Genomic DNA, 53,716 nt, shown 5'->3' with positions numbered 1-53,716 from the left:
CCATTTACCGTGAGGACCCGGTGTTCATTGTCGGGCAGGCCTTCGGTTCAATCGTCTATTTTCGCAATTTGCAGTTGATCGCCAAAAGCAAAAGCCTGAAGGAGTAGGTCATGCGCGGATCGTTATCGACCCGGAATATCACGTTACTTGCGGCGATCGCCATTGCGCTGCTGTTTTTCTGGGGATTGGGCAGCGTGCCGTTCCTCAGTGTCAACGAGGCTCGTCGCGCTGTCACCGTGCGGGAAATGCGCGAAGCGGGGAGCTGGTTGCTGCCGTACATGAACGGCGATTTGTACCTGTCCAAACCGCCGTTTTTCTATTGGGCGGGCCTGGTGTCGACGGCCGTGCTGGGCAGTTTGTCCGAGTGGAGTGTGCGCCTGCCGTCGGCGCTGGCCGCGATGTTGTGCTGCCTTGGCACGTATTGGTACGGCGTCAGGCAGGCCGGGCGCCAGGTCGGTTTGTTCGCCGTGGTGTTTCTGGCCGCCAACGGTGCTTTCAGTCTGTTCGCCCGCCGCTCTGAAATCGAAATGCTGCTGACCCTGCTGTGCTTTGGCGCATTGCTGGCAGCGTGGCAGTTCATCTTCCTGCAGGGCCGGGATGTCTGGCGCCGCCTCAGCTACGTCCTTCTTGGCTGTGCACTGCTGACGAAAGGCCCGGTGTGCCTGTTGTGGGTGACGGCGCCGATTCTGACGTACGCCTTGATCTACCGCGATGCGCGGGCCAAGGCTTACCTGTGTGACGGTTGGGGCTGGTTGATTGCCGTGGTGCTGGGCAGTTCCTGGTACGTGGCGGTGTCGGTAAGTCAGGGCTGGGGCATCTGGGCGTCGATCATCAGCGAAGACATCGTGAAGAAGATTGACGGGCAGGGCGCCGAGGCCTGGTACGCGTATCTGCTGTACCTGGCCGGTGATTTCTTTCCGTTCTGGCTGATTGTGTTTGTGCAGCCGCGCAAGTTCTGGGCAATGATCCGCTCGCGCCGTGAAGCGGCCATGCTGCTGTGTTGCACGCTGCTGCCGCTGCTGGTTTTCTCGATGTTCACCGAAAAGCACGGCAAGTACCTGTTGCCGGTTTACCCGTCCATGGCGTTGCTGCTGGCCATGCACTGGGCGGCAGTGCTCGATGATCTGAAGGGGCGCTGGCGCACGGTCCTGGCCGTTGTACCCTACGTGATGCTGGCCGGGTTCGTTGTGTTCTACATGTTCGTTGAAGCGCGGGTACTGGCTCACCGGGTCGCTGGCCTGGAACAGGTCGCGACATTGGCCGCAGGGCAACCGGGCCAAAAAGCCTACACGCTCGGCGAGCCGGATATCCGTCTGGTCTATTACCTGGGCCGGCCGGTTGCTGCGTTGACGGTGGAGCAGTTGCAGGGAGAGTCCCGGCCCGCGGGGTTGTTGTTCATGCAGGAGCCGCTCCAGCCAGAGCTACAGAACCTGGTGTCGTGCGCCGTTGGCGCGGTCAAACCTTATCTGAAACCGGAACGGGGCGCGGTCCTTGTGCGTTTGGGTGGCGAGTGCCGTTGATCGCTGCTTAAAAAGAGCGGTCGGAGGAGGGCTGCGCATGGCTATAATCGGCCGACGTTTTCCTCCTGTCACCACACGAGACCTGCCATGACCATCGCCCTGTACGACGCTTCTGTTCCTGTTTTCAAGCAAATGCTCAATGCCCTGAGCGATGTGYTGAACAAGGCCGAAGCCCACGCCACTGCCAAGAACATTGACCCGAACGCATTCCTGCAGGCACGTCTGTACCCGGACATGTTCCCGCTGGTGCGTCAGGTACAGATCGCCGTTGATTTCGCCAAAGGCGTTTCCTCGCGTCTGGCCGAAATCGAGCTGCCGAAGTACGACGACACCGAAACCACCTTCGCTGAGCTGCAAGCACTGATCGCCAAGGTTCTGGCCTTCATCGGCGAGATCAAGCCGGAGCAGATCAACGGCAAGGAAGGCATCGAGATCGTTACCCGTCCGGGTACCCCTAAAGAGAAGCGCTTCAGTGGCCAGGCTTACCTGCTGACCTACGGCCTGCCGCAGTTCTTCTTCCACGTCACCACCTTGTGTCAGGCCAAACGCTCGGCTTTCTGTTCTTCGCCCAGGCACGCCGCGGCGGTAAACAGCACGTCCGTGGAGGAGTTCAGCGCGGTCTCCGCCGAATCCTGCAATACACCAATGATGAAACCGACCGCCACCACCTGCATGGCGATTTCGCTAGGAATGCCGAACAGGCTGCACGCCAGCGGAATCAGTAACAGCGAACCGCCGGCCACGCCCGAAGCGCCACAGGCACAGATCGCTGCGACGACGCTCAGCAGAATGGCCGTCGGAATGTCCACGGCGATGCCCAAGGTGTGCACGGCTGCCAAGGTCAACACAGTGATGGTGATCGCCGCGCCGGCCATGTTGATGGTCGCGCCCAGCGGGATCGATACCGAGTAGGTGTCTTCGTGCAGGCCCAGGCGCTTGCTCAGCTCCAGGTTGACCGGAATGTTCGCCGCCGAACTGCGCGTGAAGAACGCGGTAATGCCGCTCTCACGCAGGCAGGTCAGCACCAGCGGATAAGGGTTGCGACGCACCTTCCAGAACACGATCAGCGGGTTCATCACCAGCGCCACGAACAGCATGCAGCCCAGCAGCACGGCCAGCAGGTGTGCGTAGCCGATCAAGGCACCAAAACCGGAGGTGGCCAGGGTCGAGGACACCAGGCCGAAGATCCCCAGCGGGGCGAAGCGAATCACCACGCGCACGATCACGGTCACGCCATTGGACAAGTCACCCAGTACTTCGCGGGTGGTGTCGCCGGCGTGGCGAATGGCGATGCCCATGCCGATCGCCCACGCCAGGATGCCGATGAAGTTGGCGTTCATCAGTGCGCTGATCGGGTTATCAACCACGCTCAGCAGCAGGCTTTGCAGGACTTCGCCAATACCGCCCGGTGCCGTCACCGCGACGTCCTGGGTGGACAGCACCAGACTCGACGGGAACATCATGCTGGCCACGACGGCGACCACCGCGGCAGCGAAAGTCCCCAGCAGGTACAGGAACAGAATCGGCCGGATATGTGTTTCCTGACCGTGTTTATGGTTGGCAATCGAGGCCATGACCAACACGAACACCAAAATCGGCGCGACTGCTTTCAATGCGCTGACGAAGACTTTGCCAATAAACGCCGTGGACTTCGCCACTTCAGGCGCGAACAGGGCCAAGGCAATACCGGCGAGCAGGCCGATAACGATTTGCGTCACCAGGCTGGTGCGTTTCAGGCGTTGCAATAGAGAAGGGGATGAAGCAGTCATAAACAGCATCTCTGATTTTTTATAAGTGCAAGGTTTCGCAGGTTTGCGGCAATAAACGGGGGCAGGCCACAGGCGGGAAACCGGAAAGGGGTGTAATGCCGATCAGTCAGCCATCACACAAAAATTGCGTTTTGGTTTAACTGATCGGCATTAACCACAGGGTGTACATTTTGCAGGGCRCGGACTTTATCACAGCGCTGGACCGTTCTTTCAGACCTGTGACCAACTGACGCTATGGCGTTCAACGAGATAGGCAGGTTCGTGCAACCCTGTTTTGAATCACTCTGTTAAGATTCGCCATCCTCACTTTCAAGTTGCCAGTGGGCCTTCGGGCTATCGCTGGTGTCGTCGTTTTCTGGAGCTCTGCATGCTGTTGCCCATTCTTCTGTTGTCCGCCGCCGGTTTTACGGTGCTGACCACGGAATTCGTCATCGTCGGCCTGTTGCCGGCCATCGCCCGGGACCTGGACGTCTCGATCCCGCAAGCGGGTTTGCTGGTGACGTTGTTTGCCTTCACCGTCGCTGCCTTCGGGCCGTTCCTGACCGCCTACTTCGCCAGGTTTGAGCGCCGTAAACTGTTCATCAGCGTGCTGATCATGTTCGGTCTGGCCAATACCCTCGCGGCCTTTGCGCCCAATATCTGGGTGATGGCATTTGCCCGGTTGATTCCTGCGCTCGGGTTGCCGGTGTTCTGGGCCCTGGCCAGCGAGACGGCGGTGGATATCGTCGGCCCCGATTACGCCGGGCGGGCCATCGCCAAGATCGGTTTCGGGATTGTCTGCGCCACGGTGTTCGGCATTCCGGTGGGCACGCTGATTTCCGATGCATTCGGCTGGCGCAGTGCCTTCGGTATTCTCGCTGTCATTGCCTTTGCCAAAGCCTTGCTGCTGTTCATTTACCTGCCCAAAACCGATCTGCATCAGCATCAGGTGAGTTTCCGTTCGCAATTCAAAATCCTGCGCAGCCCGCTGATGCTCGGCCACGTGCTGCTGTCGATTGTGGTCTTCAGCGGGATGTTTACCGCGTACACCTACCTGGCGGACATTCTTGAGCGCCTGGCCGGTTTCAACGGCACGGTGGTCGGCTGGTGCCTGATGGGCTTTGGCGCGGTCGGGCTGATCGGTAACTCGCTGGGCGGTCGCGCGGTGGATCGCCATCCGCTGATCGCTTCGATGATGTTCTGCGCCTTCATGATTTCCGGCCTGGTAACGCTGGTGCCAAATATCCATTCGCCCCTCGGTCTGGCGGCGGCGATGGGTATCTGGGGCGTGACTCAGGCGGCGCTGTTCCTGGTCAGCCACGTGCGCCTGATGAAGGCGGCGCCCGAGGCCCCGGCGTTCGCCGCGTCGCTGAACATTGCCGGGGCCAACCTCGGCATCGGCCTGGGCGCGATCGTTGGCGGCCGGGTGATCGACAGTGTCGGGTTGCAAGGCCTTGGTTTTGCGGCGGCCGGTTTTATCCTTGCTTCGATTCTGCTGGCCATTGCGCTGATGACCTTCAAGCCTCGTGAGATTTACGCCTGACGGTTGAAAGGTCGGTAAACAACTGGCGTCGGGCGCCTTCGGTAATCGCCACGATGCCGGGGTGCTTGACCTTGCGCTCCACTGAAATGGCGTAGAACGACTCGGTCACGGCGTCGGTCTGGCCAATCAACTCCACGCCACATTGGCGTTTCACTTCATCGGCAATCACGCTCGGGCCGATGAAGATCCCGCTGCCGGACTGACCGAAAGCCTGCATCAGCGCACTGTCGTCGAACTCGCCGACAATGCGCGGCTGGATTTGCTGCTCGGCGAACCAGCGCTGCAAGCGGTTGCGCACCACGGTTTCCGGCCCCGGAATCAACAGCGGCGCGCCGTGCAGGCCGCGGGGGAAATCCTGACCGTGCTGCGCGGCCAGTTCCGCCGTGGCAAAGAAGCTGATCCCGCATTCCCCGAGTTTCTGGCTATAGCCCTTGATGTCCAGATGCGAGGGCATCGGGCTGTCGGAAATCACCATGTCCAGGCGCTGGATTGCCAGGTCGGCGAGCAACCGCTCGAGCTTGTCCTCGCGGCAGGTGATGCGCAGCGGCTCGCTCAGCTCCATGGTCGGCGCGATCAGCCGATAGACGATCGACTTGGGCACGACGTCCGCGACCCCCACACGAAATTGAATCTGCTGCTCGTTGGGCTGTGCGCGCAGCATCAACTCCAGTTCACCGCCCAACTGAAACATCTGCTCGGCGTAGGGCAGGGCCTGACGGCCCGCCTCGGTGAGTTCAAGCTGTCGGCCGACCCGTCGAAACAACTCGATGCCGTAGGTTTGTTCGAGCAGGGAAATCTGCCCGCTGATGGTCTGTGGTGTCAGGTTGAGCTGCTCGCAGGCGCGCACGATGCTGCCGGTCTTGGCTACCACCCAGAAGTAATGCAATTGCCGATAGTTGAGCATCGCGGTCTACAGTTCGTAAAAATCGAAGTATAACCGCTAAAAATACGAATTTTCCTGAAGTGTTTGTCTCCCTAGAATGCGTCGCTATCAACGGGCCATCGTTTTGGTGCCGTTTGTTCTAACGAGGGAAACATCATGAAGCTTAAAACCACGGCTGTGCTGTTCGCGTCTTTACTGCTGTTGGCCGGTTGCGACCAGGCGGAAAAAAGTGCTCAGCAACTGATGGGCAAGGCTGCCGAAAGCGCCAAACAGGCGATTGACGAGACCCACAAAGCCGCCAAACAAGCGCTCAGCGACGCCACTAACGGTGTTATCAGCAAAAAAGAGTCATCGGGTGAAGAGAAAGACAAAGCCCAATCCCAGGAAATCTAACGTCTAATACGAGTCAGGACTGACCCATGGAATACCTTTTAGAACTTGCTGCAAGCCCTACCGCCTGGGTCGCCCTGGCTACTTTGGTGGTGATGGAAATCGTGCTCGGCATCGATAACCTGATCTTCATCTCGATCCTGACCAATAAGCTGCCTGAGCAGCACCGACAGAAAGCCCGCCGTATTGGTATCGGCATGGCGTTGATCCTGCGCCTGGCACTGCTGAGCACCATTGCGTTCATCGTCCAGTTGACGGCGCCTGTGATCGAAGTTCTCGGCCATGCGTTCTCCTGGAAGGACATGATCCTGATTGCCGGCGGCCTGTTCCTGTTGTGGAAGGCGACCACCGAGATCCATCACAGCATGGACCCGGCGCCGGAAGATCCGAAATCGGCGACGTCCACTGTGACCCTGGGCTTTGCGGCTGCGATCGGTCAGATCCTGATGCTGGACATGGTGTTTTCCATCGACAGCATCATTACCGCTGTCGGCATGACCGAGCATTTGCCGATCATGATCATTGCGGTGGTGGTGTCGGTCCTGGTGATGTTGCTGGCGGCTGATCCATTGGCCAAGTTCATCAACGACAACCCGACGGTGGTGATGCTGGCGCTGGGCTTCCTGATCATGATCGGCATGACGCTGATCGCCGAAGGCTTCGGCGCCCACGTACCGAAAGGCTACGTCTATGCGGCCATGGCGTTCTCGGCCACGATTGAATGCTTGAACATGATGTCCCGCCGGGCCAGGCAGAAGCGCGTAGCGACTGAAGCTTAATTGGCAATAAACGAAAAGGCCGCCTGAGTGTTCAGGCGGCCTTTTTTTTGAAGGCTGAAATAGGCCGATCAGTGCACGGTGGCGTGATGCTCAGCTGGTTTTTCGCTTTTGGCCACAGGCGCTGATTGCACCGGGTGGTGATGGTGCCGTCGGGTAATGCGCAGGACTCCCCACAACATGGCGGCGGCAACGGCCAGCCAGCCGGAAATCAACATCACGATCGTCATAACAAGGCTCATCGTGCCTCCTCTTTGCCCTGCATCGGGCACACACGCTTTGCAACTGTCAGTCTAGTCGGTGCTGTGTGTCAGACAATTGACCAAAGGTCGCCTGTCACTAACGAGTTCGCTCTATCGAATGCGCGCAACTGCCGGTTAAAGCTATACCGGCACCGCGCGTCGTCCTATGATCGACGGCCAAGCCGGGAGTGTGGTGCCTGGCGCCTGAACAGAGAGTGAACATGGAGCGGGTATTTTCTCGAATTCGAACGGCAGCACTGATCGTTGGCTGCGTTGCCGGATTGGCGGGGTGCGCCGGGAGCGTCGCACCTGAGATCAAGCGTCTGCCGGAGCGGGTGGAGCTCAGTGGTACGTTCTACCGGGGCCAGGCTTATCAAAGCGGGCCTCAAGTGCTGGCCAGCCTGTTGGCGCAACAGGGCATAGTCATTACCCCTGGCTTGCTGGAAAAGCCCCTGCATTTGCCGGGCGCCGAAGACAAGTTACAGCAGAACATGCAGAACCTGGCCCGAGAGTACGGGATGGTGGTTTACCCCCTCGACAACACTTTGCCCGCGCTGCTGACTCAGGTCGCCGCCGGCTATCCGGTGATGGTGCGTTTCACCGAAGGTACGGCGCTCTGGGCTGAGCCGCGCTACGCCATTCTCGCTGGATACAACAGTAAGAAGCAGACCGTGTTGCTGCGCGCGGGGATGAATCGTCGGGACTTGATGAGTTTCAGTTCGTTTGAATCGTCATTCAAGGACGCTGGCGGCTGGGCCGTGCTGATCCTGAAGCCGGATCAGATTCCGGCCAACGTCGATCAGCAGCGTTGGCTCAAGGCGGCCAATGAGCTGGGGCAGGCCGGTCAGGAGCAAGCAGCTGCGCGGGCAAAAAAGGCCCTGACGGCGCAGTAGGTCTCCGTTCGTCATTCTGCAGGGCACTGCCGTGCACAGCGGCTCTCTAAAGGACAGGACCCGGATTTGTCCGGGCCGTACCAAGGAGGCGCCCATGGCACATTCCACTACCCCTGTCGGCCCGCATTCGTCTGAGCATTCTTCGGGCGATGAGCTGGGTTTCGATCCCGATTCGCCAGACCTCGCCGATCCCCAGGTCGATCCCATCGGTCCGGCCAAGGCACCCAGGGACGTGAAGCCAGGTGACAATCCCAAGGCACCAGCGAAGCCTTACGACCCCTTGGCTGATCTGAAACCCTGAGCCCTGATGAGGTGCCTATGTCTACCGATTCGAGTTTCGACGACAAGCGTCCGGACAGCGTTCCTACAACCCCCGAAGGGACCGCGACGGACCCTGTGATGGATCCGAACAGCCCGCTGCGCGATCCTTTGGCACGGCCGGTGTTGCCAAAAGCGCACCCTGAGGGCTGGAGAGACCCGAGCAAGGGGGACGGTATTCCTGACGACGATCAGATGCCGCTGCCCAACGATTAACCCTCAGACAAAAAAAGCCCCGATTTTTCGGGGCTTTGTTTTTGGGAGCGCTGGTTTACTTTGAGGCTTCAATCACACCGCTCTGACGTTGCTTGAGGTTCTTGTCAGACTTGTACTGCAAGGCCACCGACGGCACGTCTGCGCCTTTGCCGGTTTCGACCCAATTGCGAATACGGGTGGCGTCGGCAAAGTGAGTGTACTTGCCGTAAGCGTCGAGGATGACCAGCGCAACCTGGCGGTTACCCATGCTGGTGACCAGCACCAGGCAGTGACCCGCCTGATTGGTGAAGCCGGTTTTCGTCAGCTGGATGTCCCAATCGTCTTTGCGCACCAAGTGGTCGGTATTGCGGAACTGCAGGCTGTAGTTGGGCTTGCGGAACGACACGATTTTTTCTTTGGTGGTACTCAGTTCGGTCAATAGCGGTTGCTTGTGCGCTGCGACCAGCAGTTTGCTCAAGTCGCGAGCGGTGGACACGTTGTGCGGGGAGAGACCGGTCGGCTCAACGAAGTGGGTGTTGGTCATGCCCAGTGCCTTGGCCTTGGCGTTCATGGCGGCAATGAATGCCGCATAGCCACCCGGGTAGTGGTGGGCCAGGCTTGCCGCCGCGCGGTTTTCCGAAGACATCAGCGCAATCAGCAGCATTTCCCGGCGTGGCATCTCACTGTTGAGCTTGACCCGGGAAAACACCCCTTTCATTTCCGGGGTGTCACTGATGTTGATGTTGATGATTTCGTCCATGTTCTGGCGCGCTTCAACCACGACCAGGCCCGTCATCAGCTTGCTCACGGAAGCGATAGGGACCACCACGTCGGGATTGCTGGCGTAGATGATTTTGTTGGTCTGCATATCCATGACTAATGAACTGCCCGACGCGAGTTTGAGATGTGTTGCATCTCGAGGCGCGGCGGTCGTATCGCCAGCGTTGGCGATTGGCGTGATGAAAGTCCCTGTAACTGCAAAAAATAGGCTCAGGATCGAAAGACGGATTTTCACGCTGGCAGACTCATTATGTGTTGATAAGCCGTTTTGTAACGGGCTATTTCGTAAAAAGCGCGACATTCTGGAGTATGGCTGAATAACTGTCGATGGTTGTTCCAGTAAGAGATGAAAGTGTTTGGAAACATGAAAAATATGTCATTTTCCGGCAGGTGGTCGGGCTTTTTCTGCAGGCAAAAAAAACCCCGCCAGTAGCGGGGTTCTTGATTGGCCATTTACGTCTGCTTTGTCACTTAGCTGTGCAGGGTTTCGGCCGCGTACAGCGTGTTTTCCAGCAGGCAGGCACGGGTCATCGGGCCAACACCGCCCGGTACGGGTGTAATCCAGCCAGCACGGGGCAGGGCGGTTTCGTAGATTACGTCGCCGACCAGTTTGCCGTCTTCCTGGCGATTGATGCCGACATCGATCACGATCGCGCCTTCCTTGATCCATTCACCCTTGACCAGGCCTGGCTTGCCAGCAGCAACCACCACCAGGTCAGCGCGGCCGACATGGCCAGCCAGATCCTTGGTGAAGCGGTGGGTAACGGTCACGGTGCAACCGGCCAGCAGCAACTCCATCGCCATCGGGCGGCCAACAATGTTGGACGCGCCGACAATCACGGCATCCATCCCGTAGAGATCGGCACCGGTGCTTTCCAGCAAGGTCATGATGCCTTTAGGGGTGCAGGGGCGCAGCAGCGGAATACGTTGGGCCAGGCGACCGACGTTATAAGGGTGGAAGCCGTCGACGTCTTTGTCCGGACGAATGCGCTCCAGCAATTTGGAGGCGTCCAGGTGTTCCGGTAAAGGAAGCTGAAGCAGAACGCCGTCAATTGCCGGGTCGTCGTTCAGACGATCGATCAGATCGGTCAGTGCTTCTTGAGTGGTTTCGGAAGGCAGGTCATAGGCTTGGGAGATAAAGCCGACCTCTTCACAGTCTTTACGCTTGTGCGAGACATAAACCTGAGAGGCGGGATCGCTGCCGACCAGGATCACCGCGAGCCCCGGCGTGCGCAGACCTTGCTGGCGACGTTCGGTAACGCGTTTGGCGATCTGCTGGCGCAGGCTGGCGGCGATCGATTTGCCGTCGATTAGTTGTGCAGTCATTGCGCGTGATTAACCATCGAGAGGGGAAAAAAAGAGAACGCATTCTCGCATGTCATGAGGTGAGGGCAAAGGCGCTTGGTCTGCAAATTCCCCTAACTCCTTTAATTAAATGAATTTTTTTTAAAAAGGATTTGACGACCTCCGGGGGGCTCTATACTATTCGTCGCACTTGTCGGGCACAGCCTAGCACTGGTTGGGAAGGTCGAACGGAGTTACGATTCCGCAAGACTGGAAAGCACTTAGTTTGTAGTCCTCCAAGGTTACAGCTAACAAGGCGCCCGTAGCTCAGCTGGATAGAGCATCCGCCTTCTAAGCGGATGGTCGCAGGTTCGAGTCCTGCCGGGTGCGCCATTAGGCAGCTTTGGCACAAGTAGCGCAATATGGTGGGCGTAGCTCAGTTGGTAGAGCACGGGATTGTGACTCCCGTTGTCGTGGGTTCGATCCCCATCGTCCACCCCATATTTCGAAAGGCGCCAGATTAACAGTCTGGCGCCTTTGCTTTAAAGGCTTCAATGCGGATGTGGTGGAATTGGTAGACACACTGGATTTAGGTTCCAGCGCCGCGAGGCGTAAGAGTTCGAGTCTCTTCATCCGCACCAAATAAAGCTTCATTCATGCCGATTGGCGTGGTTGGGGTTTACAAAGAGGTTGTTTGGCTTCTTTGACAGGCAATATGGTGGGCGTAGCTCAGTTGGTAGAGCACGGGATTGTGACTCCCGTTGTCGTGGGTTCGATCCCCATCGTCCACCCCATATTTCGAAAGGCGCCAGATTTAACAGTCTGGCGCCTTTTTTGTTTCAGTGGTTCGAGTATTTGGCGGCTGCAGGTTCTGGGTCGCAGGGGTGGGGCGTTTCGTCGTATTTTTGTTTCTCGATGATGCCGCGCTGCCCGCCGACCTTGCTTGCAAGATCGGCTGTCAGGGAGATGATTGGCAGCCTCTTCTATATATAGAAGGGTTGGCGCAGAGCCCTGGCGTAATTGGCTGTATTTGCCATCGGGGCGAGGTGCATTCGTGCATTCGCACCTATAAATTGCCTGCTGCGTTTTTACCCGTTTTCAGTAGGGTGACTTCTTGAGTTTGACCCACTAGAATGCATGCCCTTGATTCTGGGGTCGGAAACGGCCGGCTAACGTCTGTGCAACGAGGAATATCCATGCAAGTTTCTGTTGAAAATACTACTGCTCTTGAGCGCCGCATGAGCGTCACCGTGCCGGCTGAGCGCATTGAGAGCCAGGTCAACAAGCGTCTGCAGCAGACTGCCCAAAAGGCCAAGATTGCTGGCTTCCGTCCAGGCAAAGTGCCAATGAGCGAAATCAAGCGCCGTTTCGGTGCTGACGCTCGCCAGGAAGCTGTAGGCGATGTGATCCAGTCTTCCTTCTACGAAGCTGTGGTTGAGCAGAAGCTGAACCCGGCTGGTCAGCCTTCGATCGAGCCTAAGTCCCTGGAAGCGGGCAAGGACCTGGAATACGTTGCTGTATTCGAAGTGTTCCCTGAGTTCACTGTTGCCGGTTTCGAAGGTATCACCGTAGAGCGCCTGAGCGCTGACGTGGCTGATGCCGATCTGGACAAAATGCTGGAAATCCTGCGCAAGCAGAACACCCGTTTCGAAGTGGCCGATCGCGCTGCCCAGAGCGAAGACCAACTGAACATCGATTTCGTCGGCAAAGTTGACGGTGAAGTGTTCGCTGGCGGTTCCGCCAAGGGCACTCAGCTGGTGCTGGGTTCGGGTCGCATGATCCCTGGTTTCGAAGACGGTCTGGTTGGCGCTAAAGCCGGCGAAGAGCGTGTTCTGAACCTGACCTTCCCTGAGGACTACCAGAACCTGGACCTGGCTGGCAAAACCGCCGAGTTCACCGTGACTGTCAACACCGTTTCCGAGCCAAAACTGCCAGAGCTGACCGAAGAATTCTTCGCACAATTCGGCATCAAGGAAACCGGTCTGGAAGGCTTCCGCACCGAAGTTCGCAAGAACATGGAGCGCGAACTGCGCCAGGCGATTAAATCCAAGGTCAAGAATCAGGTAATGGACGGTCTGCTGGCCACCAACCCGATCGAAGTGCCTAAGGCTCTGCTGTCCAACGAAGTTGACCGTCTGCGCGTGCAGGCTGTTCAGCAGTTCGGCGGCAACATCAAGCCGGACCAACTGCCGGCCGAGCTGTTCGAAGAACAAGCCAAGCGCCGCGTAGTACTGGGCCTGATCGTTGCTGAAGTGGTCAAGCAATTCGACCTCAAGCCTGACGAAGCCCGCGTTCGCGAGATGATTCAGGAAATGGCTTCGGCCTACCAAGAGCCTGAGCAAGTCGTGTCCTGGTACTACAAGAACGAGCAGCAACTGAACGAAGTCCGTTCGGTTGTGCTGGAAGAACAAGTTGTGGATACTGTTCTGCAGAAGGCTAGTGTGACCGACAAATCGGTCTCTTACGAAGAAGCAGTCAAGCCGGTAGAAGCTCCACAAGCCGACTGATCGTTTTTGCGATAAGAAGTACACACCATAAGCCAGCCTTCGTGCTGGCTTATGCGTATTCAAGACATAACTATTTGGGAGTGACTGCAGAGCATGTTCCGTAATTCGTATATTCAGCAGAACTCTGATATCCAGGCCGCAGGCGGCCTGGTCCCGATGGTTGTCGAGCAGTCCGCTCGTGGCGAGCGCGCCTACGACATCTACTCGCGCCTCCTCAAGGAGCGAGTGATCTTTCTGGTTGGCCCGGTAGAGGACTACATGGCCAACCTGATCTGTGCGCAATTGCTGTTCCTTGAAGCGGAAAACCCGGACAAGGACATCCATCTCTATATCAACTCCCCGGGCGGTTCGGTGACGGCTGGCATGTCGATCTACGACACCATGCAGTTCATCAAGCCAAACGTGTCGACCACCTGTATCGGTCAGGCGTGCAGCATGGGCGCGTTCCTGTTGACCGCCGGTGCCCAGGGCAAGCGTTACTGCCTGCCGAACTCGCGTGTGATGATTCACCAGCCACTGGGCGGTTTCCAGGGCCAGGCTTCGGATATCGAAATCCATGCCAAGGAAATCCTCTTCATTCGTGAGCGTCTCAACACGCTGATGGCCAAGCACAGCGGGCGCACGCTTGAGGAAATCGAGCGCGATACCAACCGCGATAATTTCATGAGTGCAGACGCTGCACGTGAGTACGGGTTGATCGATGAAGTGATCAGCCAGCGCCCCGCTTAATATAAGCAACTCAAAATAGGGTTGGTCGGCTCGTCCGATCACCAGCGGGCTTGAAAAAGCCCGCAATAGCCTTCATCTTGTGTTGCAAGCCTATCGGATTTGGATCGAACGAATGACTGACACCCGCAACGGCGAGGACAACGGCAAGCTGCTCTATTGCTCCTTCTGTGGCAAAAGCCAGCATGAAGTACGCAAATTGATTGCCGGCCCCTCGGTCTTTATCTGCGACGAGTGCGTCGACCTGTGCAATGACATCATCCGTGAGGAGGTGCAGGAAGCCCARGCCGAAAGCAGCGCGCATAAATTGCCTTCGCCTAAAGAAATCAGCGGCATCCTTGATCAGTACGTGATTGGTCAGGAGCGTGCGAAAAAGGTTCTGGCCGTAGCGGTGTACAACCACTACAAGCGCCTGAACCAGCGTGACAAAAAGAATGACGACGTCGAGCTTGGCAAGAGCAACATCTTGCTGATYGGCCCGACAGGCTCGGGTAAAACCCTGCTTGCCGAAACACTGGCCCGCTTGCTGAACGTTCCGTTCACCATCGCCGACGCAACCACCCTCACCGAGGCGGGTTATGTGGGTGAAGATGTCGAGAACATCATTCAGAAGCTGCTGCAGAAGTGCGATTACGACGTAGAAAAAGCCCAGATGGGCATTGTCTACATTGATGAGATCGACAAGATCTCGCGCAAGTCTGACAACCCGTCGATCACCCGGGACGTTTCCGGTGAGGGCGTGCAGCAGGCCCTGCTCAAGTTGATCGAAGGCACGGTCGCTTCCGTTCCGCCGCAAGGTGGCCGCAAGCATCCGCAGCAGGAATTCCTTCAGGTCGACACCCGTAACATCCTGTTCATCTGCGGTGGTGCGTTCTCTGGTCTGGAAAAGGTTATTCAAAACCGTTCCACCAAGGGCGGCATCGGTTTCAACGCAGAAGTGCGCAGCAAGGAAGAAGGCAAGAAAGTCGGTGAGTCCCTGCGTGAAGTCGAGCCTGACGATCTGGTCAAGTTCGGTCTGATCCCGGAATTCGTCGGTCGTCTGCCGGTACTTGCCACGCTGGACGAGCTTGATGAGGCTGCGCTGATGCAGATCCTCACCGAGCCGAAAAATGCTCTGACCAAGCAGTACGCCAAGTTGTTCGAGATGGAAGGCGTGGACCTGGAATTCCGGGCCGACGCACTGAAATCGGTCGCCAAACGTGCTCTGGAACGCAAGACCGGTGCCCGTGGACTGCGTTCGATTCTCGAAGGTGTATTGCTCGACACTATGTATGAAATCCCCTCGCAGTCCGAGGTGAGTAAAGTAGTGATCGACGAAAGCGTTATAGAAGGCAAGTCCAAGCCACTGTATATCTACGAAAACAGTGAGCCTGCTGCCAAGGCCGCGCCAGACGCTTAAGCGTCATGCAGCCGGAACAAAGAAGGGGCCTTCGGGCCCCTTTGCTATTGTGGGCGCTGGATTGTCGGATCGCCGCACCGCAGCGAAAGCGGCCTGACAACCATCCATTCCCTTAGCTTCCTAAGGTTGCGATCTTTTACTGCTTTTATCCGCTTGTTTTTTTCCAGAGCAGCCCCCATCTTGGTTTCAAGCTTACTTCCATCTGTTTACGGCCTTATGGCCGCCGTAGAGGCGAAATCATGAAGACAACCATCGAATTGCCTCTCCTGCCATTGCGTGATGTTGTGGTTTATCCGCACATGGTTATCCCGCTGTTCGTGGGGCGCGAGAAATCCATCGAAGCCCTCGAGGCAGCGATGACGGGCGACAAGCAGATCCTTCTGCTGGCTCAGAGAAACCCTGCTGACGACGATCCCGGTGAAGATGCACTTTATCGCGTAGGTACTATTGCAACCGTTCTACAGCTGCTCAAGCTGCCTGACGGCACGGTCAAGGTTTTGGTCGAAGGCGAGCAGCGGGGCGCCGTGGAGCGCTTCAGCGAAGTGGACGGCCACTGCCGCGCCGAAGTCTCGCTGATCGATGAAGTCGACGCGCCTGAGCGCGAGTCGGAAGTCTTTGTTCGCAGCCTGCTGGCTCAGTTCGAACAATATGTACAGTTGGGCAAGAAAGTCCCGGCTGAAGTGCTGTCGTCGCTCAACAGCATCGACGAGCCAGGCCGCCTGGTCGACACCATGGCCGCGCACATGGCCCTGAAGATCGAGCAGAAGCAGGAAATTCTCGAAATCATCGATTTGTCGGCCCGTGTCGAGCACGTTCTGGCGCTGCTGGATGCCGAGATCGACCTGCTGCAAGTTGAAAAACGCATTCGTGGTCGCGTCAAAAAGCAAATGGAGCGCAGTCAGCGCGAGTACTACCTGAATGAGCAGATGAAGGCCATTCAGAAGGAGCTCGGCGACAGCGACGAAGGCCACAACGAAATCGAAGAGCTGAAAAAGCGCATCGATGCCGCTGGCCTGCCCAAAGATGCCTTGGCCAAAGCCCAGGCTGAACTGAACAAACTAAAGCAAATGTCGCCAATGTCCGCGGAAGCGACCGTGGTGCGTTCGTATATCGACTGGCTGGTTCAGGTGCCGTGGAAGGCCCAGAGCAAAGTCCGTCTGGACCTTGCGCGCGCCGAGGACATTCTCGACGCCGACCACTACGGTCTGGAAGAAGTCAAAGAGCGGATCCTCGAATACCTCGCCGTGCAAAAACGCGTGAAGAAAATTCGTGGCCCGGTGTTGTGCCTGGTCGGTCCTCCGGGCGTGGGTAAAACCTCGCTGGCGGAGTCGATTGCCCACGCCACCAACCGCAAATTCGTGCGCATGGCCCTTGGTGGTGTGCGTGATGAGGCTGAAATTCGTGGCCATCGCCGTACTTACATCGGTTCGATGCCAGGAAGATTGATTCAAAAGATGACAAAGGTGGGCGTCCGCAACCCGCTGTTCCTGCTTGATGAAATCGACAAGATGGGCAGCGACATGCGTGGCGATCCGGCGTCGGCGTTGCTGGAAGTGCTCGACCCCGAGCAGAACCACAACTTCAACGATCACTACCTGGAAGTCGACTACGACCTGTCCGATGTGATGTTCCTGTGCACCTCGAACTCCATGAACATCCCGCCGGCATTGCTGGACCGGATGGAAGTGATTCGTCTGCCGGGCTACACCGAAGACGAGAAAATCAACATCGCCGTCAAATACCTCTCGCCGAAGCAGATCACTGCCAACGGCTTGAAGRAAGGCGAGCTGGAATTCGACGCCGAAGCGATCCGCGACATCATCCGTTACTACACCCGCGAAGCCGGTGTGCGTGGGCTGGAGCGCCAGATTGCCAAGGTTTGCCGCAAGGCGGTCAAAGAGCATGCGATGGAAAAACGCTTCTCGGTGAAGGTCACTACCGAGATGCTCGAACACTTCCTGGGCGTGCGTAAATTCCGCTACGGCCTGGCTGAGTCGCAGGATCAGATCGGTCAAGTGACCGGGCTGGCATGGACTCAAGTGGGTGGCGAGCTGCTAACCATTGAAGCCGCCGTGGTCCCGGGTAAAGGTCAATTGATCAAGACCGGTTCCCTAGGTGATGTGATGGTCGAATCGATCACTGCAGCGTTGACCGTGGTTCGTAGTCGTGCGAAGAGCCTGGGGATCCCCCTGGACTTCCACGAGAAGCGCGACACGCATATTCACATGCCGGAAGGGGCGACCCCGAAAGACGGTCCTAGCGCTGGCGTAGGCATGTGCACGGCCCTGGTATCGGCACTGACCGGGATCCCGGTGCGTGCGGACGTCGCCATGACGGGTGAAATCACCCTGCGTGGTCAGGTGCTGGCCATTGGTGGTTTGAAAGAAAAACTGCTGGCCGCTCACCGTGGCGGAATCAAGACAGTGATCATTCCTGAAGAGAACGTACGCGATCTGAAGGAAATTCCTGACAATATCAAGCAAGATCTGCAGATTAAACCGGTTAAATGGATTGACGAGGTCCTGCAAATTGCGCTGCAATACGCGCCGGAGCCCCTGCCTGATGTGGCTCCTGAGATAGTTGCAAAGGATGAAAAACGCGAGTCTGACTCTAAGGAAAGAATTAGCACGCATTAGTACGCATTTGGCCGGGTGGCTTCCTTGACAGCTTTTTAGAGCCCTTGTTATAAAGCGGCTCTTAAGTGTCTGTAGGCCATTCAGCACACGTTTTTGCTTTCACCAAAAAAACTTAGAATCATACTCAAATAGATAGATATAAGGGGACTTAGAGTGAACAAGTCGGAACTGATTGATGCTATCGCTGCATCCGCTGATATCCCGAAAGCTGCTGCTGGCCGTGCGCTGGACGCAGTAATCGAATCCGTCACTGGCGCTCTCAAGGCTGGCGACTCCGTTGTTCTGGTTGGTTTCGGTACTTTCTCCGTAACTGATCGTCCAGCTCGCATTGGTCGTAACCCACAGACCGGTAAGACACTGGAAATCGCGGCAGCCAAAAAACCAGGTTTCAAAGCCGGTAAAGCACTGAAAGAAGCTGTCAACTAAGTTCGATTCAGGTTTTTGCCTATCCGGGTCGGGGTCATGCCTGACCTGGCAGCGGAGCGGTAGTCCAGCCGGCGAATGCCGGTCTGAGACACTGAGGGTCGCAAGTTCGAACCCTCGGTCCGCTCCGCCAGTTACGAGAAGGCGCATCCCCGGATGCGCCTTTCTTCTATCCGGATTCTACCCACGCTCCACGGTTGCCTAATTTTTGAAGTTCAACCGTTTCTGGGGGACGCATGCTGCAGAATATCAGGGACAATTCACAAGGCTGGATTGCCAAGACCATCATCGGGGTCGTCGTTGCATTGATGGCTTTGACCGGTTTCGATGCCATTTTCAAGGCCACCACGCACAGCAATGATGCGGCCAAGGTCAATGGCGAAGAAATCAGCCAGAACGAGCTGAGCCAAGCGGTTGATATGCAACGCCGTCAGCTCATGCAACAGCTGGGCAAGGATTTCGACGCTTCCTTGCTGGATGAAAAAATGCTGCGCGAATCGGCCCTCAAAGGCTTGATCGACCGAAAATTGCTGCTGCAAGGCGCACAGAACTCGAAATTCGCTTTCTCCGAAGGCGCCCTGGACCAAGTGATCCTGCAGACGCCTGAATTCCAGGTCGACGGCAAGTTCAGCCCTGAGCGTTTCGATCAGGTGATCCGTCAGCTCGGTTACAGCCGTATGCAGTTCCGCCAGATGCTGGCTCAGGAAATGCTGATTGGTCAGCTGCGTGCGGGCCTGGCAGGTAGCGGATTCGTCACCGACGCCCAGGTGCTGGCCTTCGCTCGTCTGGAAAAACAGACCCGCGATTTCGCCTCCCTGAACGTCAAGGTTGACCCGGCGGCTGTGAAGCTGACCGACGATGAAGTCAAAGCCTACTACGACGAACACGCCAAGGAGTTCATGACGCCGGATCAGGTGGTCATCGATTACCTGGAATTGAAGAAGGCTTCCTTCTTTGATCAAGTCAGCGTCAAGGACGAAGACCTGCAAGCGGCGTATCAGAAAGAAATCGCGAACCTGTCCGAACAGCGTCGGGCTGCGCACATTCTGATCGAAGTGAACGACAAGATGACCGAGGCGCAAGCCAAGGCCAAGATCGAAGAAGTGCAGGCGCGCCTGGCCAAAGGTGAGAAATTCGAGGCCTTGGCCAAAGAGTTCTCCCAGGACCCGGGTTCGGCCAACAATGGCGGCGACCTTGGCTACGCAGGTCCAGGTGTCTACGACCCGGTCTTCGAAAAAGCCCTGTATTCGCTGAACAAGGATCAAGTCTCCGAGCCGGTTCGTACTGACTTCGGTTTCCACCTGATCAAGCTGTTGGGTGTGGAAGCACCTGAAGTGCCAACGTTTGCCAGCCTGAAAGACAAGCTGACCCGTGAGCTGAAAGCCCAGCAAGTGGAGCAGCGGTTCGTCGAGGCGACCAAGCAATTGGAAGACGCCTCGTTCGAAGCGTCCGATCTGGCCCAGCCAGCACAAGACCTGAAGCTGACTGTTCACACCTCCAAGCCGTTTGGTCGTGAAGGCGGTGAGGGGATTGCAGCCAACCGTGCCGTGATCACCGCTGCGTTCAGTCCTGAAGTGCTGGATGAAGGTGCCAACAGCACCGCCATCGAGCTCGATCCGGAAACCGTGATCGTGCTGCGCGCCAAGGAACACCTCAAGCCTGCACAATTGCCGCTGGAAAGCGTGAATGTCGCCATTCGCACGCAATTGGCCAAGGAGCACGCCAGCTCTGCCGCCAAGACCAAGGCTGAACAGCTGATTGCCAGCCTGCGCGACGGCAAGACCCCGCTGGACAAAGCCATTGAAGGCCAGAACTGGAAAGTGATCGAAGCAGCGACCCGCGCTCAGGAAGGGGTTGACCCAACTGTGCTGCAAGCGCTGTTCCGGATGCCAAAACCAGCCGCCAAGGATAAGCCGTCCTTCAGCAGCGTGACCCTGGCCGATGGTAGCCTGGTGATCGTGCGCTTGAATAACGTGAACGAAGCGGCTGCGCCGACCGATGAAGAGAAGGCTCAGTACCGTCGCTTCCTCGCCTCGCGCATTGGCCAGCAGGACTTCGCGGCTTACCGCAAGCAGTTGGAAAGTGAAGCTGACATCAAGCGTTACTGATGCCTGATTAGCTCTTTGCTGCAAAAAGACCCTGGCCGAAAGGCCGGGGTTTTTTTTGCCAGGGGAAAGGCGAAACGGTTATCCGTCGCCCGATGTGGATGCGGATCGACTTTTTTGCGTCAAAGGCAGTCTTTACACTTGTAACTGTTTTAAGACACTAATCGATACGCCGCTAAGCATCGATCTGTTGCACAATACGCCCCGGACCGTTTTCCTCAGGATGTTCAATGTTTAAATCAATTCCCATGCGCCTCGTCGGGTTGGCACTGGTGCTCGCTGCTGCTGCCGGCTGCTCGTCCAAGAAAGCCGCGATCTATGAGCATGAGAACTTCTCCGACTCCGGCACCTTTTCGCGCAATTACCCGGTGAGCGATGCGCAGACCTGCGAAGCCGCCCGTCGCGCCTTGCTCAGCCAGGGTTACATCATTACCAGCAGCGACCCCAAGTTGATCAGTGGGCACAAAAGTTTCCAGCAGACTGGCGAAACCCACATGGAGATCAGTTTCAGTGTGGTCTGTGCCGATGATGGCAGCGACGGGCACCACGCGACCATGTTTGCCAACGCCCTGCAGGACCGTTACGCGCTGAAGAAGACCAATAACTCCGCCAGCCTCGGTGTCGGTGTGTTGGGCTCGGTGTCGATGCCGATCGGCTCGTCCGACGACTCGATGGTCAAGGTCGCCAGCGAAACCGTTTCGTCGGCCAAATTCTACGAGCGTTTTTTCACGCTGGTCGAATTGTTCCTGCCACCGGAAGCGAAGAAAGCCGCACACATCGTCGAGAAACCGAAGACTGACCTGGGCGTGCCTGAAGCCAAAGCGGCGCCTGCAGCGTTAGCGCCAACGCCTGCGGAACCGACGCCAGCGCCAGCACCGGCTGCTGAGCCTGCACCGGCCCCTACGGCCTCTGAACCTGTTGCACCGCCGGTCGAAACCGCTCCGATTACCCCGGCACAAAACAGCGAACCGGCACCGACCGCAGAAGCTGTCACGCCGCCACCACAGTCGGACCTGCCGCCACCTAGCGAGCCGATTCCGGCCATGCCCATCTCTGGTCATTAAGCGTTTATCTACGGGGTCGGGTCAGACGACATCGATCCCGTAGGCGCTTAACGTTGATCTGCGTCAGCCGGGCCGTAGTCCTACAGCCTGTATCGAAAAAAACCTGTGATAAATTCCTGACCGCCTGCTACGTTTTATTGAGTAGCCGCTGAGCGGTGCACCTGCGTCATTTTTCTTTCACGGGGGCACTTTATGCTCAGGGTGTTGGTCATTTATTCAGGCATTTTTCAAGCGAGCACTGGGGGATTCAAAAATGGACGATTATCAAGAAGAGCTGCTCGAGTACCAGGCGTTTGAACTGGATCCGCTGGAACCCGCCGAAGACGCTACCGAGCTGTAAGCGTCAAGCGGATTGGCGATGACTGCGGCGAAACTCGCCAGGGGTCTGACCATTCCAGCGTTTGAAGGCCCGCTGGAAGGCTTCAGCTGAAGCGAAACCCAGCAGATAAGCGATTTCTCCGAACGCCAGTTCAGTATCGCGAATGTAGGTCATGGCCAGGTCGCGACGCGTGTCGTTGAGAATTGCGCGAAATTGCGTGCCTTCCTCGGCGAGTTTGCGGCGCAAGGTCCAGGTGGGCAGCTTCAGGCGTGCCGCCACTTCTTCCAGGTCGGGTTCCCGACCACCATTGAGCAACGGCCCCAGTAACTGAGTGATGCGTTCACGCAGGCTGCGGGTGCGGGTCAGTTGTTCCAGTTCCCGTTCACAGAGTTGCAGTAAATGCCGCCAGGTACTCGGGCAATGCTGCGGGTTGCGTTGGGCGAGGCTGGGCAGGCTCAGGCGCAGTTGGTTGTGCTCGGCGCCAAACTGGATCGGACAGTCGCCCAGCAGGCCATACGCTTCGCGGTAATCCGGAGCATCGAATTCGATTTCTATGCGCTCTGCGCGCAGCGGGGCAGGGCTCAGGCTGGACAACTGCTGCAACCAGCCGGCGATGATCGAATCCACCACGAAGCGGTTGTAGGCGTTGTAGGGGGTGATGGAATAGAAGCGCAGCCATGCACCCTGAGCGTCTTCATGAAAACTCGACTGGCCGCGATAGTTAGAGCCGTACAAGGCTTCGAAGCGAATCAGGCAGCGCGCGGCTTCTCGAACGGTAGGCGCCTGGGCGGCCGTGACCCCGGCCAGACCCGCCTGGCTCAGGCGACTGAGCTGGCCCATGCGCAAACCCAGAGCCGGGTCATCCGTCAGTTGAATTGCACTGTGGCCCAGGCGCATGTAACGCGGGATCGACAGCCGGGCACCGGGCTCCGCCAGTCGGGCCGCATCCAGTCCGTATTGATCGAGCAACGGTTGAGGATCTACGCCATGGTTGTGCACGGCATCGGCCAGGCTATGGACGAAGCCCACCGACAAATCCCCGAGGCGCATCGGCTGCGGTTTCATGGGTTACAACCAGAGGTTCAACAACCGCGCGCCGCGGGCATTGCCGTCGGCGAACTGTTGACCGTTGTTGCTGAGAAAGCTTTGCCCGGCGCTGCCCCTGTCCCAGAACTGGCCGCGCAGGAACACGCTCATCCCGGCAATGGCCTGGCTGGAAGGCGATTGGCTTGTCAGTGTCAGGCGATGCCAGGCTTGACCTTCGCTCAGTTCGCCGGCCTTGAGGGTGACGGATTCGGGTGTCGGCAACCCTCGGTATCCCCGCCACGGTTTATCCCAAGTGTCGCGCCCGATAACGTACGCCGGAACGGCCACCAGTCGCACGCCCTGAGCATCGAGTTTTCGGTAGTTTTCCGGGTACCAACTGTCGCTGCCGATCAACACACCCAAGCGTCCGGCGGGCGTATCGATGACGTTGAGTGCCTGCAGGTCATTGGCCTTGATGTCGTCATGTTCCTCGAACACCGGATGCATCTGGCGTTGGGGTTGGCCGATCGGCACGCCGTCGCGCCCGAATATCACGCTGCTGTTGTACAGCGCACCGCGTCCGATTTTCAGCGTACCGTCAATGATGCTGGGCTCCGGCAGCACGATGGTGCCCGCCACCAGCGTCACATGAAACTCTTTCGCCAGCCCCCCGAACAGTGCCTGGTAATCCTTGGCCATGCCTTTGGCCTTCATCCGCAAATGAGCGTCGTCGAGACGGCTGCCGCCGTTGGCACTGAACAGTGCGCGGACAAACTTCAGGGGATTGCTCGCCGCCAGCCAGTTCATCGCTTCCTGGAGCGTGGTGGCCTGGTACAGCTCATCTTTTTCACCGCTGACCATCAGCCAGGTGCCGACATGTTCAGGCAGCACGACGATGGTCTTGTCATTCAACAGGCCCTCATCCTGGGCCTTCTGAAGATAGGCCGCGAGTTTGCGATGCAAGCGTTCGGGGCTTTGATAGTCGGTAGGGAACAGCTCAGGCTGGATGCCCAGCAGATTGCCGCGATCGGCGGGTTCGCCTTGATCAATGGCCAGGTTGATGCGCAGGTCCGACAGGTAATGGCCCACCGGACGATCCGCGGCCCACATGGCGTAGGTTGTCAGGGTGGCAACGATGGCCATGGAAAAGGTCAGGTACAAAAGTTTGCGCATGGGGGAGCAATCAACAGCCGTGTTCAGGGCATGGCTTTTCACCAGGATTTGGATCGAGGATAAAGCGAATCAATGGGTTAATGGGCAATTTTCTTTTTTCTCCGGACAATTCTTCGCTTTTTGGCCGAATGGAATCGGTGCTGGTCATGCTGCCGCCAAGTTACATAACGTACAGCGACCCTTAGTAAAGATCATCGCGCCGAAATTGAGGCAAGTGATCGCTGTGGGTGTTTTTACTGCTTAAGTGTGTTTTAGCCCGCAGAGGCATTCGTTCTGCCTGGCCCCTACACTGCGCGTAATGTGTCCCATGAACACCGCCAGTTGATGGAGGCGGCGCTGGCCAAAGACATCGACAAGGCTTGCGAGTTGCTGGCCAGTCATTATCAGACCACGACCGATTCGGTGCTCAAGCATGCACTGCTGGGATAGCGGTGATGGCCTCTCGCTCAAGCTGCGTTGCAATGTTCGGGTTGGAAAGTAGCGGCGCATCACGACGTTGGCGCAACGCCTTGCGTGGTCATCGAGCATCTTTGTACGCGGCTTGACGCCGGGCAGCCCTGAAGAACTGCAGCTAAGCTCTCCTGCGCTGGGGCGGCGGTGGAAGTGTTGCCTCGGGATGTCTATTTCCGGCAAGGGAGCCCCCCGTCATGAGCGTCGAACAGCGTCATTACAGTCCGCCGACCCTGCTGGTGGTCGATGACACGCCCGATAACCTGATGCTGATGACGGATCTGCTCAAGGATCGCTACCGGGTCAAGGCCGCCAATAGCGGTGAAAAGGCTTTGCGCGTACTACAAGGCGATACACTCCCTGACCTGATCCTGCTTGACGTGATGATGCCCGGGCTGTCCGGCCATGAAGTGGCGCAGCAACTCAAGCGCGACCCGCGTACCCGTGACATTCCGATCATCTTTCTGACGGCCATGGCCGCCACCGAAGACGAGATCCATGGCCTGGAGCTGGGGGCTGTCGACTACATCACCAAACCGATCCGGCCGGCACTGGTCCTGGCGCGGGTGGATACCCAACTCAAGCTCAAGGCGGCGGCAGACTTCCTGCGTGATCACAGCGACTATCTGGAAAAGGAAGTAGCGCGCCGGACCCTCGAGGTGATTGCGATCCAGGATGTGGCCATCCAGGCCATGGCTTCACTGGCCGAGACGCGCGATAACGAAACCGGCAACCATATCCGGCGGACCCAGCATTACATCAAGGTGCTGGCGGAGCATCTGCGTGACCATCCGCGCTTCAGTCACTTTCTCACCGAGGACACCGTCGCCTTGTTGTTCAAGTCGGCGCCGCTGCACGACATCGGCAAGATCGGCATCCCCGACCATATCCTCCTCAAGCCGGGACGCTATACCGAGGAAGAGTTCGAGATCATGAAGACACATACTACGCTGGGGCGTGACGCCATACAGCATGCCGAGGACCAGCTCGGCATGCGCGCCGAGTTTCTCAGCCTGGCCAAGGAAATTGCCTACAGTCACCAGGAAAAATGGGACGGCAGTGGCTATCCGCAAGGGCTGGCGGGTGACGACATCCCGATTAGCGCCCGGTTGATGGCGGTGGCGGACGTCTATGACGCGTTGATCAGCCGTCGGGTCTATAAAGCGGGGATGCCCCACGGGCAGGCGGTCGAGATTATTCGTCAGGGGCGAGGCACGCACTTCGACCCGGACATCTGTGATGCCTTCCTGGATTGCCTCGACCAGTTCCAGACCATTGCCGAGCGTTTCGCTGATACCGATCAGGACATGGCCGTCCAGCGGGCGGCCCTGGAGCGTCTCGGCCAGACTCCGTGAACCCGCAATGGCCCCTTTGTCAGTAATTTCATCAGGTCCACGAGGATAGTCATGGCTGGATTGCGTACCCTGCTTGAGCGCCTCGCGCTACGGCACAAACTGATCCTGGGTTTTTCAGCGCTGCTGCTGTTGGTGTTGGTGCTCGGCGTGCAAAGCCTGCGCACCCAGCAATCGCTGAAGCAAAATATGCAGAACCTTTATCTGCAGGAACTGGTCGGCATGGAGCACTTGCAGGAAGCACGTGTGCAATTGCCGCATATGCTGCAAGCGCTGCAACGCGCGGTGGGCACCGACAGCGCGCAGATTCGCGTCGAATCCCTGCAGCAGTTGCACGAGATCCAGGAGCGCCTGCAACAGGCGGTGGCCCACGCCAAAGTGACCCTCAGGCGCGCGGAGAATCTGGCGCGACTCTCCGAGTTCGACCTGCTGCTGCAACAGTTGCAGCGTCAAAGCGACCAGGCCTTTGTAATGATCGACCAGGGCCAGCAGAACAAGGCGTTAATGCTGCTCAATAGCAGTGAATTCCAGCAACTGGCCCAGCAGGCCGATGGCCTTTTGTACGCGATCGCCCAGGTCAAGGAAGCCTCGATTCGCGACACGGCCAAGGACATTGCCGAGTTTGCCGAACGCAGTACCCTTCTGACCTACATCCTGTTGTTCGGTGGCTTGTCGCTGGCGTTGCTGTTGTCCTGGGTCGTCAGCCAGTCGATCCGCAATCCGCTCAACCGGGTGCGGGTGGCGGTAGACCAATTGGCCGCGGGGCAGCTCGATCAACCGATTCCCCACACCGAAATGAACAACGAAACCGGCGATCTGGCGCGGGCCATCGCCAAATTGCAGACCGAGTCCCAACAACTTGAACGTCAGCGCTGGATCAAGGCGCATACCGCCCAATTGCAGGTCGATCTGCAGCAGGCAGAAACCCCGGCCGAACTGGCGCAGGTGTTCTTGCAATGCATGGCCGGCCTGCACGGAATCGGCCAGGGGGTGCTGTACAGCGCGCAGGAGGATTCTGGCACGCTGGCGCTGATGGGGGGTTATGCCACCGATTCCGAGCGGCCACCCGAAGCGCAGGTCAAGTTCGGCGATGGCCTGTTGGGGCAGTGCGCGGTGGATCGCGTGCCGCGTCAGTTTCAGGCGATGCCGGAGCAATACTGGCGGTTGCGCTCGCCGCTTGGCGAGGTCCCGGCCCGTTGCCTGCTGCTGCAACCCATTGTGCGTGGCGAGCGTTTGTTGGGCGTGCTCGAGCTGGCCGGGCTGGAACTCTTGGGCGAGCGTGAACTGCTGCTCTTGCAGGAAGCCACCCCGCGCCTGGCCGCGGCCATGGCGATTCTGGAGCGTAATCAGGCGGTCAAGACCCTGTTGGCGGAAACCCGGCGCCAGGCCAATGAAATGGCGGAACAGGCGCTGCAGCTGGAGCAGCAGGCGCAGGCACTCGAATCCCAGCAATCGGCGTTGCGCGCCACCGAGGCCTGGTATCGCGGCATTATCGAAGCGGCGCCGGACGGCATGCTGGTGGTGGATGCCGAAGGACAAATCCTGCGCACCAATCGCCAGCTGGATCAGCTGTTCGGCTATAGCGCCGGTGAGCTGCTCGGCGAAACCATCGATCGCCTGGTGCCATTGGCCAGTCGCGGGCGCCACGAGGCATTGCGCAAGGGCTTCATGGCCCACGGCGCCACTCGCCAGATGGGGGCCAACCTGGACGACCTGCAAGGCGTGCGCAAAGACGGCAGTCTGTTCTCGGCAGAGATCAGCCTGTCGCATCTGCCGAGCCTGGAAGGGGGCGGAGACTGCGTGTGCGCGTCGGTGCGCGACGTGAGCGAACGCCGTCATCTGCAGGCGGCACTCAAGGCCAGCGAGGCACAGTTGCGCGCAGTACTCGACAGCAGCCCGGTGGCCATGGAGATCAGGGACGTTGATGGCCGCCCGACCTACTGCAATCCGCAGTTCGACAGTTTGTTCGGGACTCGTCTGGCTGAGCTCGAAGGCACGGATCCAGCGCAGTTCTGGGTCGACCCGCAGGCCCACCAGCGCTTTCTCGAAGCGGCATCGCAAGGTGCAGTGCTGAACTTCGAGACCACTCTGCAGCGCGCAGGAGGCGAGCGCTTCGACGTACTGGTTTCGGCCATCACGATGACGCTGGGGGAGCGGGGCATGGGGGCCAATTGGTACTTTGACATCACCGACCGCAAGACCGCCGAGGCCGAGGTGCAGCGCGCACGGGAGGCTGCAGAAGAGGCGACCCAGGCCAAGAGCAACTTCCTGGCCACCATGAGCCACGAGATCCGCACGCCGATGAACGCCATCATCGGCATGAGCTACCTGGCATTGCGCACCGAGCTCGACCACCGCCAGCGCAACTACATCGAAAAGGTCCATCGCTCGGCGGAATACCTGTTGGTGATCATCAACGACATCCTCGACTTCTCCAGGATCGAGGCCGGCAAGATGCACCTGGAGCACATTCCCTTCCACCTCGAGGCCGTGCTCGACAGCTTTGCGAGCATGATTGGCTTGAAAGCCGAGGACAAAGGCCTGGAGTTGCTGTTCAGCACCGATGCCGAGCTGCCGACCGCCTTGATCGGCGACCCGCTGCGTCTTGGCCAGGTGCTGATCAACCTGGGCAACAATGCGACGAAGTTCACCGAGCAGGGTGAGATCGTGCTCGGCGTAGAGCAGCGGGGCTCTGCGGGAGAGCAGGCGCAGTTGCATTTCTGGGTACGTGACACTGGCATCGGCATGAACGCCGAACAATGCTCGCGCCTGTTTCAACCCTTCAGCCAGGCTGATAGCACCACCACCCGCAAGTACGGTGGCACCGGGTTGGGCCTGGCCATCTCCCGGCATCTGGTGGAGTTGATGGGCGGGCGCATTTGGGTTGAGAGCGAGCCGGGCCAGGGTTCCACTTTCCATTTCGAGGTGAGTCTGGGCGTGCAGCGTGACAGCCAGTTGCGGCGCATGGTGACCGCCGACGAATTGCTTGGCAGCCGTGTGCTGGTGGTCGATGACAACGCCAGCGCGCGCGAGATCCTGTCCAGCATGGCGCGCAGTTTTGGCGTGGAGGTGGACGTCGCGCAAAGTGGCAGGGCCGCACTGGCCATGCTGGTGGACGCTGAAGCCAAGGCGCTGCCCTATGATCTGGTGCTGATGGATTGGCGCATGCCTGGCATGGACGGTGTGGAGACGGTGCGGCAGATGCAGGCCGCTAAACTGGCGCATACGCCGTCGGTGATCATGGTCACGGCGTTCGGTCGCGAGGAGGCCCGCGAGGAAGCCAGTCGGCACGGCATTCAATTGCCGGTGGTACTGACCAAACCGGTGACGCCGTCTACGTTGCTTGAGGCACTGGGTACGGTGCTCGGCAAGACTCCCCAGGCCGATACCCGGGCCAGTGAGCGATTGGGCCAGAGCGCCGGCGCCATGGCCCGCCTGCGTGGCGCGCGACTGCTGTTGGTGGAAGACAATGAGCTGAACCGCGAGCTGGCCTGTGAGCTGCTGGAGAGCGCCGGAATCGAGCTGTGCCTGGCCGTTCACGGCGCAGAGGCGCTCGACCAACTGGAACATGATGCAGACTTCGATGGTGTGTTGATGGACTGCCAGATGCCGGTGATGGACGGCTATACCGCGACCCGCAAGATTCGTGAGCAGCCACGCTGGGCGAATCTGCCGGTGATCGCCATGACGGCAGACGCCATGATGGGGGACCGTGAGCGGGCGCTGGCCTGCGGCATGAACGACCACATCTCCAAACCCTTGAACGTTGATGACATGTTCGCCACGTTGGCCAAGTGGATACATCCGCGCGCTGACCGTGGCGCGATGTCGGCCGACGTTTCGCCGGCCACCTCGGTGTCAGCAACGAGCCTGCCAGCCAGCCTTCCCGGTATTGATTTGAACGCGGGCCTGGGCACCTGCATGGGCAAGGTCGAGCTCTACCTGCGCCTGCTGCGCAAGTTTCGCTCCAGCCAGCAGGATTTTTGCGCTGAGTTCCTGGCTGCCCAAGGTCAAGGCGATCCGTTGGTGACGGTCAGGCTGGCCCATACCTTACGCGGTACGGCGGGCAACATTGGTGCCGTTGAAGTGGCGAACGCAGCCGCCGCGCTGGAGCAGGCGTGTCTGAACGATGGGGCGAGCGATGGAACGGAGCAGGTGCTGGCTGACCGGCTGGCGGAGGTTGAGCGCTGCCTGACAACAGTGCTGGAAGGATTATCGGTGATCGACGAACCGACATCGTCCGCAGACTCATCAATCGCGCCACCGGGCAGCGAATGGCATGCGCAGTTGGCCCAAGTCCGGTCGCTGCTGGCCGAGAGCGACACCCAGGCGCTGACGGCCTTGCTCAAACTGCAGGGGCTGGTTTCAGACCCGCGGATGACCGAGCAGCTGCTTCGGGTTGTCCGGCAAGCGGAGCGCTTCGATTTTGATCAGGCGCTGGAGTTGCTTGAAAACCTGTCCTGATAATTGAAGTGGATTGAGCCCGCTCCTGGTCATTCATGCACTTGCGAAGTAAAGCGGCATTGCGAGATTAGTCATGGGGTGCTGCACATTTCGATCATTAAGTTGTCAGTTTCGGTCATTGAGCGGTAGTGGTTCGACTCTTAGTCTGTCCACCATGACTGACGGGAGCCAAAGAGCTCCTGCACTTTTTCCGTGATCGCTCGATGTGGAGTTACAAATGGCCGCCGCTCACTACCCGCACCTGTTGGCCCCGCTGGACCTGGGTTTTACCACGCTGCGTAACCGTACCCTGATGGGGTCGATGCACACTGGCCTTGAGGAAAAGCCCGGTGGATTCGAGCGCATGGCGGCGTACTTTGCCGAACGTGCCCGTGGCGGCGTTGGCCTGATGGTCACCGGCGGTATCGGCCCGAACGATGAGGGCGGGGTGTATTCCGGTGCCGCCAAGCTGACCACCGAGGAAGAAGCGCTCAAGCACCAGATCGTGACGCGCGCGGTGCACGAGGCGGGCGGCAAGATCTGCATGCAGATCCTTCATGCCGGGCGTTATGCCTACAGCCCGAAACAGGTCGCACCGAGCGCCATCCAGGCGCCGATCAACCCGTTCAAGCCCAAAGAGCTGGACGAGGAAGGCATCGAGAAACAAATCAGCGATTTCGTCACCTGTTCGGTACTGGCGCAAACCGCCGAATACGACGGCGTCGAGATCATGGGCTCCGAAGGTTATTTCATTAACCAGTTCCTCGCCGCCCACACCAACCACCGCACCGACCGTTGGGGCGGCAGCTACGAGAACCGTATGCGCCTGCCGGTGGAAATCGTGCGCCGGGTGCGTGAAGCGGTCGGTCCGAACTTCATCATTATCTTCCGCCTGTCGATGCTCGACCTCGTGGAAGGCGGCAGTACCTGGGAAGAAATCGTGACGCTGGCCAAGGCGATCGAACAGGCCGGCGCGACCATCATCAACACCGGCATCGGCTGGCACGAAGCGCGGATCCCGACCATCGCCACCAAAGTACCGCGCGCGGCGTTCAGTAAAGTGACCGCCAAGCTGCGCGGCTCGGTGAGCATTCCGCTGATCACCACCAACCGTATCAACACCCCGGAAGTGGCCGAGCAGATTCTGGCCGAAGGCGATGCCGACATGGTGTCGATGGCGCGGCCGTTCCTCGCCGATCCGGACTTCGTCAACAAGGCCGCTGAAGGTCGCGCCGATGAAATCAACACCTGCATCGGTTGCAACCAGGCGTGCCTGGATCACACCTTCGGCGGCAAATTGACCACTTGCCTGGTCAACCCACGCGCTTGCCATGAAACCGAGCTCAACTACGTGCCGGTGCAGCAGATCAAGAAGATCGCCGTTGTCGGTGCCGGGCCTGCGGGCCTGTCCGCCGCGACCGTGGCCGCCGAGCGTGGTCATCAGGTAACGCTGTTCGATTCGGCCAGCGAAATTGGCGGTCAGTTCAACATCGCCAAGCGTGTGCCGGGCAAGGAAGAGTTCTACGAAACCATCCGCTATTTCAACCGCAAACTGCAGACCACCWACGTCGAGGTGTGCCTGAATACCCGTGTCGATGTGGCGAAACTGGTGGAAGGCGGTTATGACGAGATCATCCTGGCCACCGGCATCGCGCCAAGAACGCCGGCGATTCCAGGTGTTGAAAACGCCAAGGTGCTGAGTTACCTGGACGTGATCCTGGAGCGCAAGCCGGTGGGCAAGCGTGTGGCGGTGATTGGCGCCGGCGGTATCGGTTTCGACGTGTCGGAATTTTTGGTGCACCAAGGCGTGGCCACCAGTCAGGATCGCGAAGCGTTCTGGAAGGAGTGGGGCATCGATACACACCTTGAAGCCCGCGGTGGTGTCGCCGGCATCAAGGCTGAGCCACATGCACCGGCACGTGACGTGTTCCTGCTGCAACGCAAGAAATCCAAAGTCGGCGACGGCCTGGGTAAAACCACTGGCTGGATTCACCGGACCGGTCTGAAGAACAAGCAAGTGCAGATGCTCAACAGCGTCGAGTACTTGAAGATCGACGACGAAGGCCTGCACATCCGCATCGGTGAAACCGGCGAGCCGCACGTGCTGCCGGTGGACAACATCGTGATTTGCGCTGGCCAGGATCCGTTGCGTGAGTTGCAGGACGGACTGGTCGCGGCTGGCCAGAACGTGCATTTGATCGGTGGCGCCGACGTGGCGGCAGAGCTGGACGCCAAGCGGGCGATCAACCAGGGTTCGCGGTTGGCTGCGGAGCTGTAATCCACACAAACCTGTGGTGAGGGGCCAAGCCCTCTCACCACAGGGCTGCTGCTAAGATGCCGGATCTTCTCGTGGATCCGGCATCATGCTTTTTCCTTCCAGCCACTGGCTGCCCCAAGCCCCCCTCGAACCCCTTCATCTCGATTGGCTCACCGCCGCCGGTATCGAGGTCGCGATCCTGCGCCTGGACCAGATCGATCCGCTGATCAGCGGCAACAAGTGGTTCAAGCTCATCGAACACCTCAACGCCGCTGACCTCGCGGGTGCCAACGGCATCATCAGCCTGGGCGGTGCGCACTCCAACCATCTGCATGCATTGGCTGCTGCAGGCAAACGCTTCGGTTTCCGTACCGTCGGGCTGCTGCGCGGGCATGCGCAAGACACGCCGACGGTGACGGATTTGCAGGCGTTCGGCATGCAATTGCATTGGTTGGGGTATGGCKGTTATCGAGCGCGCCATGAGCCGGGTTTCTGGCTGCCATGGACAGAACAGTATCCCGACCTGCAACCCGTGCCCGAAGGTGGCGGGGGGCTGCGTGGCGCGCTTGGCTGCATGCAACTCAAGACCCAGGTCTGTGAGCGACTGAACGACCTGGGCTGGAGCGATTACGACGGCTGGTGGCTGGCCTGTGGCACCGGCACGACCCTGGCGGGTCTGGTGCTGGCCGAGGCCGGTGAACGCAAGGTGTATGGGGCGATGGCAGTGCCCGATGATCACGGCGTTGCGCAAAACGTCGAATCCATTCTGCAGGAGGCGGGTTTGCGACTGCACAACTATGAGCTGCTGGACGCCAGTCGTGGCGGTTTTGCCAAAGTCGATCAGCCGTTACTCGACTTCATCGAACAGACCGAACTAGCCGGCGGCGTGCCTCTGGAGCCGTTGTACACCGCCAAGGCGCTGCTGACGCTCAAGCAGAACGTCGAGGCTGGACGCTTCAAAAAGGGCATGCGGCTGATCTTCATCCACACCGGCGGCTTGCAGGGCCGCCGGGGATTTGTGTAGCAGGGCTGCGTTCAGTTGCGCTTGGGCATCATGCGCAGCAAGGTGTTATCCCGCACCACGTAATGGTGATAAATCCCGGCTACCGCGTGCAGGCCAATCAGCCAGTAGCCGATAGTGCCACCGAGCTCGTGCCAGCCCTGGAGCTCTTTGGCGAATTCCTTGTTTTCGGCGACCAGCAACGGCAGATCAAAACCGTAAAACATCACTTGATTGCCCTTGGCGCTGGTCACCAGCCATCCCAGAATCGGCATGGCGATCATGAAAATGTACAGCGCCCAGTGCATCAGCTTGGCCAGCGTGGTTTGCCAGTGAGGCGAGGCGGGGAAGATCTGCGGCGCCGGGCCGAAGCTGCGAGCGAACAGCCGCAGCCACACCAACACGAACACGGTCAGGCCGAGCATGAAGTGTGATTCGACGATCAGGGTCCGGCCGCCACTGCCTTTGGGAAAGATCCCGCGAAACTCGATAGAGGCGTAAACCAGCGCCAGCAAGACCAGCATCAACCAATGCAGCGTGATCGATACCGTGCTGTAGCGTGATTCGGAATTCTTCCAGGGCATACGGTGTTCCTCACAGGTCTGGTCTAAAGCCACCGTTCTTGTTCGACGGTGTTCCTTTACTGTAATCCGCTTTGATGGATTTGCCTGCGGCTATTTGTCGTTGCAACGCTCTGGATCAAGTGATTGGCCAAAAAAAAGCGCCCGTTCCGCGAAGAACTGGCGCTTTGATCAGCGGCAAAATTTCAACATCAGCTGTTTTGCGGCATTTCACCCTTGGCCAGACGCTTGTTGATGTCGGCGATGACTTCTGGCAAATCGGTGATGGTGTCGATCATGTAGTGCGGGCGCGAGCCTTCGAACATGGCATGGATGCGCTTGCGTTCGCTGTCCAGTTTATCGCTGCCCAAGGCGCGGTAGCCTTCGTAGTCCAGGCCCAGCGCGTTGCCCGAGCAGATCAGCGCCACGGTCCACATGCCGGCGCGGCGACCTTCGAGAATGCCCGGCACGGTGTCGTCGATCTTCACGCAAGCCGCGACATCGTCGATGCCCAGCGCAATCACGTTGGCCAGGGCTTGAGCCGGCCAAGGGCGGCCGTTGGGCACTTCGTCAGTGGCCACCACGTGATCGGCGACGTAACCATTGGTGGCCGCCAGTTCGACCACTTTGTCCATGACCTGTTTCGGGTAACCGGAGCAGGAACCGATCTTGATCCCTTGCTGGCGCAGGTTGGCGATGGTGTCCAGGGCGCCTGGAATCAACGCCGAGTGCTCGGCGATTTTTTCGATCTGCAGCGGCATGAAGCGTTGGTAGATGGCGGTGACGTCATCGTCGGTTGGCGTGCGGCCGAACACGGCGCGATAACGCTCCGCGACTTGCGGCTGATCGCACAGGGTGCGGATGTGGTCCCACTTGCCCATGCCCATCGGTCCACGGGCTTCTTCGATGGAAACCTGGACGTCGAATTCGGCGAAGGCTTCGACAAAAATCTGGGTAGGCGCGAAAGAGCCGAAGTCTACGACGGTGCCGGCCCAGTCGAGGATGGCGGCTTGCAGCTTGGTTGGGTTTGCGTAGTTCATGTCTCAAATCCTGTATTTGGGGAATGAAGAGCCCTGTAGCAGCTGTCGAGCCCAAGCGAGGCTGCGTTCGGCTGCGAAGCAGTCGTAAAACCATCCACATTGGTGTTTCAGGTGAATCGCGTCGACAGGGTTTACGACTGCTTCGCAGCCGAACGCAGCCTCGCAGGCTCGGCAGCTGCTACAGATGCCTTTGAATCAGATTTCGAGGACTTCCATCTCGCGCAGCACTTCGGCGACGGCCGCCACGGCCGCGTGCATCTCGGCCTGGTTGACGTGGCCGATGCAGCCGACGCGGAAGGTTTCAACCTGGGTCAATTTGCCCGGGTAGAGGATGAAACCCTTGGCCTTGACCCGTTCGTAGAATTCCTTGAACTGGTAGCGCGGATCTTTCGGTGCGTGGAACGTGACGATGATCGGTGCCTGGATCGCGGCGGGCAGAAAACTGCGCAGCCCCAGCTTCGCCATGTCATCGAGCAGCACCTGGCAGTTGTTGGCGTAGCGTTGATGCCGCGCCGGTAAGCCACCTTCTTCGTTGTATTGCAGCAACGCTTCGTGCAGCGCCGCGACCACGTGGGTCGGCGGGGTGAAGCGCCATTGACCGGTCTTGGCCATGTAGGTGTGCTGGTCGTAAAGGTCCATCGCCAGCGAGTGCGAGTTGCCGGCGGCGTTGGCCAGGGACTCTTTGCGGGCGAAGACAAAACCCATGCCCGGCACGCCTTCCAGGCATTTGCCTGAAGCGGCGATCAGCGCATCGAATGGCACCTGTTGGGCGTCAACCGGCAGGGCGCCGAACGAACTCATGGCGTCGATGATCAGGCGTTTGCCGTGTTGCGCAATGACGTGGGCGATTTCCGGCAGCGGGTTGAGGATGCCAGTGCTGGTTTCGCAGTGAATCAGGGCGACGTGCGTAATGCTGGTGTCGGCGTGCAGCAGGCGGTCGACGTCGGCGGCGGTGGTGGGTTCGTCTTCAGCGGTTTCGAAGGTGCTGAAGGCGCGGCCGAGCACTTCGCAGATTTTCGCCAGGCGTTTGCCGTAGGCGCCGTTGATCAGCACCAGCACCTTGCCGTCACGAGGCACCAGCGTGCCGATCGCGGCCTCGACAGCAAAGGTGCCGCTGCCTTGCAGGGGCACGCAATGGTGGCTGTCGCCGCCGTTGATGATTGCCAGCAGTTGTTCACACAGGCTGGCGGTCAGTTGATTGAAGCGGTCATCCCATGAACCCCAGTCGACCATCATCGCCTGACGGGTGCGGGCCGATGTGGTCAGTGGGCCGGGGGTGAGCAGGATGGGTTCGGCAGTACTCATTCTCGTGTCCTCGCATTCGATGGGATGAAGCTACGGGACATAAATTGCAATTTGCGGTTGTATCAATCAAATTGTTTGTTGTTATGCCAGCCATCAGTGAGAGTTATTCATGAACCTGTTCCAGCTTCGGGCCTTTGATGCGGTGGCCCGTGAAGGCAGCTTCACCCGTGCTGCCGCGCGGTTGTTCATCAGTCAGCCGGCGGTGACCGGGCACATCAAGGCCCTGGAGGAGCATTACCAGATCACCTTGTTGCGACGTACCGCTCGTCGAGTGGAACTGACGGAGGAGGGCACCAAACTGGCGGCGATCACCCGGGCCATGTTTGGCCTGGCGGAAGAGGCGCAAGTGATGCTCGAAGCGAATCGGCAGTTGCTGACCGGGCGCCTGGAAGTGGCAGCGGACGGCCCGCACATGGTGATGCCGATGCTGGCCAGTCTGCGCGCACGCTATCCGGGGATCACCGTGAACCTGCGGCTGGGCAATGCTCAGGAAACCCTGGCGGCGTTATTGTCCGAGCATGCCGACGTGGCAGTACTGACCGAGGTTGAACCGCGCAAAGGCCTGCATTTGCAAGCGTTGAATGAATCGCGAATTTGCGCGTTGGTGCCGCAAAATCATCCGTGGGCCAAGGCACCCAGCGTCAAGCTCAAGGAGCTGGATCAGGTGATCATGGTGTTGCGTGAGCCGAGTTCGATTACGCGACGCACGTTCGATGACGCGTGTGCGACGGCGAAGGTCAATCCACGGGTGTTGCTGGAGCTGGACAGTCGTGAAGCGGTGACCGAAGCCGTGGCCGCCGAGTTGGGGGTCGGTGTGGTGTCGTCGGTGGAAGTCAGCCATGACCCACGGGTGGCGGCAGTGCCGATCATCGGCGAGGGGCTGGTGAACCGGCACATGATCGGGTGCATGGAGCGGCGGCGGGATTTGCGCTTGATTCAGGCGTTTTTCGGGTTGGCGCCTGTCAGTTAGACCGCGGCGCGGCTATCGCGGGCAAGCCCGCTCCCACAGGATGCGCGGTGGAATCGGCTTCTGTGATCGACTCAAATCCCTGTGGGAGCCGGGCTTGCCCGCGATGGGGCCTGACCTGCCTACACCAGACTCTCGCGAACCATCTCCAGAAACGTCGCCACGACCCGCCGCGAACTCTGCTCGCGCAAGCACACCAGCGTCTCCGTCAGACGCCGCGTGCAATCGGTAATCGGCAACGCGCAAACCCTTGAGTCGGCACCGAACTCGGCGGCCGACACCACGCCAACCCCAATCCCCACGACCACCGCTTCGCGCGCCGCTTCGCGACCTTCAACCTGAATCGCCGGGCGAATGCGGTACCCGGCGCGGGCCATTTCCTCTTCCAGTGTCTGGCGGGTCACCGAGCCGATTTCCCGTAGCACCAACGGTGTGTCGTCCAGGTCCGCGAGGCAAATCGACTCGCGATCGGCCCACGGGTGATTGCGTGAGACAAACGCCACCATCGGGTCATTGCGCAGGGGCAACGAGATCAGCCGCTCATCACTGACATCCCGCCCCAGCAGCGCCAGGTCGGCCTGATAGTTGAACAGGCGAAACAGCGACTCATCGGTATTGCCGGTTTCAATCTTTACGCTAATGCCGGGGAAGCGTTCGCAAAACCTTGCGATCTGCGGCAGCACATGCACCGGCGCATCCACCGCGAGGATCAGGCTGCCGGTCTTCAACGCCTGGGAGTCGTGAAGCAACTCCTGCGCCTCGGCTTCAATGACGAACAACCGCTGGGTGATGCTCAACAAGCGTTCGCCCAGGTCGGTCAGGCGCACCGAGCGTTTGTTGCGGTGGAACAGCAACACAGCAAATCGCTCTTCAAGTTTGCGCACCTGGTCGGAAATGGCCGGTTGTGTGAGAAAGAGCCGTTCGGCGGCTTTGGTAAAGCTTCCGTGGACGGCCACGGCGTGGAAGGCTTTGAGCTGGGCGTGGGAAACCGACATCGAAAACCTCCAGTAACAAGCTGAGCTTATTTTGGAAATACGATAAATCGATTTCACTTATTATTCAGTAATTGTTTCTATCCGTTTCAACCCCGTGACTGCTCAGTCGATCAGCATCGGTGGCCATGAGCCTGTGCGTGTAACAGCAGGACTCATCTGACCGGTATCGCTACAGGGAATCCGCGATACCGCAGTGCTCAACAATAAAAACACAGGCGTTTTCTTCCAAATTCTGCCGGCACACTCACACCCTGAGGTCAGAACCACAATGAATAATCACATCGGCACCATCAAGCGTTGGCGCGTGCAGATCTTCGCGATCACCTGGCTCGCCTACGCTGCTTTCTACTTCACCCGCAAAGCGTTTTCCGTGGCAAAACTGGGGATCGCCGAAGACCCCACCTTCATGCTCGACAAAATGGCCATGGCCAACCTCGACGCGATCTACCTGGCGGCGTATGCCCTCGGGCAATTCACCTGGGGCCTGCTTGCCGACCGCTTTGGTCCCCGGGTCGTGGTGCTTGGCGGGTTACTGATTTCGGCGGCGGCTGCGCTGGTGATGGGCAGCTTCGCGACTCTGCCGATCTTCGCCACCTGCATGTTGATTCAAGGCCTGGCGCAGTCCACCGGTTGGTCGGGGCTGTGCAAGAACATCGGCAGTTTCTTCCCTGCACAGCAGCGCGGAAGGGTGCTTGGGTTGTGGAGCTCCTGCTACGCCTTTGGCGGGTTGGTGGCCTCGCCGTTTGCCGGTTGGTGGGCCTACACGCTCATCGGCACCTGGCATGCGGCGTTCATTTCCAGTGCGGCGATGGTTGGGCTGGTCGCCGTGCTGTTTTTTATTTTTCAACGCAACAAACCGCAAGACGTCGGTCTGCCGGCGGTGGACATCGAACCTGAGTTGACGGCTGAAGAGGCTGACGCCCAAAGCAGGATCAGCGTTCTGCAACCCCTGAAGGAAATCCTGCGCAACCGCACGGTGCTGGTGTTGGGTCTGGCGTACTTTCTGCTGAAGCCGGCGCGTTACGCCATTCTGTTGTGGGGCCCGGTGATCGTTTTCGAACAGATGCCGACGGTGGGCAAGGTCGGCGCGGCGATAATTCCGACTGCGTTCGAACTGGCCGGATTGCTCGGGCCGATTCTGCTGGGGCTGGCCTCGGACAAACTGTTCGGCGCTCGCCGCATGCCGGCCTGCGTGATCAGTCTGTTGGCGCTGACCGTGTCTCTCGCCTTGTTCATGGGCGCCCTGCATACCGGCAGTGTCTTGCTGGTGGTGGCCTTGCTGTTTGTCATGGGCCTGACCCTGTACGGGCCGGACTCGATGATCAGCGGCGCGGCGGCGATTGATTTCGGCACCGCCAAGGCAGGCGCGACGGCGGCAGGTTTCGTCAACGGTTGCGGTTCGGTCGGGGCAATTCTCGGCGGGTTGCTGCCAGGCTACTTCGACTCGGTCACGGTGTTCATTGTCTTCGCCGGCTGCGCGTTGTTCTCGGCCCTGGTGTTGATCCCCCACTGGAACAGCCGCCCGGCTGGCCTGCGTGCCAATTACCCGTTCGTGCCCAATCGGGCGATGGCCATCAAACCCCTGCGTACCTGAACCCTGTCCCTTGCAGCCTGCTGCGCTGGCGGCAGGCTTGCGTGTGGGTATCTGACTGGAGATTTTCCCATGAGACCCTTTTGGCTGGACCAAGCCTTAAAGGCTGATACGTCCGACACCTGCCCGGCGCTGGAGGGCAACACCCGCGCGGATGTGTGCATTGTCGGTGGCGGCTACACCGGGTTGTGGACTGCGATCATGCTCAAGGAGCAGAACCCGGAACTCGATGTGGTGCTGATCGAAGCGGACATTTGCGGTGCCGGCGCCAGTGGCCGCAACGGCGGTTGTGCGTTGTCGTGGTCGGCCAAGTACTTCACGCTGGAGCGGTTGTTTGGCGTCGAAGAGGCGGTGCGCCTGGTCAAGGAATCCGAGCGCAGCATTTACGCGATTGGCACCTTCTGCGAGCAGTACGGCGTGGACGCCGATTTCCGCCTCGATGGCACGCTCTATACCGCGACCAATCACGCCCAGTGCGGCTCGACCGATGCGGTGATTGCCGCGCTGGCGCGCAACGGCATCAACTCGTTCACCCAACGGCCGGTCGCCGACGTGCAACGCATGGCCGGTTCCCGAAAGCACTTGGAGGGCTGGTTTTCGCCGGCCGCCGCCAGTGTGCAGCCGGGCAAACTGGTGCGCGGCTTGCGCAGGGTGGCGTTGCAATTGGGCGTGAGAATTCACGAAAACACCGCGATGACCGGGCTGGAGGAGGGCACGCCGGCAGGGGTGGAAACGCCGAAAGGAACGGTCTGCGCGGATCGGGTAGTGCTGGCGATGAACGCGTGGATGGCCCGGGCGTTCCCACAGTTCGAACGCAGCGTGGCGATTGTTTCCAGCGACATGTTGATCACTGAACCGCGGCCTGATCTGCTCAATGAAATCGGCCTGACCAGCGGTGTCACCGTCCTCGATTCGCGGATTTTCGTGCACTACTACCACAACACCCCGGACGGGCGAATCATGCTCGGCAAGGGCGGCAATACGTTTGCCTACGGCGGGCGAATGCTGCCGGTGTTCGATCAGCCGTCACCGTACGCCGGGTTGTTGAAGGACAGCTTGAGTGAGTTCTTTCCGGCGTTTGCCGGGGTCAAGGTCGAGGCCACCTGGAATGGTCCCTCGGATCGCTCGGTCACCGGTTTGCCGTTCTTTGGCCAGATGAGCGCCAGCGGGAATGTGTTCTACGGGTTCGGGTATTCCGGCAGCGGCGTTGGTCCGTGTCACATGGGCGGGCAGATTCTTGCCTCGATGGTCCTTGGGCTGGACAACGCCTGGACTCGTTCGCCATTGGTGAACGGCCCGCTGGGGTTCTTCCCGCCGGAGCCGATCCGTTACCTCGGTTCCCTGATGGTGCGCAACGCCATCCGCCGCAAGGAGCGCGCTGAAGATCACGGTCGCCGACCACGGCATCTGGACGTGCGCCTGGCCAAATTGGCGGCGGCGGCCGGCAAAGCGGACAAGGGTTGAGGGCTTTAGCGACGGATCAGCCAATCGAGCAGTAAACGCCCGTCGCTGCGTGGTCGATAAGCGGCACCCGGTTTGGGCGGGCGGCCAGCGGTGGCGCACAACACCGGGCGATCCGGGTCGCTGTCGAGAAAACTGATGAGCACCTCGGTGCCCGCGATTGGCAGCCAGTGCGGATCCCTCCGGCCGTCCGGCAGGGTGAGGGCTACAGGCAGCCACAGGCCGGCTGATTCGTCCCCGTCGTCTTCGAGCGTTGGCCATAACCTGACGTGTATCCGGCCTTGGTCATCCAGCTGCGCCGGCTGCCCGATCGGCCCTAGCACGCGCGCCGTCTGATACCCCGGAATGCTCGGCCGGGGCTGTGTGCGCGGGGGCCTGAATTCCGTTGACCAGGGAATCGCGGTGAATTGATTGCTGTAGCGCCGTGGACGTTGATCGGCAAGGATTGAAGGCTGCTGTCCCTGGTGCCGGACTTCTGTGATCAGCCACTGATCGTTGAAGCCCGCCAGTGGATGCCCCGTCACTTGTACGATGCTTCCACTGCGCAAGTCGGATTCATTGCATCGGCCTTCAATCTGCTGATGGTGGCAGCGCATTCGCTCCAGCAACCGCCGACTGAGCTGCTCACAGTGCGCCTGCTCGGGGGACGGACGAGCAGTTGAAGGGGATGTGGCTGCAATGGCGTGGTTGGCCGCGCCGTCATCGATTGCCTGAGTGCCGAGGTTGTGGACAATGCGGCGTTCAGGTTGGGCGCGCGCGCCATGACGCTGGAACAGCTCATGGATTACCGGCGCAGAAATCTGCTCAATCGAAGTGTCCTGGAAGGGCAGCCGCAGCGGTTCCTGCGGAAATTTCTGAGTGTCATCGGCCAGCACCAACACATGCCCGTCGTGCCGATGTTCGAAGTGATAGTGGATGCCTTCTTCTTCGCAAAGTCGCTGCAGCAGTGCCAGGTCGGTCTCTTCGTACTGAATGCAAAAAGGTCGGGGTGGGTAGTGCCCGGTTGCCAGATCCAGGCGATAGCTGGTCTCGGGCAGTGCATGTTCCTGGAACAACCGATGCAGGATCGCCGGCACACTGAGGCGATCGAACACCCGACGTGAGCAGTGACGGTCGAGGTTTTGCAGGTAGGGCACCAGGACAAGGTGATAGCCAATGCGATGCGGGCCGCGATGTTCAAGGCTGGCGCTGTGAACAATGCCGTGAATGCCGCTGTGATCGCCCAAGTTCAGATAAGCCGGTTGTTGCAGCAGCCGGTCGAGGTTGATCGCCGGTGCCAGGCTGATCATTTCAATGCTGAACCGATAGGGCTGGTTCAGGCCTTCAGCGCCACTGAACTGCAACACCTGCAGGCGCAATCCGCTTTTGAGGAGGGTCAGGGTGTAGAGACTTTCCTTGTCGTTGTGCATTGAACACGCTTCTGCCATGGAATGGGACGCGAAGGGTACGAAACCAAGCCCCTCAATGGTCACCGCAAATCGGCATTTCAGAATCGTCCTACGAGTGCTGGTGAATATGTCGATCGGCGAGGGCGCTAAATCAGTCCGCATTTTTTGGTCGATTGCCAACTTTAGGCCGTATAAACTTGCACAACGCGTCGGCCAATAGATGTCTCGGCGCCACAGATCAAGAGAGTGAGTAATGGGCGCACAGTGGAAGGTTAAACACAAAGAAGCGGCATCCAACGCCAAAGGCAAGATTTTCGGCAAACTGGTGAAAGAAATCACCATTGCTGCGCGCAACGGTGCCGATACCGCCACCAACGCACATCTGCGACTTGTGGTTGAACAGGCCAAGAAAGCCTCGATGCCCAAGGAAACCCTCGATCGCGCGATCAAGAAAGGCGCGGGCCTGTTGGGCGAAACCGTGCAATACCATCGCGTGACTTACGAAGGCTTCGCCCCGCACCAGGTGCCGCTGATCGTTGAATGCGTGACCGACAACATCAACCGCACCGTGGCGGAAATCCGCGTGGCGTTCCGTAAGGGCCAACTGGGTGCTTCCGGCTCTGTGGCGTGGGACTTCAACCATGTCGGCATGATCGAGGCGTCCCCGGACAGCCCGGACGCCGACCCTGAAATGGCGGCGATTGAAGCCGGTGCCCAGGACTTTGAGCCAGGTGAAGAAGAGGGCACGACCCTGTTCCTGACCGAACCTGCGGACCTCGACTCGGTGCAAAAAGCCCTGCCGGAGCAAGGTTTCACGGTGTTGTCGGCGAAACTGGGCTATCAGCCGAAGAACCCGGTCAGCGGATTGAGCGATGAACAAATGGCTGAAGTCGAAGCGTTCCTGGAAGGCCTCGACAACCATGATGATGTACAGGATATGTTTGTGGGTCTGGCTGGGTAATTTGACTCTTCAGTAATACCGCTATCGCGAGCAGGCTCACTCCTACATTGGATCTCCGTCATACACAGATCCAATGTAGGAGTGAGCCTGCTCCGGGCGGCGTTGCGACGAATGACCGTGAAGCGGTCACCGATCCTGCAGCTCCCGCACAATCTCGCTGAACCCCGGTCGCTTCAGCACCTCTGGCTGACAGCAGCGCTCCTGCAACACTTGCAGCTCCTCGCGCGCGATATTGCTCAACCCCGAGTCGATGCGTTCCAGCAGTTCCCCCAGCAACACACCAAATGCCCGCACCTCGATGCGCTGCAGCGCCCGGCTTTCATGGCTGTCCACCGTCGCGTGGAAAGACGCGGCGCCAAAATCGCCCAGCAGGCAATCGCCGTGCTCGTTCCACAGGATGTTGTGGCCATAGAGGTCGCCGTGGGTGATGCCTTGGCGGTGCAAATGCCTGGCCGCCGAAGCAATGCCATGGGCAATGCGTAAGGCCACGCGCGCGCTGAAACGGGTGTTTTCGGTGTAGATGTCGCGGGTGCAGGACGCCAGGCTTGGCAGCGCGGCCAGGTTGCGATAACTCGGGTCAATCAGTTGCATCACCAGCCCGGCCTGCTGCTCGGGATGACCGACGATTCGGCCTTTGACCTGGATCAGGTTGGGGTGAAGGCCTGCGGTGATGCAGGCGTTCATTTCGTGCAGCGGTGAACCATCGCTGGTCATTTCGCCCTTGTAGAGCTTCACCGCGACCGATGTCTGCGGATGCCCCTCCGGGCTCCAGGTCGCCCGATGAATCACCCCCGAAGCGCCTTCGCCCAGCAACTGTTCCAGACGCAATTGGTCCCACTGGATAAGCGGCGTGGCTTGCAGCGCAGCCGCATCGGCTTCGGTTTCCAGGGGGTTACCGGCGTACGCCAGCCAGGTCAGGCTGGGCAAGGTCAGCAGCCATTCGGGAAGTTCGCTGAGCTGATTGGCGGCGATGCGGATCAGTTCGAGCCGATGGCACTGGCTCAAGCTTCGCGGCAGGCGCTGCAAGCGGTTACCGGCGAGCATGAGTTTTTGCAGGTAGGGCCGCTCGCCCAGTTCCATTGGCAGTTCGGTGATGCGGTTGTCGGTCAGGATCAACCAGCGCAGCAACGGTGGCAGCGCGGCGGCCGGGACCGTTTCGATGGCATTGGCCTTGAAGCCGATCATCGTCAGCGCGGCGCATTGGCCCAGGCACGCAGGCAGCTCGGTGAACAAGTTGTCCGAGCAGAACAGCACGCGTAAACGGGTCAGGCGATGGAGGTCATCGGGCAGGCTGCTCAGGGCGTTGCCGCTGAGGTTGAGCACTTCCAGCGAGTCCGCCAGGTCGAAGATTTCCCGGGGGAACTCTGTCAGGCCGCAGGCCAGGTCCAGGCGGGTGATGCCAGTCAGTTGGCCGGCGCGCAGTTGGGCGAGGGTATCCATGAGCGGGTTCGCTTTTGATCAAGTGAAGGCGCAGGGGCCCGGAAATGGGCGACATGATAACGGTAAAGGGGGCGCGCTTGTCAGGCCGTTGCGCGCACTTCCAGCAACTGCCCCAGACGGCTACGCGTGCGGGCCAGATCGATGGCATCGCCGCCCAGGTTTTCGCGCAGTGATTGCAGGCCGAGCAATGTCAGGTGCTTGTCCTGATCGTATAAAACGTCGATCAAATTGATGAAACGCTGCTGCGCGGCGATCGAACAGTCGGCCAGGTTGGGCAGTTCGTCGATGATCCAGTGATCGAAGCGCCGGCACAGCTCCAGATAATCCATGACGGCGGTAGGGTGTTCGCACAGGTCGCCAAAGGTGAACGCGATGGTCCGTTCTGCGCAGTGCTGCGCTTGCAGGTGGCGGGTGCCGACCGCTAGTTGCAATGGCGTGGGGTTGCGTTCGGGCAGGTTCAACGCCTGACGTTGCGCGACGCTGCCCGGCCAGACATACCGGCCCTGGGTGAACACCTGTTGCGCGTGCGTTCGCACCTGACTGCGGTAGTCATGCGGGCCGCCGACTTCCATCACGTGCATGCGGGCGTGGATCAGGTCGATGACCGGTTTGAAACGCGCATGGTAGAGCGGGTTGGGCAACAAGCCTTCCGGCGGGTAGTTGGACGTCACCAGCAACAGGATGCCGCGACGAAACAGTGCCTTGAACAGGCGCGTGATGAGCATCGCATCACCGATGTCATGGACGTGAAACTCGTCGAAACACAACACCCGGCAATCGTTCAGCAGCTCATCGAGGGTGGATGCCAGCGCATCGGGCTGATCGCGATGGATGAACATGCCCTGGTGCAATTGCGCAAAAAACTCATGGAAGTGCAGGCGCTGTTTTGCCTCGAGAGGGATCGCCTGGAAGAAACCGTCGAGCAACCAGCTCTTGCCGCGCCCGACCGCACCATGCAAGTAAAGACCGGGCGGCGTTTTCGCCGACGCACCCAGCAGCGCCGTGGCGTGCTGTGCCATGCAGTCGATCACTCGCTGCTGGCTATGGCTGAGGGTATAACCCTGGGCATGGGCCTTTTGCCGAAAGTAATCGTGGACGGCTTTACCTGCCGCCATCCCGCAGGCAGGGGCCGCGAGCGACTTGCCGAAGAGGCCGCGCAAGGAAGGCAAGCGCGGTGTGAGTCGCGAACGGTCAGGCGGTCGAGCGGCCATGGTCATGTCACCCCGAAATCGTCAGGCCGGCTCCCCGAGCAGCGGCGGCGTAGTGTAACCAGTTGGGGAATTTCCCTTCCAGTCATGTCGACGGACGCCGCGTTTTACACCCTCCTGAAACGAATCAGAACTGCACCGTTTTCTTGAGCATCTGCGCCGCTGGCGTGTCGCTCGGGCTGACCATCGCATAGTTGTAGCCGCCGCCGGACCAGTACTCGGCCTGCAACTCGCCGTCGCTGCGACTGCCTCGTGGCAGCAAATTGTTTTTCGGCCCCGGTGGGCGCACGTAGAAGCTGATCTTGTGCCCGCCCTGATCCTCGTAAACCACCATGGCCGCCGGCCCTTGTTCGGTACTGAGCAAACGGCCGCTGACTGGCTTGAAGCCTGAGCTCGACAAGTCAGGCAGGCGATGGGCCTGGGTGAAATAACGGTCGAGCCAACCTTGCATGTCGCCGTCGGCGACGGCTTTGTAGTCCGCCGGCAGGATGCCTTGCTGGGCGATCAGGCGATAAGCCTGCATGGCATCGGCCATTGGCGCGGGGGCGCTGGCCAGGGTCATCTCGCGCGCTTGCCAGCCGCTCAATCCACCCACGGCAACAGCGATCAACAGCACCGCCGCGCTGGCCAGATGACGACGGGACTGGTGTTTTAGGCGCTGGCGAATCAGCGCCGGGTCGAGGTCCTGATTGACGGGGAGTTGCAGCGTGCCGCTCAGGGCGGCGCGCAATTGTTGAGCATCCTGCTGCCAGGCGCGCACTTGCACGGCCACTTCAGGGTGACTGGCCAGATAGGTTTCCATCAGGTGTCGGTCGGCGTCGTTGAGCTGGTGATCGACGTAGGCGTGCAGGTCACGCTCGCTCGGGGGCATGCTGATCATTTGAGTATCCGCAGAGAAGGGCTGGTGATTTCGCCGTCGCTGAGCTGGCGCAAGGCCTGGCGTGCGCGGGACAGGCGGGACATCACGGTGCCGGTAGGGACGTTGAGAATCGCGGCGACCTCTTTATAACTCAAACCTTCCACCGACACCCAGAGCAGCAGCGCGCGCTGTTCGGTGGTGAGCTGATCGAAGGCTTGCAGTGTCGATTGGGCAATCACCGTGCGCTCGACCGATGGTTGTGCGTCGTCACGCCCGGTAAAGAATTCGAGCATCCGCGCATAGCGCCGGGAACGGCGGTGGGCATCCAGAAACTGGCGATAAAGGATTGAAAACAGCCAGGCGCGCAAGTCGCCCTCGGGGCGTTTGTCGCCCCAACTCGACAGGGCGCGCTCCAGGCTCGACTGCACCAGATCGTCGGCAGCGCTGGGATTGCGCGTCAGCGACACCGCGAAACGCCGCAGCCTGGGAATGATTTCTCTGAGTTGTTCGTCGATATCGTTCATGGGGAAGGGTGTGTCTTGAGTCAGTGAAGGGCGGCATTGACAAGGAAGACGCCGGCTACTGCAGGTTATTCCCTCTACTGGAAAAGAAAATCCCACGGTCCACTTTCTGTAGGACTGTTCCTATCTGGTTGTAATCCATGTAACGGCATCAAGCGTCGTGGCTCAACCCTCATAACAAGCGCAACCGGCACTCAGTTCAGCCGGCCTTGAGCTTACACATTGAGCCCGTTGAGACTTTTTTCATGCAAGAGCACGCAATCACCCTCAAACCAGCATTAGCCTATTGTGCGATGCCTGTGTCCGCAGTCGATCAGGAGCTTTGGCAGCCTTTTGCTTGTGGACCGACGATCAAGCCAGCGTTCTCCTTGATTCATCATGCAATCGAAGCGCAAGCCGTGACCAACCCACAAGGTGTTGCGGCCCATTGCCTGGGTGAATCCATCACCTACCGAGAATTGAACAGACAGGCCAATCGACTGGCTGCCTTGTTGATAAAGGAAGGCGTCAATCCAGGTGATCACGTTGCCTTGTTCGTGGAACGGTCGATCCCCATGCTGGTAGGCATGTTGGCTGCGTTGAAAGCAGGTGCGGCCTACATTCCCCAGCACGTGGGGATCACCCCTGCGACGCAATTGCGCCACATCATGGAGGTTGCCGACACACGTTTGGTGCTGACGCTGTCGAACCTGCAGTCGCAGATTCCCCTGACTGCGGCGCAGCACTGCATTTGCCTTGATACGTTCATGTCCGAGGCGTCAATGCAATCGGACGAATTGAACGTGGCCTGTACGCCGTTAATGACCCCGGATCACCTGTGCTTCCTTTTGTTCACCTCCGGTACCACCGGACAGCCCAACGGGGTTCGGGTTACCCAGCGTAATGTCTGCAATATTCTGCTGACGGAACCTGGCAACCTCGGCATGAAGCCTGGGCTCAAGGTCGGGCAGATTCTAAACATCGCCTTCGATATGGCCGCCTGGGAGATTTTGGGTTGCCTGGCCCATGGCGCGACGTTAATGATCCGTGGCAAAGACATTGCTCAGACTGCCGAACAATGCGATGTACTGATCGCCACGCCGTCGATTCTCGGCACACTCGATCCGGCACGTTGCCAGCAGGTCAAGGTCGTTGCCGTTGCCGGTGAGCCGTGTCCACAGCCCCTGGCCGATCGCTGGTCTTCGTTCTGCATTTTTTTCAATGCCTGCGGACCGACCGAAACCACCATCGTCAACACCATGCAGCGCTACCAGACCGGTAAGGCCCTGACCATCGGCAAACCCACGCCCAATAACACGGTGTACGTACTCGATGAAAACGGTCGACCTTGTGCCACAGGGGTGCAAGGGGAGATGTGGGCTGGCGGGGATTGCGTGACGGCCGGATACCTGGGGAATACCGCTCTCACTGCCGAACGTTATCGCCCCGATCCCTTTCTCGGTGAGAACCGGATGATGTTTCGCACTCGCGACCTGGGACGCTGGACAGAAGATGGCGAGCTCGAACACTTGGGGCGCGTCGATGATCAAGTCAAGGTGCGGGGCTTTCGGGTTGAACTCGATAGCGTGTCCGCGGTGCTGGAGTCGTGCGCCTCCTGCGAGAGGGCGGTCACGCTGAAACTCGACAGTCGTCATCTGGTTGCCTTCGTCAGCCCCGCGTCCACCGATGTCGAAGAGGCGAGACGTTTCTGCGAGGAGCGCCTCGCCTACTATTGCGTACCTTCGTTGATCATCGCTCTGGACCACATTCCCCTGACGTCACGGGGTAAAGTCGACAAGCGGCTGCTGCTGGAACAAGCGCAACAGGCCAGGCTTGATGTCAATGTTGTACCAACGGTGAGCGCATGAGCACCGCCGGCGGTCTACCCGCCAAGCGTGCGATTTGGCGACGGCTCGGAACGCTGTCGGTGTTCTCTCATTACAACCGCCTTGTGGCATTGGTACTGGTACTTAATGGTGCCGCGCTGGCGCATGGGTTGAACGCGGGGCAATGGTGGACCCCCTCCGGTGTTGCACTGGAAATGCTGGCGGGGTTGGTGTTGGCGAATCTGTCGTTGGCGATTTTGATTCGTCAGCAATACGTCATCAACCTGCTGTTCTGGCTAGCCACCCGGGCTCCCACCCGTTGGCCGCTGCCGATTCGTCGTTCATTGGCCAAGGTCTATCACTTTGGTGGGCTGCACAGCGGCGCAGCCTTGGCAGCCATTGGCTGGTTCGTGGCATTGCTAGGCTCATTGGGTTGGCATTGGATTGATGACAAGGGCGGCGTTTCGGCAGCGCCTCTGTGGGTGAACGCAGCACTGCTGGGCGTGTTGTTGCTGATAGCGACCATGGCGCATCCCGGGATTCGCTCACGTTTCCACAATGGATTCGAACGAACACATCGCTTCGGTGGCTGGACGGCGCTCGCTTTGTTTTGGGTATCGACCTTTGTGTTTGCCCGTGATCAGAACCCGCAAGTGCCGTTGCAAGAAGTACTGGCCACTTCTGTTCCCTTTTGGATGCTGGTGGTCCTGACGTTCAGTATTGCGCTGCCATGGCTGCGTTTACGCAAAGTGCCGGTGCAGTTACTCAGGACTTCATCCCACGCTGTGATTGCCCGGTTCGGGCATGTCACGCCGTTTGCAGGTTCGTCAAACGCCATCAGTCTCAATCCGCTGCTGGAATGGCATTCGTTTGCCAACATTCCCGCGCCGGGGCAGGCCGGTTTCCGCCTGATCATTTCCCGTGCCGGGGACTGGACCGGCGAATTCATCGAGCAAATGCCGACTCACGTCTGGGTCAAAGGCATTACCACCGCAGGTGTGGCGCATATAGAAACCCTGTTCAAGTCGGTGGTGTATATCGCGACCGGTAGTGGTATTGGCCCGGTGCTGCCTCATCTTCTTGCCAGGCAGGTACCGATACATCTGATCTGGTCGACCCGCAACCCACGCAAAACCTACGGTGACGAACTGGTGGAGGAGATTCTCCGGGCCGAGCCCGACGTCTTGATCTGGGACACCGATGTGCTCGGCAAACCCGATCTGGTGCAACTGGCCTATGACGCAGTTCAAGCGACCGGTGCAGAGGCCGTGATCTGCATTTCCAACCAGGCACTGACTCAACGTGTGGTCGAGGAAATGGAAGGTCGGGGTATTCCGGCCTATGGCGCGATCTGGGATTCCTGAGGTGTGAGTAAGTGCTCGCCATTCAACCATTATTCAACGAGGTCACCATGTACACATTGATCGAACGTCATGATCGAGTCGTATTGATTCGTCTCAACCGCCCGCAAGCCCGGAACGCCCTGAATGATGAACTCATGCGCGAATTGCTGGACATCCTGCAACGACTGGATCGGGACCCGCAGGTGGGGTGTTTCGTCCTGACGGGTACCGAGGATTTTTTCGCCGCCGGCGCCGATATCAAGGAAATGCAGCAAAAGTCATATCTGGACATGGTTCACGAGGATTACTTTGCCGGGTGGGAGGCCTTTGCCGCGTTACGTACCCCCAAACTGGCAGCCGTCGCCGGATATGCCTTTGGCGGCGGTTGTGAGTTAGCCATGATGTGCGACCTGATCTTTGCTGCCGACAACGCGCAATTTGCTCAACCGGAAATCAAACTGGGCGTGATGCCAGGCATCGGGGGCACCCAGCGTCTCACGCATCTGATCGGCAAATCCAAAGCCATGGACATGATCCTGACCGGACGTTCGATGTCTGCCCAGGAAGCCGAACGGGCGGGGTTGGTGTCGAGAGTGATTGCCGCCGCCGATCTGCTGGAGGAGTCCCTGGCAGCGGCGCAGACCATCGCCGGTTTTGCCAAGACCGCTACCATGGCGGCGCGCGAAGCGGTTGATCGTGCGCTGGAGTCTGGATTGCGCGAAGGTCTGCTGTACGAGCGAAGGGCGTTCCATGGGTTGTTTTCCACCCCTGGGCAACAAGAAGGCATGCAGGCTTTTCTCGATAAACGTGAGGCGCGTTTTAACCCCGTGTAACGGGCCTATGGTATTCGTCGCTCGCGGTGATTTGAAAGAAACTACAGTTCAGGGGGAATAATCCTACGTGACGTTCGTCTCATAGGTCCTTCCCCCTATGGCCGATGGCCCTGGAGTCTTTCATGGTTGATCGCTCAACACCGCCCACACGGCCACCGCTGAGTGGCGCAAGCCTGACACTGCGTTTGACCGGCATCGCCGTGGTGGTCGCCGCGTTGGCCGGGGCCTTTGCCTACGTCAACGGCACCATTGACCCACAGCGTCTGACACCCAAAAAACTGATCAATGTGCTGGAAACCAACAACGGTGTGCACCCTGGATTCCGTCGTAACCACGCCAAAGGTGTGTGCGTGATCGGTCATTTTGAAAGCACCGCCGAGGCGCGCCCCTTTTCCAGCGCCCAGGTGTTCAGCGAGGCTCAGACCCCGGTGGTCGGGCGGTTCGCGTTGCCTGCCGGCAATCCTTACGCACCGGACAGCGCCGTGCCGATTCGTAGCCTGGCGTTGCGTTTCACTCAGGCCAACGGTCAGCAGTGGCGCACCGGCATGAACAGCATGCCGGTATTCCCGGTGGGCACGCCTGAGGCGTTCTACCAACTGCAGCAAGCCCAGTCGCCGGATCCCGCCACCGGCAAACCCAACCCTGCGGCGGTTCCGGCGTTTTTCGGCTCCCACCCGGAAGCGGCGCCGTTCCTGGCCTGGATCAAAACCGCCAAGCCGTCGGCCAGTTATGCGACAGAGTCGTACAACAGCGTCAACGCGTTTTACCTGGTGAATGCTGCCGGTCAACGCCAGGCAGTGCGCTGGAACATGGTGCCGGTGGCTCAGGATGTGGCGGGTGCCGCCGCGCCTGAGGGCAGTGATTTTCTTGAGAAAGACCTGGTTCAGCGCTTGTCGGCCGGGCCGTTGCGTTGGCAGTTGAAGATCACGCTGGCGAACCCGGAAGACCCGGTCAACGACGCCAGCAAGGCCTGGCCCGACGGTCGTAAAGTACTGAACGCCGGTACCTTGGTGCTGGAGCGCACTCAGCCACAGCTCAATGGCGAGTGCCGCGACATCAACTACGATCCGCTCGTGCTGCCCAGCGGTATCGAAGGTTCCGACGACCCGTTGCTCGCTGCTCGTTCAGCCGGTTACGCCAGTTCCTACTTGCGTCGCACCAGTGAAGTCAGTCAGTTGCCCGCCGCTAAACAGGAGGCTCGACAATGAGCGCTCAACCGAACCATTTCGCGCCATTGGCGCGGCTGCTGCATTGGCTGATGGCTCTGATGATTATTGCGATGCTGTTTATCGGTGCGGGAATGGTGGCCTCGGTGTCCGAGCGCCATGAGTGGTTGATTCATCTGCACAAGCCGTTGGGCATTGCGATATTGCTGCTGGTGATCGTGCGTGTGTTCGTGCGCTTTTCCACGCAACAGCCACCCTTGCCAGAAGACCTGCCGGGGTGGCAGGTGCTGGCGGCCAAGGCTTCGCACCTTTTGCTGTACGCATTGATGTTTGTGTTGCCGTTGCTCGGTTGGGCAATGATTTCGGCAGCGGGCGACCCGGTGATGCTAAGCCATTCAATCCAGCTTCCGTCGATCCTGCCGGCCAATGCTCAGGTGTTCGCGTTCCTGCGCAAGGCGCATGGGTACTTGGCGTACCTGCTGTTTTTGACCGTGTTGCTGCACTTGGCGGCGGCGTTGTTTCACGGTTGGGTGCGGCGTGATGACGTGCTGGACAGCATGTTGCGGGGTAAGGATCGCGGGTAATCCCTGTAGCAGCTGGCGTAGCCTGCGTTCGGCTTATGTAGCAGCTGCCGAAGGCTGCGTTCGGCTGCGAAGCAGTCGTCATCAAAAACACCGCGGTTGATCTGAAGTTGCGGGGTAAGGATCGCGGGTAATCCCTGTAGCAGCTGGCGTAGCCTGCGTTCGGCTTATGTAGCAGCTGCCGAAGGCTGCGTTCGGCTGCGAAGCAGTCGTCATCAAAAACACCGCGGTTGTTCTGAA

At 59.3% G+C, this 53,716-nt stretch carries 46 protein-coding genes, 4 tRNA genes and 1 pseudogene; 34 read left to right on the top strand and 17 right to left on the bottom strand.

Annotated features, from left to right (window positions below; translation table 11 throughout):
• From AC1D2P_RS13950 to AC1D2P_RS13940, 3 genes and pseudogenes are all read left to right on the top strand, one after another.
• The coding region (locus AC1D2P_RS13950) for a lipid-A-disaccharide synthase N-terminal domain-containing protein (RefSeq protein ID WP_477811470.1) at nucleotides 1–107 on the top strand (107 nt) is incomplete at its 5' end.
• A 3-nt stretch (nucleotides 108–110) separates the two neighbouring features.
• Nucleotides 111–1,520 carry an ArnT family glycosyltransferase gene (locus AC1D2P_RS13945; RefSeq protein WP_109786647.1) on the top strand — a complete coding sequence of 470 codons (1,410 nt, stop codon included), beginning with the start codon at nucleotides 111–113 and terminating at the stop codon, nucleotides 1,518–1,520.
• Between the two features lie 87 nt (nucleotides 1,521–1,607).
• Nucleotides 1,608–2,051 (top strand): annotated as a pseudogene (locus AC1D2P_RS13940) (DUF1993 domain-containing protein); the annotation flags it as partial.
• Nucleotides 2,052–2,056: 5 nt separating this feature from the next.
• On the opposite strand, the gene sstT reads toward AC1D2P_RS13940, so the two are convergent.
• On the bottom strand, nucleotides 2,057–3,289 hold the full coding sequence (gene sstT, locus AC1D2P_RS13935; RefSeq protein ID WP_109786668.1) for a serine/threonine transporter SstT: 1,233 nt from the start codon (nucleotides 3,287–3,289) through the stop codon (nucleotides 2,057–2,059).
• Between the two features lie 367 nt (nucleotides 3,290–3,656).
• Between sstT and AC1D2P_RS13930 the strand changes: the two genes are divergently transcribed.
• The gene (locus AC1D2P_RS13930; RefSeq protein WP_046032574.1) at nucleotides 3,657–4,811 is read left to right on the top strand and encodes an MFS transporter; all 1,155 of its coding nucleotides are present in this window, start codon (nucleotides 3,657–3,659) and stop codon (nucleotides 4,809–4,811) included.
• Here the strand turns inward: AC1D2P_RS13930 and nhaR are convergent.
• Nucleotides 4,786–5,715: a transcriptional activator NhaR gene (gene nhaR, locus AC1D2P_RS13925; protein ID WP_046032573.1), complete on the bottom strand. Its 930-nt coding sequence runs from the start codon at nucleotides 5,713–5,715 to the stop codon at nucleotides 4,786–4,788. The genes AC1D2P_RS13930 and nhaR overlap by 26 nt on opposite strands.
• 135 nt (nucleotides 5,716–5,850) lie before the next feature.
• On the opposite strand from nhaR, the gene AC1D2P_RS13920 reads away from it, so the two are divergent.
• Both AC1D2P_RS13920 and AC1D2P_RS13915 read left to right on the top strand, forming a co-directional pair.
• Nucleotides 5,851–6,087, top strand: a complete 237-nt coding sequence (locus AC1D2P_RS13920; RefSeq protein ID WP_223522521.1) for a hypothetical protein — start codon at nucleotides 5,851–5,853, stop codon at nucleotides 6,085–6,087.
• A gap of 26 nt (nucleotides 6,088–6,113) precedes the next feature.
• Entirely contained in the window at nucleotides 6,114–6,863 is a 750-nt protein-coding gene (locus AC1D2P_RS13915) for a TerC family protein (protein WP_077431770.1), read from the top strand.
• Nucleotides 6,864–6,931: 68 nt separating this feature from the next.
• Here AC1D2P_RS13915 and AC1D2P_RS13910 read toward each other — a convergent pair whose 3' ends face one another.
• Nucleotides 6,932–7,102 carry a hypothetical protein gene (locus tag AC1D2P_RS13910; protein ID WP_175648988.1) on the bottom strand — a complete coding sequence of 57 codons (171 nt, stop codon included), beginning with the start codon at nucleotides 7,100–7,102 and terminating at the stop codon, nucleotides 6,932–6,934.
• A 221-nt stretch (nucleotides 7,103–7,323) separates the two neighbouring features.
• On the opposite strand from AC1D2P_RS13910, the gene AC1D2P_RS13905 reads away from it, so the two are divergent.
• The 3 genes from AC1D2P_RS13905 to AC1D2P_RS13895 all read left to right on the top strand — a co-directional run bounded on the left by AC1D2P_RS13905 (nucleotide 7,324) and on the right by AC1D2P_RS13895 (nucleotide 8,529).
• The gene (locus AC1D2P_RS13905; protein WP_477758235.1) at nucleotides 7,324–7,995 is read left to right on the top strand and encodes a cysteine peptidase family C39 domain-containing protein; all 672 of its coding nucleotides are present in this window, start codon (nucleotides 7,324–7,326) and stop codon (nucleotides 7,993–7,995) included.
• Nucleotides 7,996–8,089: 94 nt separating this feature from the next.
• The gene (locus AC1D2P_RS13900; RefSeq protein WP_027925384.1) at nucleotides 8,090–8,296 is read left to right on the top strand and encodes a DUF6021 family protein; all 207 of its coding nucleotides are present in this window, start codon (nucleotides 8,090–8,092) and stop codon (nucleotides 8,294–8,296) included.
• A 17-nt stretch (nucleotides 8,297–8,313) separates the two neighbouring features.
• Entirely contained in the window at nucleotides 8,314–8,529 is a 216-nt protein-coding gene (locus tag AC1D2P_RS13895) for a hypothetical protein (protein WP_223522523.1), read from the top strand.
• 55 nt (nucleotides 8,530–8,584) lie between these two features.
• On the opposite strand, the gene pbpG is transcribed toward AC1D2P_RS13895, so the two are convergent.
• Both pbpG and folD read right to left on the bottom strand, forming a co-directional pair.
• On the bottom strand, nucleotides 8,585–9,523 hold the full coding sequence (gene pbpG / locus AC1D2P_RS13890) for a D-alanyl-D-alanine endopeptidase (protein WP_046032568.1): 939 nt from the start codon (nucleotides 9,521–9,523) through the stop codon (nucleotides 8,585–8,587).
• Nucleotides 9,524–9,759: 236 nt separating this feature from the next.
• Nucleotides 9,760–10,614 (bottom strand): bifunctional methylenetetrahydrofolate dehydrogenase/methenyltetrahydrofolate cyclohydrolase FolD, encoded by an 855-nt coding sequence (gene folD, locus AC1D2P_RS13885; RefSeq protein ID WP_046032567.1) that lies wholly within the window; start codon nucleotides 10,612–10,614, stop codon nucleotides 9,760–9,762.
• A 274-nt stretch (nucleotides 10,615–10,888) separates the two neighbouring features.
• Between folD and AC1D2P_RS13880 the strand changes: the two genes are divergently transcribed.
• The 11 genes from AC1D2P_RS13880 (at nucleotide 10,889) to AC1D2P_RS13830 (ending at nucleotide 21,432) form a co-directional block, all read left to right on the top strand.
• Nucleotides 10,889–10,965 (top strand) — tRNA-Arg (locus tag AC1D2P_RS13880).
• Between the two features lie 32 nt (nucleotides 10,966–10,997).
• Nucleotides 10,998–11,073 (top strand) — tRNA-His (locus AC1D2P_RS13875).
• A gap of 55 nt (nucleotides 11,074–11,128) precedes the next feature.
• Nucleotides 11,129–11,213, top strand: a tRNA-Leu gene (locus tag AC1D2P_RS13870).
• Between the two features lie 77 nt (nucleotides 11,214–11,290).
• Nucleotides 11,291–11,366 (top strand) — tRNA-His (locus tag AC1D2P_RS13865).
• Nucleotides 11,367–11,768: 402 nt separating this feature from the next.
• Nucleotides 11,769–13,079 (top strand): trigger factor, encoded by a 1,311-nt coding sequence (gene tig / locus AC1D2P_RS13860; RefSeq protein WP_223522524.1) that lies wholly within the window; start codon nucleotides 11,769–11,771, stop codon nucleotides 13,077–13,079.
• A gap of 93 nt (nucleotides 13,080–13,172) precedes the next feature.
• Nucleotides 13,173–13,808, top strand: coding sequence for an ATP-dependent Clp endopeptidase proteolytic subunit ClpP (gene clpP, locus AC1D2P_RS13855; protein WP_015094302.1), 636 nt, complete (start codon nucleotides 13,173–13,175; stop codon nucleotides 13,806–13,808).
• Nucleotides 13,809–13,920: 112 nt separating this feature from the next.
• Complete coding sequence (gene clpX, locus AC1D2P_RS13850; RefSeq protein WP_007946893.1) at nucleotides 13,921–15,204, top strand: ATP-dependent Clp protease ATP-binding subunit ClpX; 1,284 nt, start codon at nucleotides 13,921–13,923, stop codon at nucleotides 15,202–15,204.
• 239 nt (nucleotides 15,205–15,443) lie between these two features.
• Nucleotides 15,444–17,840, top strand: a complete 2,397-nt coding sequence (gene lon / locus AC1D2P_RS13845; protein WP_477811469.1) for an endopeptidase La — start codon at nucleotides 15,444–15,446, stop codon at nucleotides 17,838–17,840.
• Between the two features lie 153 nt (nucleotides 17,841–17,993).
• Entirely contained in the window at nucleotides 17,994–18,266 is a 273-nt protein-coding gene (locus AC1D2P_RS13840; RefSeq protein WP_002552737.1) for an HU family DNA-binding protein, read from the top strand.
• A gap of 233 nt (nucleotides 18,267–18,499) precedes the next feature.
• Entirely contained in the window at nucleotides 18,500–20,371 is a 1,872-nt protein-coding gene (locus tag AC1D2P_RS13835; RefSeq protein ID WP_046032563.1) for a SurA N-terminal domain-containing protein, read from the top strand.
• A 227-nt stretch (nucleotides 20,372–20,598) separates the two neighbouring features.
• Nucleotides 20,599–21,432 (top strand): DUF2242 domain-containing protein, encoded by an 834-nt coding sequence (locus AC1D2P_RS13830; RefSeq protein WP_046032562.1) that lies wholly within the window; start codon nucleotides 20,599–20,601, stop codon nucleotides 21,430–21,432.
• Between the two features lie 343 nt (nucleotides 21,433–21,775).
• Here the strand turns inward: AC1D2P_RS13830 and AC1D2P_RS13825 are convergent, their stop codons facing one another.
• Genes AC1D2P_RS13825 through AC1D2P_RS13815 form a run of 3 tightly spaced genes read right to left on the bottom strand, consistent with a single transcriptional unit; the run spans nucleotide 21,776 to nucleotide 24,098 of the window.
• A complete protein-coding gene (locus AC1D2P_RS13825; protein ID WP_223522525.1) occupies nucleotides 21,776–22,816 on the bottom strand; it encodes an AraC family transcriptional regulator in 1,041 nt (346 codons plus the stop codon).
• A gap of 3 nt (nucleotides 22,817–22,819) precedes the next feature.
• A complete protein-coding gene (locus AC1D2P_RS13820; protein ID WP_109786640.1) occupies nucleotides 22,820–23,950 on the bottom strand; it encodes a nitrilase-related carbon-nitrogen hydrolase in 1,131 nt (376 codons plus the stop codon).
• A 10-nt stretch (nucleotides 23,951–23,960) separates the two neighbouring features.
• Nucleotides 23,961–24,098, bottom strand: coding sequence for a hypothetical protein (locus AC1D2P_RS13815; RefSeq protein ID WP_158283926.1), 138 nt, complete (start codon nucleotides 24,096–24,098; stop codon nucleotides 23,961–23,963).
• Between the two features lie 152 nt (nucleotides 24,099–24,250).
• Between AC1D2P_RS13815 and AC1D2P_RS13810 the strand changes: the two genes are divergently transcribed.
• The 5 genes from AC1D2P_RS13810 (at nucleotide 24,251) to AC1D2P_RS13790 (ending at nucleotide 33,476) form a co-directional block, all read left to right on the top strand.
• Nucleotides 24,251–24,379: a hypothetical protein gene (locus AC1D2P_RS13810; RefSeq protein WP_477758237.1), complete on the top strand. Its 129-nt coding sequence runs from the start codon at nucleotides 24,251–24,253 to the stop codon at nucleotides 24,377–24,379.
• Nucleotides 24,380–24,597: 218 nt separating this feature from the next.
• Nucleotides 24,598–25,755, top strand: a complete 1,158-nt coding sequence (locus AC1D2P_RS13805; RefSeq protein ID WP_046032558.1) for an HD-GYP domain-containing protein — start codon at nucleotides 24,598–24,600, stop codon at nucleotides 25,753–25,755.
• Nucleotides 25,756–25,806: 51 nt separating this feature from the next.
• Nucleotides 25,807–30,216 (top strand): response regulator, encoded by a 4,410-nt coding sequence (locus tag AC1D2P_RS13800; RefSeq protein WP_477758238.1) that lies wholly within the window; start codon nucleotides 25,807–25,809, stop codon nucleotides 30,214–30,216.
• A gap of 217 nt (nucleotides 30,217–30,433) precedes the next feature.
• Nucleotides 30,434–32,473 (top strand): 2,4-dienoyl-CoA reductase FMN-binding domain-containing protein, encoded by a 2,040-nt coding sequence (locus AC1D2P_RS13795; protein WP_477811468.1) that lies wholly within the window; start codon nucleotides 30,434–30,436, stop codon nucleotides 32,471–32,473.
• 85 nt (nucleotides 32,474–32,558) lie between these two features.
• A complete protein-coding gene (locus AC1D2P_RS13790) occupies nucleotides 32,559–33,476 on the top strand; it encodes a 1-aminocyclopropane-1-carboxylate deaminase/D-cysteine desulfhydrase (protein WP_477811467.1) in 918 nt (305 codons plus the stop codon).
• A gap of 11 nt (nucleotides 33,477–33,487) precedes the next feature.
• Here AC1D2P_RS13790 and AC1D2P_RS13785 read toward each other — a convergent pair whose 3' ends face one another.
• The 3 genes from AC1D2P_RS13785 to AC1D2P_RS13775 form a co-directional block, all read right to left on the bottom strand.
• Nucleotides 33,488–34,036, bottom strand: coding sequence for a cytochrome b (locus AC1D2P_RS13785; RefSeq protein ID WP_109786637.1), 549 nt, complete (start codon nucleotides 34,034–34,036; stop codon nucleotides 33,488–33,490).
• A gap of 188 nt (nucleotides 34,037–34,224) precedes the next feature.
• Entirely contained in the window at nucleotides 34,225–35,052 is an 828-nt protein-coding gene (gene phnX / locus AC1D2P_RS13780; RefSeq protein ID WP_109786636.1) for a phosphonoacetaldehyde hydrolase, read from the bottom strand.
• 195 nt (nucleotides 35,053–35,247) lie between these two features.
• On the bottom strand, nucleotides 35,248–36,357 hold the full coding sequence (locus tag AC1D2P_RS13775; RefSeq protein ID WP_223522532.1) for a 2-aminoethylphosphonate--pyruvate transaminase: 1,110 nt from the start codon (nucleotides 36,355–36,357) through the stop codon (nucleotides 35,248–35,250).
• A gap of 109 nt (nucleotides 36,358–36,466) precedes the next feature.
• Here AC1D2P_RS13775 and AC1D2P_RS13770 point away from each other — a divergent pair, with 109 nt between their 5' ends.
• Entirely contained in the window at nucleotides 36,467–37,327 is an 861-nt protein-coding gene (locus AC1D2P_RS13770) for a LysR substrate-binding domain-containing protein (RefSeq protein WP_046032551.1), read from the top strand.
• A gap of 119 nt (nucleotides 37,328–37,446) precedes the next feature.
• On the opposite strand, the gene AC1D2P_RS13765 is transcribed toward AC1D2P_RS13770, so the two are convergent.
• Nucleotides 37,447–38,319: a LysR family transcriptional regulator gene (locus AC1D2P_RS13765; RefSeq protein ID WP_109786634.1), complete on the bottom strand. Its 873-nt coding sequence runs from the start codon at nucleotides 38,317–38,319 to the stop codon at nucleotides 37,447–37,449.
• 268 nt (nucleotides 38,320–38,587) lie between these two features.
• Here AC1D2P_RS13765 and AC1D2P_RS13760 point away from each other — a divergent pair, with 268 nt between their 5' ends.
• Both AC1D2P_RS13760 and AC1D2P_RS13755 read left to right on the top strand, forming a co-directional pair.
• Nucleotides 38,588–39,913, top strand: a complete 1,326-nt coding sequence (locus tag AC1D2P_RS13760) for an MFS transporter (protein WP_477758239.1) — start codon at nucleotides 38,588–38,590, stop codon at nucleotides 39,911–39,913.
• Nucleotides 39,914–39,982: 69 nt separating this feature from the next.
• Nucleotides 39,983–41,374, top strand: coding sequence for an FAD-dependent oxidoreductase (locus AC1D2P_RS13755; RefSeq protein ID WP_223522534.1), 1,392 nt, complete (start codon nucleotides 39,983–39,985; stop codon nucleotides 41,372–41,374).
• Between the two features lie 5 nt (nucleotides 41,375–41,379).
• Here the strand turns inward: AC1D2P_RS13755 and AC1D2P_RS13750 are convergent, their stop codons facing one another.
• Nucleotides 41,380–42,780, bottom strand: a complete 1,401-nt coding sequence (locus AC1D2P_RS13750; RefSeq protein ID WP_477758240.1) for a type VI secretion system Vgr family protein — start codon at nucleotides 42,778–42,780, stop codon at nucleotides 41,380–41,382.
• Nucleotides 42,781–43,012: 232 nt separating this feature from the next.
• Here AC1D2P_RS13750 and AC1D2P_RS13745 point away from each other — a divergent pair, with 232 nt between their 5' ends.
• Complete coding sequence (locus AC1D2P_RS13745) at nucleotides 43,013–43,720, top strand: YebC/PmpR family DNA-binding transcriptional regulator (RefSeq protein WP_477758241.1); 708 nt, start codon at nucleotides 43,013–43,015, stop codon at nucleotides 43,718–43,720.
• Between the two features lie 126 nt (nucleotides 43,721–43,846).
• Here the strand turns inward: AC1D2P_RS13745 and AC1D2P_RS13740 are convergent, their stop codons facing one another.
• From AC1D2P_RS13740 to AC1D2P_RS13725, 4 genes are all read right to left on the bottom strand, one after another.
• Nucleotides 43,847–45,160, bottom strand: coding sequence for a protein kinase (locus AC1D2P_RS13740; protein ID WP_109786629.1), 1,314 nt, complete (start codon nucleotides 45,158–45,160; stop codon nucleotides 43,847–43,849).
• Between the two features lie 80 nt (nucleotides 45,161–45,240).
• A complete protein-coding gene (gene zapE / locus AC1D2P_RS13735; RefSeq protein WP_477758242.1) occupies nucleotides 45,241–46,371 on the bottom strand; it encodes a cell division protein ZapE in 1,131 nt (376 codons plus the stop codon).
• A 124-nt stretch (nucleotides 46,372–46,495) separates the two neighbouring features.
• Nucleotides 46,496–47,248 carry an anti-sigma factor family protein gene (locus AC1D2P_RS13730; RefSeq protein WP_477758243.1) on the bottom strand — a complete coding sequence of 251 codons (753 nt, stop codon included), beginning with the start codon at nucleotides 47,246–47,248 and terminating at the stop codon, nucleotides 46,496–46,498.
• Nucleotides 47,245–47,751, bottom strand: a complete 507-nt coding sequence (locus AC1D2P_RS13725) for an RNA polymerase sigma factor (RefSeq protein WP_109786628.1) — start codon at nucleotides 47,749–47,751, stop codon at nucleotides 47,245–47,247. The genes AC1D2P_RS13730 and AC1D2P_RS13725 overlap by 4 nt, the downstream gene beginning before the upstream one ends.
• 290 nt (nucleotides 47,752–48,041) lie before the next feature.
• Here AC1D2P_RS13725 and AC1D2P_RS13720 point away from each other — a divergent pair, with 290 nt between their 5' ends.
• From AC1D2P_RS13720 to AC1D2P_RS13700, 5 genes are all read left to right on the top strand, one after another.
• Nucleotides 48,042–49,595: an amino acid adenylation domain-containing protein gene (locus tag AC1D2P_RS13720; protein ID WP_477758247.1), complete on the top strand. Its 1,554-nt coding sequence runs from the start codon at nucleotides 48,042–48,044 to the stop codon at nucleotides 49,593–49,595.
• Nucleotides 49,592–50,917 carry a ferredoxin reductase domain-containing protein gene (locus AC1D2P_RS13715; protein ID WP_477758244.1) on the top strand — a complete coding sequence of 442 codons (1,326 nt, stop codon included), beginning with the start codon at nucleotides 49,592–49,594 and terminating at the stop codon, nucleotides 50,915–50,917. Before AC1D2P_RS13720 ends, AC1D2P_RS13715 begins: the two co-directional genes overlap by 4 nt.
• A gap of 47 nt (nucleotides 50,918–50,964) precedes the next feature.
• Entirely contained in the window at nucleotides 50,965–51,729 is a 765-nt protein-coding gene (locus tag AC1D2P_RS13710; RefSeq protein ID WP_046032540.1) for an enoyl-CoA hydratase-related protein, read from the top strand.
• Nucleotides 51,730–51,851: 122 nt separating this feature from the next.
• Nucleotides 51,852–52,937 carry a catalase family peroxidase gene (locus AC1D2P_RS13705; RefSeq protein WP_046032539.1) on the top strand — a complete coding sequence of 362 codons (1,086 nt, stop codon included), beginning with the start codon at nucleotides 51,852–51,854 and terminating at the stop codon, nucleotides 52,935–52,937.
• Nucleotides 52,934–53,479, top strand: a complete 546-nt coding sequence (locus tag AC1D2P_RS13700; protein WP_046032538.1) for a cytochrome b — start codon at nucleotides 52,934–52,936, stop codon at nucleotides 53,477–53,479. The genes AC1D2P_RS13705 and AC1D2P_RS13700 overlap by 4 nt, the downstream gene beginning before the upstream one ends.
• Nucleotides 53,480–53,716: the final 237 nt, after the last annotated feature.

This window comes from Pseudomonas sp. P1_F1_2, assembly GCF_056405815.1.
This window is presented reverse-complemented; position numbering and strand designations above follow the sequence as displayed.

Excerpts from the sequence above, each read along its gene's own strand:
- AC1D2P_RS13945 (WP_109786647.1), top strand. The coding sequence starts at position 111 with ATGCGCGGATCGTTATCGACCCGGAATATCACGTTACTTGCGGCGATC.
- sstT (WP_109786668.1), bottom strand. The coding sequence starts at position 3,289 with ATGACTGCTTCATCCCCTTCTCTATTGCAACGCCTGAAACGCACCAGC.
- AC1D2P_RS13930 (WP_046032574.1), top strand. The coding sequence starts at position 3,657 with ATGCTGTTGCCCATTCTTCTGTTGTCCGCCGCCGGTTTTACGGTGCTG.
- nhaR (WP_046032573.1), bottom strand. The coding sequence starts at position 5,715 with ATGCTCAACTATCGGCAATTGCATTACTTCTGGGTGGTAGCCAAGACC.
- AC1D2P_RS13920 (WP_223522521.1), top strand. The coding sequence starts at position 5,851 with ATGAAGCTTAAAACCACGGCTGTGCTGTTCGCGTCTTTACTGCTGTTG.
- AC1D2P_RS13915 (WP_077431770.1), top strand. The coding sequence starts at position 6,114 with ATGGAATACCTTTTAGAACTTGCTGCAAGCCCTACCGCCTGGGTCGCC.
- AC1D2P_RS13910 (WP_175648988.1), bottom strand. The coding sequence starts at position 7,102 with ATGAGCCTTGTTATGACGATCGTGATGTTGATTTCCGGCTGGCTGGCC.
- AC1D2P_RS13905 (WP_477758235.1), top strand. The coding sequence starts at position 7,324 with ATGGAGCGGGTATTTTCTCGAATTCGAACGGCAGCACTGATCGTTGGC.
- AC1D2P_RS13900 (WP_027925384.1), top strand. The coding sequence starts at position 8,090 with ATGGCACATTCCACTACCCCTGTCGGCCCGCATTCGTCTGAGCATTCT.
- AC1D2P_RS13895 (WP_223522523.1), top strand. The coding sequence starts at position 8,314 with ATGTCTACCGATTCGAGTTTCGACGACAAGCGTCCGGACAGCGTTCCT.
- folD (WP_046032567.1), bottom strand. The coding sequence starts at position 10,614 with ATGACTGCACAACTAATCGACGGCAAATCGATCGCCGCCAGCCTGCGC.
- tig (WP_223522524.1), top strand. The coding sequence starts at position 11,769 with ATGCAAGTTTCTGTTGAAAATACTACTGCTCTTGAGCGCCGCATGAGC.
- clpP (WP_015094302.1), top strand. The coding sequence starts at position 13,173 with ATGTTCCGTAATTCGTATATTCAGCAGAACTCTGATATCCAGGCCGCA.
- AC1D2P_RS13835 (WP_046032563.1), top strand. The coding sequence starts at position 18,500 with ATGCTGCAGAATATCAGGGACAATTCACAAGGCTGGATTGCCAAGACC.
- AC1D2P_RS13830 (WP_046032562.1), top strand. The coding sequence starts at position 20,599 with ATGTTTAAATCAATTCCCATGCGCCTCGTCGGGTTGGCACTGGTGCTC.
- AC1D2P_RS13825 (WP_223522525.1), bottom strand. The coding sequence starts at position 22,816 with ATGAAACCGCAGCCGATGCGCCTCGGGGATTTGTCGGTGGGCTTCGTC.
- AC1D2P_RS13820 (WP_109786640.1), bottom strand. The coding sequence starts at position 23,950 with ATGCGCAAACTTTTGTACCTGACCTTTTCCATGGCCATCGTTGCCACC.
- AC1D2P_RS13815 (WP_158283926.1), bottom strand. The coding sequence starts at position 24,098 with ATGACCAGCACCGATTCCATTCGGCCAAAAAGCGAAGAATTGTCCGGA.
- AC1D2P_RS13805 (WP_046032558.1), top strand. The coding sequence starts at position 24,598 with ATGAGCGTCGAACAGCGTCATTACAGTCCGCCGACCCTGCTGGTGGTC.
- AC1D2P_RS13800 (WP_477758238.1), top strand. The coding sequence starts at position 25,807 with ATGGCTGGATTGCGTACCCTGCTTGAGCGCCTCGCGCTACGGCACAAA.
- AC1D2P_RS13785 (WP_109786637.1), bottom strand. The coding sequence starts at position 34,036 with ATGCCCTGGAAGAATTCCGAATCACGCTACAGCACGGTATCGATCACG.
- phnX (WP_109786636.1), bottom strand. The coding sequence starts at position 35,052 with ATGAACTACGCAAACCCAACCAAGCTGCAAGCCGCCATCCTCGACTGG.
- AC1D2P_RS13775 (WP_223522532.1), bottom strand. The coding sequence starts at position 36,357 with ATGAGTACTGCCGAACCCATCCTGCTCACCCCCGGCCCACTGACCACA.
- AC1D2P_RS13770 (WP_046032551.1), top strand. The coding sequence starts at position 36,467 with ATGAACCTGTTCCAGCTTCGGGCCTTTGATGCGGTGGCCCGTGAAGGC.
- AC1D2P_RS13765 (WP_109786634.1), bottom strand. The coding sequence starts at position 38,319 with ATGTCGGTTTCCCACGCCCAGCTCAAAGCCTTCCACGCCGTGGCCGTC.
- AC1D2P_RS13760 (WP_477758239.1), top strand. The coding sequence starts at position 38,588 with ATGAATAATCACATCGGCACCATCAAGCGTTGGCGCGTGCAGATCTTC.
- AC1D2P_RS13755 (WP_223522534.1), top strand. The coding sequence starts at position 39,983 with ATGAGACCCTTTTGGCTGGACCAAGCCTTAAAGGCTGATACGTCCGAC.
- AC1D2P_RS13750 (WP_477758240.1), bottom strand. The coding sequence starts at position 42,780 with ATGCACAACGACAAGGAAAGTCTCTACACCCTGACCCTCCTCAAAAGC.
- AC1D2P_RS13745 (WP_477758241.1), top strand. The coding sequence starts at position 43,013 with ATGGGCGCACAGTGGAAGGTTAAACACAAAGAAGCGGCATCCAACGCC.
- AC1D2P_RS13740 (WP_109786629.1), bottom strand. The coding sequence starts at position 45,160 with ATGGATACCCTCGCCCAACTGCGCGCCGGCCAACTGACTGGCATCACC.
- zapE (WP_477758242.1), bottom strand. The coding sequence starts at position 46,371 with ATGGCCGCTCGACCGCCTGACCGTTCGCGACTCACACCGCGCTTGCCT.
- AC1D2P_RS13730 (WP_477758243.1), bottom strand. The coding sequence starts at position 47,248 with ATGATCAGCATGCCCCCGAGCGAGCGTGACCTGCACGCCTACGTCGAT.
- AC1D2P_RS13725 (WP_109786628.1), bottom strand. The coding sequence starts at position 47,751 with ATGAACGATATCGACGAACAACTCAGAGAAATCATTCCCAGGCTGCGG.
- AC1D2P_RS13720 (WP_477758247.1), top strand. The coding sequence starts at position 48,042 with ATGCCTGTGTCCGCAGTCGATCAGGAGCTTTGGCAGCCTTTTGCTTGT.
- AC1D2P_RS13715 (WP_477758244.1), top strand. The coding sequence starts at position 49,592 with ATGAGCACCGCCGGCGGTCTACCCGCCAAGCGTGCGATTTGGCGACGG.
- AC1D2P_RS13710 (WP_046032540.1), top strand. The coding sequence starts at position 50,965 with ATGTACACATTGATCGAACGTCATGATCGAGTCGTATTGATTCGTCTC.
- AC1D2P_RS13705 (WP_046032539.1), top strand. The coding sequence starts at position 51,852 with ATGGTTGATCGCTCAACACCGCCCACACGGCCACCGCTGAGTGGCGCA.
- AC1D2P_RS13700 (WP_046032538.1), top strand. The coding sequence starts at position 52,934 with ATGAGCGCTCAACCGAACCATTTCGCGCCATTGGCGCGGCTGCTGCAT.